Source organism: Pseudomonas sp. GW822-FHT01E03 (assembly GCF_058802985.1).
Genome location: NZ_JBXAOQ010000007.1, coordinates 1 through 56,575, shown reverse-complemented (window position 1 = coordinate 56,575; position 56,575 = coordinate 1). Strand labels below are relative to the sequence as shown.

Here is a 56,575-nt window from a genome sequence, read left to right as displayed (position 1 = left end):
CTTTGAGCCCGCGGGAGCTACGCAAATGAGCAACGAAAAGTATGAAAAAGGCCTGAAGATCCGTACCCAGGTGCTGGGTGAGGCCTACGTCAATCGTTCCATCGAGAACGCCGACGACTTCACCCGACCGTTGCAGGAAATGGTCACCGAGTATTGTTGGGGGCATGTCTGGGGTCGTGAGGGTTTGTCGCTCAAGGAGCGCAGCATGATCAACCTGGCGATGATCTCGGCCCTCAACCGGCCCCATGAACTCAAACTGCATGTGCGCGGCGCCTTGCGTAACGGCCTGAGTCGTGAGCAAATACGCGAAATATTGCTTCAGGTCGGCATTTATTGCGGTGTTCCCGCTGCCGTAGACAGTTTCCGGCTCGCCCGTGAAGCCTTCGCCGAAGCCGATGCCGAGGCCTCCAGTTAACCCTTGGCTGTTTGATCTGACCGGGCACCCAGATTCCTGTAATCGAAGTGCTCTTTTTTGCATGGACAGCCACAATCAGAGCGGACCCCATGAAACGCCTGCCACTCGACGACAGCTTCAAGGTCAATCGCAACCCCGTTACCCTGCGCGAAATCGTGCTGGATAAACTGCGAAGCGCCATCATGAACTTCCAGCTCCTGCCGGGAGACCGTCTGGTCGAACGCGATCTGTGCGATCGCCTGGGCGTCAGCCGTACCTCCGTGCGCGAAGCCTTGCGTCACCTGGAATCCGAAGGCCTGGTGGAATTCGCCGACGCCAAGGGCCCGCGTGTCGCGATCATCACCCTGGCCGATGCCGTGGACATCTACGAGTTGCGCTGCGTACTCGAAGGGCTGATCGTGCAACTGTTCACCCTGCGCGCCAAGGCCAAGGACATCAAGGCCCTGGAAAAAGCCCTCGAAGAAAATCGCAAGGCGCTCAAGGACGGTGAGCTGCAACAGGTCATCGACTCAGTGCAAGGTTTCTACGATGTGCTGCTCGAAGGCTCGGGCAACCATGTCGCGGCCACTCAATTGCGCCAGTTGCAGGCACGCATCAGCTACCTGCGCGCGACCTCGGTGTCCCAGGAAAACCGTCGCGGCGCCAGTAACCAGGAAATGGAACGCATGGTCGAGGCGATCAAGGGCGGTGATCCGCTGGCCGCCCACCAGGCTTGCGTCGACCACGTGCGTGCGGCCGCTGCCGTGGCCCTGGACTACCTCAAGCGCAAGCAGGAAGAAACCGGCGACATCCCGGCGATTACCTTGCCCATCGCGCTGAAAGAACCGCGCATAGGTCGCTGAAATGTTCAGCCCGAGCTTTTGCCCCAAGTGCGGCAGCGCAGACCTCAGGTCACAGTTGCCGCCGGGCGATACGCACGAGCGCCTGATGTGCCGCGGTTGCGGCTACATCCATTACATCAATCCGAAAATCATTGCCGGCTGCATCATCGAGCAGGACGGCAAATATTTGCTGTGCCAACGCGCGATTCCGCCGCGTCCGGGCACCTGGACCCTGCCGGCAGGCTTCATGGAAAGTGGCGAGACCACCGAACAGGCGGCCTTGCGCGAAGTCTGGGAAGAAAGCGGCGTGCGTGCCGAAATCGTCTCGCCCTATTCGATCTTCAGCGTGCCGAAGATCAGCGAGGTGTACATCATCTTCCGCGCCATCGCGCTGGAGATTACCGGGCAGTACGGCCCGGAAACCCTTGACTACAAGTTCTTCGCGCCCGAGGACATTCCCTGGGACAGCATCTACTATCCGGCGATCCGGCAGATCCTTGAGCGCTATATCGAGGAGCGCCAGGCCGGGGTTTATGGCATCTACATGGGCAATGACGACAGCGGGAAGATTCACTTTATTCGCTGAAAAAACCCCATTCCCCCTGTAGGAGCGAGTCTGCTCGCGATGGTCGTCAACGATGACGCGTGCTGACTGACCGAACGCGTTGCTCTAACGTTTTTCGCGAGCAGGCTCGCTCCTACAGGGTCAAGCGGTGTTGGTCAGAGCGGCGCCATGCCCTCGACGATAATGACCTCTGCCTTCGCCACGCCTTCGCGATGTCCCCTGGCCTCCTGATACAGCGCCGAGTGATAGCACGCCACCGCCTGCTCATAGGAATCAAACTCGATCACCACACTGCGTTGCGGCGTAGGCCGGCCTTCCATCGCCTCGCTGCGCCCGCCCCGCGCGAGAATCCGACCGCCATACTGAGCAAACGCCTTCGGCGCCCGCTGGGTGTATTGGCTGTATTGATCGGGGTCGGTGACATCCACATGAGCAATCCAGTACGCCTTCATAGTGACCTCTCGGTTTGTTTTGTATTATGGTATACCACAATACTCATCCAACAAACACTGAGACTCCAGCATGGCCTTCAACAGCATCGAAGAAATCATCGAAGATTACCGCCTCGGCAAAATGGTCCTGCTGGTGGACGACGAAGACCGGGAAAACGAAGGCGACCTGTTGCTGGCCGCCGACTGCTGCACGCCCGAGGCGATCAGTTTCATGGCCCGCGAAGCCCGTGGCCTGATCTGCCTGACCTTGACCGACGAGCACTGCAAGCGCCTGGGCCTGGAGCAGATGGTGCCGAGCAACGGCAGCGTGTTCAGCACCGCCTTCACCGTGTCCATCGAGGCCGCCGTCGGGGTGACCACCGGTATCTCCGCCGCCGATCGTGCCTGCACCGTGGCCGCCGCCGTCGCTGCCAACGCCGGCCCTGCCGACATCGTGCAACCCGGCCATATCTTCCCGTTGCGTGCCCGGGAAGGCGGCGTGCTGACCCGCGCCGGTCATACCGAGGCCGGTTGCGACCTGGCCCGCCTGGCCGGCCATACCCCGGCCTCGGTGATCGTCGAAGTGATGAACGACGACGGCACCATGGCCCGGCGCCCTGACCTGGAAGTATTTGCGCGCAAACACGGGATCAAGATCGGCACCATCGCCGACCTGATCCACTACCGCCTTAGCACCGAACACACCATCGTGCGCATCGGTGAACGTGATCTGCCCACCGTACACGGCACCTTTCGTCTGATCACCTTTGAGGATCACATCGAAGGCGGTGTCCACATGGCCATGGTCATGGGCGATCTGCGCCGTGATGAGCCGACGCTGGTGCGCGTGCATGTGATTGACCCGTTGCGCGATCTGGTCGGTGCCGAGTACAGCGGGCCGACCAACTGGACCTTGTGGGCCGCCTTGCAGCGTGTCGCCGCCGAAGGTCACGGCGTGGTGGTGGTGCTGGCCAATCACGAATCCTCCCAGGCGTTGCTCGAACGTGTACCGCAATTGACCCAGACGCCCCGACAGTTCAGCCGTTCGCAGTCGCGGATTTATTCGGAGGTGGGCACCGGTGCGCAGATCCTGCAGAACCTGGGTGTCGGCAAGCTGCGCCATCTCGGGCCGCCGCTGAAATATGCCGGTTTGACCGGGTATGACCTGGAAGTGGTGGAGAGTATTCCTTTCACGGGTTGACGCATCCCCTGTGGGAGCGAGCTTGCTCGCGATAGCGGTATGTCAGTCAACATTGATTTCGACTGACACGCCCTCATCGCGAGCAAGCTCGCTCCCACAAGGGACTGCGTCGCCGGGCAATCTTCGGAGCCACTGAAAAACCACGTTTGGCTGATAGCCGGTACGGCAAAATGCTTGCACAAAGTTTGGAATACCATAATATGATATTCCATAGACCGGACAGTCAGCACTGACTCGACGGACCTACTGCTCCCGATAGGCGGGCACTCCAAAGCCCCGCTCATAAACACAACAATGAGGGCGTGAAAATGGTGTTGAACAAACGTGCGACCGCAGTTCTTTTTGCGGGACTGCTGAGCGTGACCAGCCAGGCATTGCTGGCGGCTGAAAGCGTCAACTTCGTGAGTTGGGGCGGCAGCACCCAGGATGCGCAGAAGCAGGCCTGGGCCGACCCGTTCAGCAAGGCCAGTGGCATTACCGTCGTGCAGGATGGCCCGACCGACTACGGCAAACTCAAGGCCATGGTCGAGAGCGGCAACGTGCAGTGGGACGTGGTCGACGTCGAAGCCGACTTCGCCTTGCGCGCCGCCGCCGAAGGCTTGCTCGAACCCCTCGATTTCAAAGTCATTGAACGCGACAAGATCGACCCGCGCTTCGTCAGCGATCACGGCGTCGGCTCGTTCTTTTTCTCCTTCGTCCTCGGCTACAACGAAGGCAAGCTCGGCGCCAACAAGCCGCAGGACTGGTCCGCGCTGTTCGACACCAAGACCTACCCCGGCAAACGCGCCCTCTACAAATGGCCAAGCCCTGGCGTGCTGGAACTGGCGCTGCTGGCCGACGGTGTAGCGGCGGACAAGCTCTACCCGCTGGACCTGGATCGCGCCTTCAAGAAACTCGACACCATCAAGAAAGACATCGTCTGGTGGGGCGGCGGCGCGCAGTCGCAGCAACTGCTGGCCTCCGGTGAGGCGAGCATGGGCCAGTTCTGGAACGGCCGGATCCATGCCCTGCAGGAAGACGGCGCGCCGGTCGGCGTAAGCTGGAAGCAGAACCTGGTCATGGCCGACATCCTGGTCATCCCCAAGGGTTCGAAAAACAAGGACGCGGCGATGAAGTTCCTGGCCAACGCCAGCAGTGCCAAGGGCCAGGCGGACTTCTCCAACCTGACCGCCTACGCCCCGGTCAACGTCGACAGTGTGGCGCGCCTGGATTCGGCGCTGGCCCCGAACCTGCCGACCGCCTACGCAAAGGATCAGATCACTCTTGATTTCGCGTACTGGGCCAAGAACGGTCCGGCCATCGCGACACGGTGGAACGAATGGCTGGTCAAATGAAAATGACGGTAACCGCGTCCCGTCCATCCACGCCAGTCGGGAGCGCCTCCGGCGCTGTCGGCAAGGCGGCTGCGATGACGCAATCCCCTACCCTGGCGCAACGCTGGCGCGGATCGAGCAACCTGATCCCCGCCCTGCTGTTCCTCGGCCTGTTCTTTCTCGCGCCGCTGATTGGCCTGCTGTTGCGCGGCGTGCTGGAACCGGTGCCGGGCCTGGGCAACTATGAGCAATTGTTCGCCAACTCGGCCTATGCGCGGGTGTTGCTCAACACCTTCTCGGTGGCCGGCCTGGTGACGCTGTTCAGCCTGTTGCTGGGCTTCCCGCTGGCTTGGGCGATCACCCTGGTGCCGCGCGGCTGGGGGCGCTGGATCCTGAATATCGTGCTGCTGTCGATGTGGACCAGCCTGCTCGCCCGCACCTACTCCTGGCTGGTGTTGCTGCAAGCCTCCGGGGTGATCAACAAGGCGTTGATGGCCATGGGCATCATCGATCAACCGCTGGAGATGGTGCACAACCTCACCGGCGTGGTGATCGGCATGAGCTACATCATGATCCCGTTCATCGTGCTGCCGTTGCAGGCGACCATGCAGGCCATCGACCCGATGATCCTGCAGGCCGGCTCGATCTGCGGCGCCAGCCCGTGGACCAACTTCTTCCGGGTGTTCCTGCCGCTGTGCCGGCCGGGGTTGTTCTCCGGCGGCCTGATGGTGTTCGTGATGTCCCTCGGTTACTACGTGACCCCGGCGCTGCTGGGCGGTGCGCAGAACATGATGCTGCCCGAGTTCATCATTCAGCAGGTGCAGTCGTTCCTCAACTGGGGCCTGGCCAGCGCCGGCGCCGCGTTGCTGATCGTGATCACGCTGGTGTTGTTCTACTTCTACCTGAAGCTCCAGCCGGAATCCCCGGTTGGCGCCAGCAACGCGAGGTAAGCCGTCATGCTCCTGACCCCCAATGCCATGAGCCGGCGCATGCGCTTCGGCCTGTATGCCACCACCGGGCTGATCGGTCTGTTCCTGCTGCTGCCGATTGTGTTCATCGTGCTGCTGTCGTTCGGCTCGTCGCAATGGCTGGTGTTCCCGCCACCGGGCTGGACCCTGAAATGGTACGGCCAGTTCTTCTCCAACGCCGACTGGATGAGCGCGGCCATGGCCAGCCTCAAGGTCGCGGTGCTGACCACGTTCTTCGCCGTGGCCCTGGGCCTGCCCACAGCTTTCGCCCTGGTGCGTGGCCGCTTCCCCGGCCGGGAAATGCTCTACGGTCTGTTCACTCTGCCAATGATCGTGCCGCTGGTGATCATCGCCGTGGCGGTGTACGCGCTGTTCCTGAAACTGGGCTACACCGGGACCATGTTCGCGTTCGTGGTCAGCCACGTCATCGTCGCGCTGCCGTTCACCATCATCTCGATAATCAATTCGCTGAAGCTGTTCGATCAGTCGATCGAGGATGCAGCGGTGATCTGCGGCGCCTCGCGTCTGCAAGCGGTGTTCAAGGTGACCTTCCCGGCGATTCGTCCGGGCATGGTGGCCGGCGCCCTCTTCGCCTTCCTCGTCTCCTGGGATGAAGTGGTGCTGAGCGTGATGATGGCCAGCCCGACCCTGCAAACCCTTCCCGTAAAAATGTGGACCACCCTGCGCCAGGACCTGACGCCCGTGATCGCCGTCGCCTCGACGCTGCTGATCGGCCTCTCGGTATTGGTCATGGTGATCGCCGCCGCACTGCGCCGGCGTAATGAAATCAGCGCCTGAGCGCGCAGGAGTACGACATGAGTGCAGTGATCAAAGATTCCGCGCAGCAAAATGACAAGCCCCTGGTAAGCCTGCGCAACCTGAACAAATACTACGGCGACTTTGCCGCCGTGGACGACATCTCTCTGGACATCAAAGACGGTGAATTCCTCACCTTCCTCGGTTCCAGCGGCTCGGGCAAAAGCACCACGCTGTCGATGCTCGCCGGTTTCGAAACCCCGAGCAGCGGCGAGATCCTGGTCAACGGCCAGTCGCTGGTGAATGTGCCGCCGCACAAACGCGATATCGGCATGGTGTTCCAGCGCTATTCGCTGTTCCCGCACCTGTCGGTACGCGACAACATCGCCTTCCCGTTGGCCATCCGCAAACTGGCCGCCGCCGAACGCGAACGCCGGGTCGATGCGATGCTCAAGCTGGTGCAGCTTGAACAATTTGCCCATCGCCGTCCTTCGCAACTGTCCGGTGGCCAGCAGCAACGAGTCGCCATTGCACGGGCGCTGGTTTATGAGCCACGCATCCTGCTGATGGACGAACCCCTCGGTGCGCTGGACAAGAAACTGCGCGAAGACTTGCAGGACGAACTGCGTCAGCTGCATCGACGCCTGGGCATCACCATCGTCTACGTGACCCACGATCAGGAAGAAGCCATGCGCCTGTCCCAGCGCATCGCGATTTTCAGCCACGGCAAGATCGTCGGCCTGGGCAGCGGCTATGACCTGTACCAGAATCCGCCGAATGCTTTTGTCGCCTCGTTCCTTGGCAACTCCAACTTCCTCAAACTCAAGGCCCAGGGTAATGCGGTGGCGACCTTCGAAGGGAAACCGCTGTCGATCCGACTCACGGCCGGCCTGCAAACTGATCAGAACGTGTTGCTGATGGTGCGTCCGGAAAAAGCCCTGGCCCTGAGCAATGAACAGGCCGTTGCCGAACCCTTGGCTGCCGGCTGGAACGAAGTCTCGGCCAAGGTCGTGGAAGTGCTGTTTCTGGGTGAAAGCCAGACGTGCAGCGTGGTCACCGCTGGCGGCACCTCGATGACGGTCAAGGCGCTGTCCGCCGCCGGCATGCCGCTCAAGTCCGGTGACCCGGTGCGGGTGCGCTGGGCTACCGCGGATGCCTGCGTCTACACCGAATGGGCCGAAAGCGACCTGAACAAGGCCGCCGGCGCTCACTGATCCATTGGCCTGCGCGCGCGGGCCACTATAATGAGTCACCCTCGGGCCACCACAACGTCGGGTTGTGGTGGCCTTTTTTCTGTCGCCTGTAAGATAAATTGGACAACGGATTCCTAAAATCCCGGTTTAATGCTAAATAGTGCTCAGTATTTTTAACACCCGACCCTGTCGTGCCACACAGTGCAACGAGAATAACGATATGAAAGTCCATTTCGAGAAAAGTGAAGTGTTTGGGACCCTCCACCTGCAAGCGGCGGTGGCAGCATGATCGAAGTTACCGAAGTTTCCATTGCCGAGCTGCGCGCCGCGCTCGAATCCGGCCAGACCACCTCGGTTGAACTGGTCCAGGCTTATCTTGCGCGGATCGACGCCTTTGACGGCCCCGAAACGCCTACCGCGCTGAACGCGGTCGTGGTTCGCAACCCCGAGGCGCTCGCCGAAGCCCAGGCGTCCGACGCCCGTCGCGCCAAGGGCCAGACGCTGGGGCCGTTGGACGGGATCCCCTACACCGCCAAGGACAGCTATCTGGTCAAGGGCCTCACCGCCGCTTCCGGCAGCCCGGCCTTCAAGGACCTGGTCGCCTATCGCGATGCGTTCACCATCGAACGCCTGCGCGCCGCCGGGGCCATCTGCCTGGGCAAGACCAACATGCCGCCAATGGCCAACGGCGGGATGCAGCGTGGTGTCTACGGCCGCGCCGAGAGCCCGTACAACGCTGACTACCTCACGGCCCCTTTCGCCTCCGGCTCGTCGAACGGTGCCGGCACGGCGACCGCGGCCAGTTTCTCGGCCTTCGGCCTGGCGGAAGAAACCTGGTCGAGCGGCCGTGGACCGGCCTCGAACAATGGCTTGTGCGCCTACACCCCTTCGCGCGGCGTGATCTCGGTGCGCGGCAACTGGCCGTTGACCCCGACCATGGACGTGGTCGTGCCGTTTGCCCGGACCATGGCCGACCTGCTCGAAGTGCTCGACGTGGTGGTGGCCGATGACCCGGACACCCGTGGCGACCTGTGGCGCCTGCAGCCCTGGGTACCGATCCCGAAATCGTCTGAGGTACGCCCTGAGTCCTATGCCGCGCTGGCCGCGAATAGCGATGCGCTCAAAGGCAAGAAATTCGGCATCCCGCGCATGTACATCAACGCCGACCCTGAAGCCGGCACCTCCGAAGCACCGGGCATCGGTGGCCCGACTGGCCAACGCATCAACACCCGTCCTTCGGTGATCGGGCTCTGGGAACAGGCGCGCAAGGCCCTCGAAGCCGCGGGCGCCGAAGTGCTCGAAGTCGACTTCCCGCTGGTCTCCAATTGCGAGGGCGATCGTCCTGGTGCGCCGACCGTGTTCAATCGCGGCATCGTCTCCAAGGAATTTTTACACCATGAACTGTGGGACCTGTCCGCCTGGGCCTTCGATGATTTCCTGCAAGCGAACGGCGATCCCAAACTGAATCGCCTCGTCGATGTCGACGGCCCGCAGATCTTCCCTCATGACCCGGGCACCCTGCCCAATCGCGAGGGTGACCTGGCCGCCGGCATGGACGAATACGTGCGCATGGCCGAACGCGGCATCACGCCGTGGGATCAGATCAGCACGGTGCCGGACGGCCTGCGCGGCCTGGAAAAGACCCGCAAGATCGATCTGGAAGACTGGATGGATCGCCTGGGCCTCGACGCGGTGCTGTTCCCGACGGTGGCCGATGTGGGTCCGGCGAATGCCGATGTCGATCCGCAATCGGCGGATATCGCCTGGAGCAACGGCGTATGGGTCGCCAATGGCAACCTCGCCATCCGTCATCTCGGTGTGCCGACGGTCACCGTACCGATGGGCGTGATGCCGGACATCGGCATGCCGGTCGGCCTGACGTTTGCCGGGCGTGCCTATGACGACTCGTCGCTGCTGCACCTGGCGTCGGCGTTCGAATCGACCGGAAGCAAACGCATGATCCCGCCGCGTACCCCGCCATTGGTCGCTCACAAGCGCTGACCCGTAACCCGTGGCGGCTCACTCGAGCCGCCACGGCTGGCAAATCAGGGATCAACCTGGGCCATCAGCTCGGGAATCGATTCCGGCCGCTTGGCATAACGCTGTGCCAGCACCGCACAGACCATCAGTTGAATCTGGTGGAACAACATCAGCGGCAAGATCAGCAAGCCAATGGTGCTACCGGCAAACAGCACCTGCGCCATCGGCACGCCGGTCGCCAGGCTTTTCTTCGAGCCGCAAAAGAGAATGGTGATGCGGTCTTCCTGGTTGAAGCCGAATGCCTTGCCCAGTACGGTCGAAGCCACCAACACCAGCGCCAGAACGATGCAGCAGACCAGCACCAGCCCAAGCAGATCCAACAACGGAATCTGCTGCCAGATGCCTTCGATCACCGCTTCGCTGAACGCGCCGTAGACCACCAGCAGAATCGAACCCTGGTCGACGAACTTCAACCAGCTCTTGTTGCGCGCCACCCAGTTGCCGATCCAGCGCCGCGCGATCTGCCCGGCAATGAACGGCAGCAGCAACTGCACGCTGATCTTGAGGATGGCGTCGAGGGTCGAGGCGCCTTCGCCGTGGACATTCAGCAGCAGGGTCACCAGCAACGGCGTGAGGAAAATCCCGAACAGGCTGGACGCCGCCGCGCTGCAAATCGCCGCCGGGATGTTGCCCCGCGCCAGCGAAGTAAAGGCAATCGCCGACTGCACCGTGGCGGGCAACGCGCACAGGTAGAGCATGCCCATGTACAGGTCATTGCCGATCAGCGGCGACAGCAGCGGCTTGAGCGCCAGACCGAGCAACGGAAACAGCACGAAGGTCAGGCTGAACACCAGCAAATGCAGGCGCCAGTGCCCGGCACCGGCAATGATCGACTCGCGGGACAGCTTGGCGCCATGCAGGAAAAACAGCAGCGCAATGGCGATGTTGGTCAGCCAGCCAAAACCGAGCGCGACCTGGCCGCTGACGGGCAGCAGGCTGGCGAGCGTCACTACGCCGATCAGGGTCAGGGTGAAGTTGTCGGGTAACAAACGGGGGCGAGTCATGGGGTTGATCATCCGGGGGTTGCCAGTACATGAAAGTGACTCTAACGTGCCTGATAATTACCGACTAACGCCGATGAGCCAGCTGATGCCGCCTAAAGGACATGACAAGAGTGTTCGACGCAGTATTCCCGGGCTATCCAGCCTGCCACGACCGCTCTACGGCCGTACCGAATCGCTGCCCAATCGCGCACTGACCCGGCGCCACAGCCACCCGTGGGTGCAGCTTTCCTATGCGATTGCGGGCGTGCTCGAAATACAGACCGGCGTCGGGCGTTTCGTGGCCCCGCCGGAGCGTGCCGTGTGGATTCCGGCGGGCATGCCGCACCGGGTGTTCAGTTCGCCGCGCACGGAAATGCGCAGCCTGTACATCGATTGCAGCGTCTCGACGTGGGCACCGCCGGGCTGTCATGTACTGGGGGTCAGCGATTTGTTGCGCGAGTTGATCCGCGCCTTCAGTCAGGTTCCGGTGGAATACGATCAGGACGGGCCGCACGGTCGGTTGGCCCAGGTGATTCTGGATCAGTTGGCCGAGGCGCCACAGATCGACTTGATGCTGCCGCTGCCCCAGGACAGCCGATTGCGGCAAATCGCGCAAAGCCTGGAGTCGCACCCGGAGCAACAGACCACGCTCAGCCACTGGAGCGACCAATTCGGCGTCACCGAGAAAACCCTCAGTCGCCTGTTCCTGCGCGACACCGGCCTGACCTTTCGCGCCTGGCGCCAGCGCTTGCGCCTGCTCGGCGCCCTGACGCCACTGGAACAGGGTGAGCGAGTGACCGACGTCGCGTTGGCCTGTGGCTACGATTCGACGTCAGCGTTTATCGCTGCCTTCCGCCAGCAGTTCGGCGAAACACCGGGGGAGTTTTTTCGCTGAGTCCAACACCGTACACCTCTGTTGCCTGTCAGTCCGCCATCGCGAGCAAGCTCGCTCCCACAGGGGCCATGGGTATACACAAAACCTGTGCTCGACATAAAAATCTGTGGAGCGAGCTTGCTCGCGATGGCGCCGGGTCAGTCGACACCTGCATTGACTGTCAGGTCGCTATCGCGAGCAGGCTCGCTCCTACAGGGATTTCACATAAATATCCCGGTGTTACTGATCGGACTTGATACTGGTCCAGACCCGGGTACGGACCCGCTCAAGCTTTTGCGGCAGTGGCTGCACGACGTACAGCGTCTTCAATGCCTCGCTGGTCGGTGTCAGGTTCGGGTTGCCGGTGATGTCCTTGTTGATCAGCGCCAGCGAGTCCTTGTTGGCATTCGGGTAACCGAGGAAGTCGCTGATCGGCGCGATGACTTTCGGGTCCAGCAGGTGGTTGAGGAATTCGTGGGCCTCGGCGACGTTCTTCGCGCTTTTCGGGATGGCGAAGGTGTCGAACCAGATCGGCGCGCCTTCTTTCGGCAGGCGCCAGTCGACGACCACGCCGTTGCCCGCCTCTTTGGCGCGATTGCCGAATTGATAGAAGCTGCCGGAGTAACCGATGGCCACGCAGATATCGCCGTTGGCGATGTCGGTCATGTACTTGGCGGAGTTGAAATAGGTGACGTAGGGGCGAACCTTGAGCATCAATGCCTTGGCTTTTTCGTAGTCATCGGGGTTCTGGCTGTTCGGATCCAGCCCCAGGTAATGCAGGGCCAGCGGCAGGATCTCCGACGGTGAGTCGAGCATCGCTACGCCACAGGCCTTGAGCTTCTCCATGTTCTCGGGCTTGAACACCAGGTCCCAGCTGTCCACCGGCGCATTCTCGCCCAGCGCCGCCTTGACCTTGGCCGGGTTGAAACCGATCAACACGGTGCCATACATGTAGGGCACGCCGTACTGGTTGCCCGGGTCGTTCTTGTCCAGCAGCTTGAGCAATGCAGGGTCCTGGTGCGACCAGTTCGGCAACCTGGACTTGTCGAGCTTCTGGAACACGCCCGCCTTGATCTGGGTCTCGATGAACTGGTTCGACGGCACCACCAGGTCGTAGCCCGAGTTGCCGGTCAGCAGCTTGGCTTCCAGGGACTCGTTGGTGTCGAAGGTGTCCCAGGTCACCTTGATCCCGGTGTCCTTGGCGAAATCCTTGGGCACGGACGGCAGGATGTAGTCCGCCCAGTTGTACACCCGCAATTCGCGCTGTTCGGCATGCACCGCGCTGGCCAGCAGCGACAGTCCGCAAACGGTGGCGCCCAGTATGCGTTTCATTGAGTCCATGGATCATTTCCCCAAGTGTGGCGTGAGTTCGATGGTTTTTATGTTCTGTACACGGCAGCAGCCTTGAAAACAGCCAAGGGCAAGGAAGTGAAGCGTCTGGTTGTGGTTTTCACCTTGGGTTGCCGACTCAGCCACCCGCGTCTGATTCTTGCTGACGGCGTCGCCGGTTCACAGCGTGAGGCAGGCCAAAAGGAGATCGAAATGGCCAAAATACATGTCCGCTTTGATCAGCGGTGCGAGGCCTTTCACCGAGGTTAGTCCAAACAGCCGATGCCCGGGCAGCCTCGTTGCCGCTTATTGCGCATCACACCAATAACAAGATCGCGAGGCTTCGATGCGTGCTCCACTCCTGCTTGCCCTGCCCCTGCTCGGCCTGCTCAGTGCCTGTTCCGAACCCTATGAACCGCAACCGCTGGCCAGCAACGGCAGCGCCACACCCTTGATCGGTAGCGCCGCTGTCGCGCAACCGCTGAACGGTACCATTCCCGCCAACCCCTACATGACCAGCAACGGCAGCAGCTACATGCATTCCGATGGCTACAGCTCCGACACGCACCCGGGGCCAGGTCCGTTGGGCCGGGATGTTCAGGTGAACAGTCGCGATGGCAGCCGCAAGCCCGGCGGCATGTGCCCGATCCATACCTTCGATCAGCAGGGTCGCCTGGTGGTGTTGTGCGCCAACCTGATGCAGTTCGAACTGCAATTGCTCGAACCACGCACCCTCAAGCTGCTGGCCCGCTATCCGCTGCCGCCGCGTCCGTCGACTTTCCACGCGCTGATTAGCCTGGACCCGGACAAGATCATGGCCGACACCTCCGGCGCCTATTTCTATGTCGACGAACAGAATCGCGTGGTCATCGCCGATGCCGAGCAGCACATCCAGCGCGTCGTGCATCGTCAGGATGAGTCCGGTGCGTGGTCGTTCGAAGCGGTCGACAACTGGGACCTGAGCGACAAGGTCCCCCACGATTGTGTGAAGCCTGCCAACTGGTTCCCCAAAGGCGAATGCGACCCCGTCACCGGGGTCATGCCCGATCACCGGGGCTTGATCTGGTGGATCACCCGGCGCGGCCGCATCGGCACCCTGAACCCCGACACCGGCAAGGTCCAGGGCATTCAACTGGCCAACGAAGAAATCCAGAACGGCATGTCGGTGGCGGCCGATGGTGTCTATCTGGTGTCCGACCACGCCATGTACCGCTTCGTCGCCGATGCCGAGGGCAAGCCCGTGCAAGGCTGGCGCGAAGTCTATGACCGCGGCACCGGGCGCAAGGTCGGCGCGATCAATCAGGGCAGCGGTACCACCCCGACCCTGCTCGGCGAGCGCTACGTCACCATCACCGACAACAGCGACGGACGCATCAACCTGCTGGTCTACCGTCGCGAGCAGGACTACGCCGGCAATCGCCTGATCTGCAAGCTGCCGGTGTTCGACAACAACGCCTCGGCCACCGACAACTCGGCCATCGGCTGGGGTCGCTCGATCATCCTCGAGAACAACGCCGGCTACACCAGCGCCTTCGCGCAGAAGGACTGGCAGGCCGTGCACGGCGGCATCAGCCGCATCGACATCCGCACCGATGAGTCGGGCTGCGACCGGATCTGGGAATCGAAGGAACGCTCGCCATCGGTGGTCCCCAAACTCTCGGTGAGCAACGGTCTGCTGTACTTCTACACCTTCGAGCCGCAGCCCGACGGAGAGAACGCCTGGTACCTGATGGCGCTGGATTTCGACAGCGGCCAGACCCGATTCAAGGCGCTGAGCGGGGTCGGCCAGGCCTTCGACAACAACTGGTCGCCGATCACATTGGCGCCGGACGGCACGGCCTATGTCGGGACTTTCGGTGGGTTGGTTGCTCTTTGGGACAAGGGGGTGAATGCAACAAACGAGCAACCACGCGTGAGTGCCAGCGGCGGCCAACCCTGAAAAGCGATTCATTGTGGGAGCGAGCATCCCACAGGTATCGAGTACATCTGCAAGATTTCGGTCGGCTGGCAGGCCGACCTATTCGCAATTGAACGCGTTCCCTGTAGGAGCGAGCTTGCTCGCGAAAAACGTCTGGACAACACGATCAATCAGGCAGCACGCGTTATCGTTGACGTCCATCGCGAGCAAGCTCGCTCCTACAGGGCCGAGCGTTAGCTCGGAAGGCTGAGCGGAGGAACCCCGAGCCTAAGCGAGGGGCCGTACGTTCGGGGCGAGACCTTTGGTTCCTTTGGGCTGGGCCGGCACTCCGGCGTTTGCCAAAGGGACTCGCCGTAAGGGCGAAACCGCCAGCCGCCGTTACCGCAGCAACGGATATGTACTCAATCAACCAAGAACCTGGTCGGCCCAAAGGCCGCCAAGGTCAAAGAATATCAACCAACACCAACAACCCCCTCCCCATGCATCTGCCGCAACAACACCAACCCACCCTCCAGAAACTCCGAAGCCCCCACCGCCCCCGCCTCGATCGCCAGTCCTTGCAACTGCTCACGCCCGGTCAACTCGGGAAACTCGCCAATTCGCAGCAACAACCGCCACGCCAACGGACTCAATTCAGAAAACCTCACACTCCAGTCCTCGGCGCGACGCACCAGCAACAAGGTCGGCTGAGCAGGCGCCACATCAGGCTGGTAATCCGGCCCCACCCTTTGCACCGGCCAGGCATACGCCAACGGCCAGGCCAGCGGCGACACCCGCAAGGGCCGATCCAGCAGCAACGCGGCATCACCACCCACCAGAAGCTCGGCGTCAGACTGTTGCAACGCCATTTCCACCCACTCGTAATGCGCCAGCTCCACCATGAACGGCGGCCACGGCCCATCACTCAACGCCTGAGGCCCGGCCGCGAGAAACTCGACAAACTCCTGGGCGATCTCACCGAATTTCGGCGTGCGGGCGCGGTAGTCCCGTAGAAAGATCCGCACCAGCGAACGCCAGTGCTCGTCACCCAGAATCTTCACCAACACCGGAAAGGTGCCACTGAGCAGCGAAGACAGGTTGGCGAACACCAGATCGCGATAAACCAGGGCCCGCGCCGGGTCCATTTCGGTGGGGGGGCCGTTGCGTTCAGGGTCGCGCAGGTACAGGCCCATGGTGGTTTGCTGATGCAAAAGACTCGACTTACCCACGGTTCACGCCCTCCTGTTGCAGGCGGCGAATGGTCTGCAATTCCGCCACCAGTTCAGCGAAGACGGGAAAGTTGAAATCCCGCTCCAGCAAGGTCGGTTGCGCACCGAACCGGGCATAAGCCTGGGCCAGCAACGACCACACCGCCGGTTTGACCGAAGCGCCATGGGTGTCGATCTTCAAGGTGTCAGACTCATCGAAATGCCCGGCAATGTGCATCGCCACCACCCGCCCCGAATCGATGCCAGCCAGGAACGCCTGCGGATCGAAGCCGTGGTTGATCGAATTGACGTACACGTTGTTGACGTCCAGCAACAGGTCGCAATCGGCCTCGCGCAGCACGGCATTGGTGAAGGTCACCTCGTCCATGTCCTGTTGAGGCGCGGCATAGTAAGAGACGTTTTCCACCGCCAGGCGTCGCCCGAGAATGTCCTGGGCCTGGCGAATACGCGCGGCGACGTGGTGCACCGCCTCTTCGGTAAAAGGCAACGGCAACAGGTCGTACAGGTGACCGTCATCGCTGCAATAGCTCAAATGCTCGCTGTACAGCGGCACGTTGTAGTGATCGAGAAAACCCCGGACTTCCTGCAAAAAACCAACGTCCAGCGGCGACGGCCCACCGAGGGACAGGGACAGGCCATGACAGGACAATGGATAGCGTTCCGCCAGGGCACGCAATGCCGCGCCGTGGGCACCGCCGATGCCAATCCAGTTTTCCGGTGCGATTTCCAGAAAGTCGAAATCGCCTGCTGGTGCGGCCTGGAGGTCTTTGAGTAAACCGCGACGCAGGCCAAGCCCTGCGCTGGCCTTGGCTACGGGGGGAATGGAGGTCTGCATGGTGTCGATCTCACAAGCTGTTCAAGGACGCGAGCCGGTGCCCGCCATGAGACAGAGTTAATCGAAGGTGTGTATCAGGACTGTGTTCGGCTGGGGCCGGAATTAGAGGTCACTGTGTCGAAAAGGGGTCTGGATACAGTGGGATACACGCCCGCTCCCACAGGGTCGTGTACCGGCAGAAAAAACGTTGCTTTCGTCGCGCCAGACCGCGCGGTACAAGGCCCGAACTAAACTTACTGCACACAGGGCCCGCTTGGTGCCCTGTACATTCCCACGACCACCGCCCAGTGGCGATCCCCTCGCCAGACAACGCCTCTGGACCGTGATCCTGCTGAAGGAGCACACATGATGGACGAGGCCAGACTCAACGATTTCATGGGCAAACTGGTTAATGACATGGGCGGCGCGGCGATGCTCGCCAACGTCATCCTCGGCGAAGAACTCGGCCTGTACCGGGCGATGGCCGACAGTCAACCCATCACCCCTGAAACCCTTGCCGAGAAAACCGGCTGCAACACCCGCCTGCTGCGCGAATGGCTCAGTGCCCACGCCGCCTCAGGCTACATGGAACACCAGGACGGCCAGTTCCGCCTGCCCGAAGAGCAGGCCATGGCTTTGGCAAAAGAAGACTCACCGGTTTATGTGGCGGGCGGGATCGGCGTGGTCGCGTCGTTTTTCCATGACAAGGACAAACTGGTCAACGCCATGCGCGGCAACGGCGCCCTGCCCTGGGGCGATCACCATCCGTGCATGTTCAGCGGGACCGAACGCTTCTTCCGCCCCGGCTACAAAGCCCATCTGGTCGCCGAATGGTTGCCGGCCCTCGACGGCGTGGTGGCCAAACTGGAAGCCGGGGCCAAAGTGGCGGACATCGGCTGCGGCCATGGCGCCTCGACGGTGATCATGGCCCAGGCGTTTCCGGATTCGCGCTTCGTCGGTTTCGACTACCACGCGCCGTCCGTTACCGTTGCCACCCAACGGGCCAAAGAAGGGGGTGTATCCAGCCGGGCCAGGTTCTTCCAGGGCACGGCCAAAAGCTACCCCGGCAGCGACTACGACCTGATCTGCTACTTCGATTGCCTGCATGACATGGGCGACCCGGTGGGCGCGGCCAAGCATGCTTATGAGTCGTTGAAGGACGACGGCACGGTGCTGCTGGTCGAGCCCTACGCCAACGACTTGCTCGACGACAACGTCAACCCGATCGGTCGCCTGTTCTACGCGGCGTCGACCTTCATCTGCACGCCCAATTCGCTGTCCCAGGAAGTCGGCCTCGGCCTCGGTGCCCAGGCCGGTGAAGCGCGTTTGCGCAAGGTGTTCAGCGAGGCCGGTTTCACCCGTTTCCGGCGGGCCACGGAAACACCGTTCAACCTGATCCTGGAGGCGCGTAAATAAATACTGTCTGCTTTTTGTAGGAGCGAGCTTGCTCGCGATAAACGCGATCACGCCGCGGGGTGTCAGGCTTACAGTGTTATCGTTGACGACCATCGCGAGCAAGCTCGCTCCTACAGGCCTGCACAGCATGTTCGACAATCTGATCCATGAACAGCTCGATCGCCTCCATCAGCTCATGGCGGATCAGCCGTTTGCCGTGCTGACCGGGGCCGGCATCAGCACGCCTTCGGGCATCCCGGATTATCGCGACAGCCAGGGCGTGCGACGGGGCCGGCAGCCGATGATGTACCAGGAGTTTCTCTCGGCCCCGGAGTCCCGGCGACGCTACTGGGCGCGGGCGATGCTCGGCTGGCCGAGGGTGCGTCTGGCGCAGCCGAACGAAGCCCACGACACCCTGGCTCGCTTGCAAGACACGCGACAGATCAGAGGGCTGATCACCCAGAACGTCGACACCCTGCACGACCAGGCCGGCAGCCGTGATGTGATCGAACTCCACGGCAGTCTGCACCGGGTGTTGTGCCTGGATTGCGGCCGGCACAGCGAGCGCGATTCGATCCAGCACTTGATGGAAACACAGAATCCCTACCTGGCCGGCGTCGACGCGGTGCAAGCGCCGGACGGCGACACCTTGCTCGACCCGGCCTTCGAGGCACGCTTCCAGGTCCCGCACTGCCCGCATTGCGCCGGGGAACGGATGAAGCCGGATGTGGTGTTTTTTGGCGAGAACGTCGCACAGGCCACGGCGGCGAAAGCGATGGCCGCCGTCGAACAGGCTGCCGGGCTGTTGGTGGTCGGCTCGTCGCTGATGGCTTATTCGGCGTTTCGCTTGTGCCGGGCGGTGGTGGATCAGGGCAAGCCGTTGATTGCGATCAACCTGGGCAAGACCCGGGCGGACGAGATTCTTGACTTGAAGATCGAGGGGTCGTGCGAGCGGTTGTTGCCAATATTGGCGAAGCTACTTGGCAACTGACGAAACCCGATCCCTGTGGGAGCGAGCTTGCTCGCGATGACGGTGGATCAGCCAATAAACTGTCTGGATGTGCTGGCCTCATCGCGAGCAAGCTCGCTCCCACAAGGTCACCCATACAACTCACGAAAATCGCTGCCCAAGGTTTTCCTCTTTCAGCACATCAAACATCGCCTGCGCCGCCGCCGACAGCTCGCCCCCCGGCAACGTCAACACCCCCAGTGCCCGCTCCACCACCGGGTCGCGCAAGGTGATGCAACGCGCCCCCAGTTCACGCATCTGCCCCGCGCACAAGGCCGGCACCGCGCTCACGCCCAGGCCACTGGCGACCATGCGCCCGACCGTCGCCAGTTGATGGCTTTCAAATTCCACCGGCAGCTTCATGCCGCGGGCCTGCAGATGCTCTTCAAGCATTACTCGCACAGTGGACGGACGCTGCAAGGTAATGAACGGCTCCTTGAGCAGGGTCTGCCAGTCGATGTCATCGAGTTCGGCCAGTGCCGAATCCAGAGGCACCACCGCGACGAAACGGTCGATGTACAACGGCGTGAATTGCAGCGACGAACTCTGGGTCGGTTCAAAGGCCACTCCCAGCTCCACCTGGCGGTCACGGACCATTTCCAGCACCTGCTCGTTGATCACGTCATTGACCGTCACGTTGACATTCGGATAACGGGCGCGGAAGGTCTTGAGGATCGGTGGCAGCAGGTTGCCGGCGAACGACGGCATCGCCGCCAGGGTCACGCGACCGCGCTGCAGGGTGAAGCGTTGACGCAGTTCATCCTCGGCATTGTCCCAGTCAGCGATCAACCGGCGCGCCAGCGGCACCAGGGATTCGCCTTCGGCGGTGAGCGCCACGTTGCGCGTGTTGCGGGTGAACAAGCGCCCGCCCAGGCCCTCCTCCAGCGCCTTGATGGTCAGGCTCAGGGCCGATTGCGACAGGTGCAGGCGCTCGCAGGCCACGGCAAAGCTCAGGCTCTGGGCCACGGCCAGAAAGGCGCGGATCTGCTTGACGGTCATGGGGCAACGCTCCGGTTGTAAGCTACAGGTTCTAAGCTGCAAGAGACTGGGCAGCACATTATTGAGCTTTATCAATCAATCCGCTCTAAAAAACAACTTAACAAATTAATCTGACAGCGAGACACTCCATCCCATTCGGCTAGCCAGCCGCCCACAAAGAATAAAAGAGGTGCATATGGCAGGTTTCGACAAGCGCGTGAGTTCCTACGAGGAAGCTCTGGCAGGTCTTGAAGACGGCATGACCGTGATCGCCGGCGGCTTCGGCCTGTGCGGGATCCCGGAAAACCTGATCAACGAGATCAAGCGCAAGGGCACCTGCGATCTCACCGTGGTTTCCAACAACTGCGGAGTCGACGGTTTCGGCCTTGGCGTACTGCTGACCGACCGCCAGATCAGCAAAGTGGTCGCGTCCTACGTCGGCGAAAACAAGCTGTTCGAAGAGCAACTGCTCAAGGGCGAAATCGAAGTCACCCTGACCCCCCAAGGCACCCTCGCGGAAAAAATGCGCGCAGGCGGCGCCGGCATCCCGGCGTTCTTCACCGCCACCGGCGTTGGCACGCCTGTCGCCGACGGCAAGGAAGTCCGCGAATTCCATGGTCGCAAGTACCTGATGGAAGAATCCATCACCGGCGACTTCGCCATCGTCAAAGGCTGGAAAGCCGACCATTTCGGTAACGTGATCTATCGCCACACCGCCCAGAACTTCAACCCGCTGGCGGCCACCGCCGGCAAGATCACCGTGGTCGAAGTCGAAGAAATCGTCGAACCCGGCGAGCTGGACCCGGCGCAGATCCACACCCCTGGCATCTACGTCGACCGGATCATCTGCGGCACGTTCGAGAAGCGCATCGAACAGCGCACCGTGCGTAAGTGATCCCCTGCCCCCGGACCGAATGAAGGAATAACGACAATGGCACTTTCCCGCGAACAAATGGCTCAACGCGTCGCCCGCGAAATGCAGGACGGCTTCTACGTGAACCTGGGCATCGGCATTCCGACCCTGGTCGCCAACTACATCCCCGAAGGCATGGAAGTCATGCTGCAGTCGGAAAACGGCTTGCTGGGCATGGGTCCTTTTCCTACTGAAGACACCATCGATGCCGACATGATCAACGCCGGCAAGCAAACCGTGACCGCACGTATCGGTGCTTCGATCTTTTCCTCGGCCGAGTCCTTCGCGATGATCCGCGGTGGTCATGTCGACCTGACCGTGCTGGGCGCCTTTGAAGTGGACGTGCAAGGCAACATCGCCTCGTGGATGATCCCCGGCAAACTGGTCAAGGGCATGGGCGGCGCGATGGACCTGGTCGCCGGCGCAGACAACATCATCGTCATCATGACCCACGCATCCAAGGACGGTGAGTCCAAGCTGCTGTCCCAATGCAGCCTGCCGCTGACCGGCGCCGGGTGCATCAAGCGTGTACTGACCGACCTGGCCTACCTGGAAATCGAAAACGGCGCGTTCATCCTGAAAGAACGTGCGCCGGGCGTCAGCGTCGAAGAGATCGTCGCCAAGACCGCAGGTAAACTGATCGTGCCGGACCACGTACCGGAAATGCAGTTCGCTGCCCAGTGAGGAATCATTCCATGCAAGAAGTCGTCATTGTTGCCGCCACGCGCACCGCGATCGGCAGTTTCCAGGGGTCGCTGGCCAATGTGTCCGCCGTCGACCTGGGCGCTGCGGTGATCCGTCAGCTGCTGGCACAAACCGGCCTGGATCCTGCGCAAGTCGATGAAGTGATCATGGGCCAGGTGCTGACCGCCGGCGCCGGGCAAAACCCTGCGCGCCAGGCCGCAATCAAGGCCGGCCTGCCCTTCGCCGTGCCGGCCTTGACCCTGAACAAGGTCTGCGGCTCCGGTCTCAAGGCCCTGCACCTGGGTGCCCAGGCGATTCGCTGCGGCGATGCCGACGTGATCATCGCCGGTGGCCAGGAAAACATGAGCCTGGCCAACTACGTCATGCCCGGTGCCCGCACCGGCCTGCGCATGGGTCACGCGCAAATCGTCGACACCATGATCAGCGATGGCCTGTGGGATGCGTTCAACGATTACCACATGGGTATCACCGCCGAGAATCTGGCCGAGAAATACAGCCTGAGCCGCGAGCAACAGGACGCGTTCGCCGCCGCCTCGCAACAGAAAGCCGTGGCCGCCATCGAAGCCGGGCGCTTCGTCGATGAAATCACGCCGATCCTGATCCCGCAGCGCAAGGGCGATCCGCTGTCCTTCGCCACCGACGAACAACCACGGGCCGGCACCACCGCCGAATCCCTGGGCAAACTCAAAGCCGCCTTCAAGAAGGACGGTTCGGTGACCGCCGGTAACGCTTCGTCGCTGAACGACGGTGCCGCGGCCGTGATCCTGATGAGCGCCGAAAAGGCCAAGGCCCTGGGCCTGCCAGTCCTTGCAAAAATCGCCGCCTACGCCAACGCAGGCGTCGACCCGGCGATCATGGGCATCGGCCCGGTGTCGGCCACCCGCCGCTGCCTGGACAAGGCCGGCTGGTCCATCGACCAGCTTGAGCTGGTTGAAGCCAACGAAGCCTTCGCCGCGCAATCGCTGGCCGTGGCCAAGGACCTGGAATGGGACTTGAACAAGGTCAACGTCAACGGCGGCGCCATCGCCCTGGGTCACCCGATCGGTGCCTCGGGTTGCCGCGTGCTGGTGACCCTGCTGCATGAAATGCTCAAGCGTGACGCCAAGAAAGGCCTCGCCACCCTGTGTATCGGTGGTGGTCAGGGCGTGGCACTGGCGCTCGAACGGGCTTAAGCCAACAGCGTTCAACAGACGGCGCGGGGACCCACGAAGATCCGTGACCGCCTGGAAAAACACCCGGTGCGATGCAAGTCGCACCGGGTTCTTTTTTGCCTGCGTTTTTTTTTCAGATGGACCGCGTCATCGTTCATCGCGAGCAAGCTCGCTCCCACAGGTTTTTGTACTGGTCACAAAATGGAGCCACACCGCCAAACACTGTGGGAGCGAGCTTGCTCGCGATGAGGCCCGGATCATCGCAAAGTTTACGGCGCCACGCCCAACAACTGCTGACGCAACTTGGGGTTGCCGGTACGCGGATCGAGCCAGATGGCAAAAAACGCCTTGGCGAATTGCAGGTCCTTCACATCACGCAGCAGCTGCTGACCGAGAAAAAACCGCACGCCCTGCCCCGGCAGATAGACACCGGTCAGCCGCGTGCCGGCCTGTACGTCGACAAACGACTGTTTCATCTGCACGTGCCAGGACGCCAGTTGCTCGGCACTGACCGAGGTGCCGGCGAGTCGCTTGATTTCCCTGACGCTGGCATTCACCAGGTCATCACGGGAAATGCTGCGCTGGTAGATCAGCTCCAGGGCGAACGGCTGATCGTTCGCCAGGGGTCGCGAAGTACTCCAGAGCCGTGCGCTGTAGACATCGAAGCCGTACTTGCGAAACTCACCACTGCCGAGGATTTGCGCACCGGGCAGCGAGTCCTGCCAATTGGCCAGGGCCTGGCAGCTCAGCAAGACAAGCAGCCACAGACCATGGCGCAGGGGTGAACGTTGGCGTTTCAAGGTGAGCTGTCCTCATCGTGGGATGCCTTGATAAAACGTTTGCGTAAAAGAGCCTTTCGTAGAACTCGAGAAAATCTCTATTTTTGTATACAAAACTTACATACACATAAAGCAATCTACCCGCTGCAATGTTACCGTTGCCACCTCACAAGGTCGGAGACGTGCGCGTGTTGATCCTCAAACTGCTGGTGATCCCAGGCTTCCTGCTGCTGATTTCCCTGGCTGGCAAACGCTGGGGGCCGAGCGTGGCCGGTTGGTTGTCGGGGTTGCCGGTGGTGGTCGGTCCGATCCTGTTGTTCCTCGCCCTCGAACAAGGCCAGGCGTTCGCTGCGCAATCGGCCACCGCCGCGCTGTCAGCCATGTTCGCGATGATTGCGTTTTGCGTGAGCTACGCCCAGGTCGCACAACGGGCCGGATGGCCGCTGGCGCTGTTGATCTCGCTGTCGGTCTGGGCAGTGGTGGCGGTTGTCCTGTCGTTGATCCCGGCCTCCCTGGTGTTTTCGGTGTGCGCCGCCGCCACCGCGCTGCTCGCCGCACCGTACCTGTTCCCCACTGTGCAACCCGTGCTCAGTGGCCCGGCGCCGAAATCCGACAAGCTTCTGTTGCGCATGGTGGCCGGTGCATTGCTCACCCTGGTTGTGACACTGCTGGCCAGCACCGTCGGTGACCGCTGGAGCGGCCTGCTGGCAGTGTTCCCCGTATTGGGCAGCGTGATGGCGGTGTTCTCCCAGCAAACCCGTGGCCCGGCCTTTACCGCCGCGCTGCTGCGCGCCACTGCCACCGGCATGTACTCGTTCGCCGCCTTCTGCCTGGTGTTGGCCCTGGCCCTGCCGACGATGGGAATGAACGCTTTTGTGCTGGGCGTCGCGGTGTCGGTGGCCATGCTGGGCGTGACCAAACGCCTGCTGGCGCGGCCAGCCGGCCCGGCGACTGACACTCAAAGAGCAGCCATCAAACGCTAAGCTGCCTCAGCTCATCGAGCTGCCCTGAGCATAGGTGGGTGTTCAGCCAAGATGACCGCTGGGTAAAGCACGCTGGAATGCATCGCAACCTCCATGGGATGATCGCGCCCCACCGCGCGCACATCCCTGGAGATTCCAATGTCATTGTTGAGTAAAAAAGCCCTTGTACTGCTGCTGGCAGCCGCTACCGGCCTTGGGGCTTTGAATGCGCAGGCCGCCAAGGCCACATCCAGCGATGCGCCCGCCCATAAAGTCTCCATGCTCGGCAGCAAGTTCACCTTCAACCTGCCCAAGGGTTTCGTCGCCAACCCGCTGCCGGCCAGCCCGGACGGTGCCAGCGGCACCCTCTACAGCAATGAAACCACCAAGACCGTGGTGATCGCCGCTGAAAACACTCTACCCAACGGTGTCAGCGTCAAGGACAACGACGGCGGGTTCCTCGACGGCACCGTGGCCGATTTCGATGCGGCGCAACACAAATCCCTGCCCGACTACAACAAGCTCAGCGAGAAAGCCCTGACCCAGAAAACCGGGCTGGGCCTGCGCCAGATCGACGGCACTGCCACGCAAGGCGGTGGCATGACCCTCACCACCACGCTGATGGCCGCATCCGGCACTCGCATGGCGGTGATCCAGGTGATTTCCCGCCCCGGCGACATGGCGGCCCACGAAACCCTGGTCAAGCAGATCGTCAGCGGAAAATGAATGTCAGGGGTTGAGACGCTGCAACCAGGCGCTCAAATCCTGTATCTCGTCGGCATTGATGCTGTGACCGACACCGGGGTAGCCGTGGAACTCGGGTTCGAGTGACACGCTCTGCAGCAGGCTGTTGGCTTCAGTACCGTCGCTGTAGGGAAGGCGTTTGTCCTGCTCGCCATGCCCGATGAAAATAGCCAGTGACTGGCGTTTTTCATCCGGCTGGAGCTCGGACTTGAGCACCGGCAGAATCCGTCCGCTCAACGCAGCGATCCCGCCTAGCGCCTCGGGGTGCCGCAGGCCTGTTTCGTAGGTCATGATCGCGCCCTGGCTGAAACCGACCAGGAACACCTTCTCCGGTTCGGTGTGATATTTCTTCGTGGCCTGTGCGACGAAATCCAGCAACAACTGGCCGCTGGACTTCAGATCATCGGTCTCGCCGTTGTAGGCCCCTTCGCCCTTCTTGCGAAACCACTGATAGCTGCCCGCCTCCATCACCAAGGGTGCCCGCACCGACAGGTAAGTGTAGGACGCGGGCAAGACTTCCTTGATGCCGAACAGGTCCTGCTCGTTACTGCCGTAACCGTGGAGGAAAATCACCAGGGGTTGATGGTTCGAATCGGCGTTGGCCTGCTCCAGATACTTGAGCGGCAAGTCGGTTTGCAGCGGGGTTTGGGCGTGGACAGCGGTGGATACCAGGAGCGTGAGCAGCGCGAGAATCTTCAACATGGGTCTTCCTTCACTGAATGCAGGATTCGCGCAAGAGCCTAACACTGTGCAGTAGACAGGAACATCTCAGGCGTGGCCGATGCCGCCTTCGCGAGCAAGCCCGCTCCCACAGGGAACGCGTAAACCCTGTGGGAGCGGGCTTGCTCGCGAAGAGGCCAGAACAGACGGCGAAGTACCTGGCTCAGTCGTTGATCAACTTGCCCACCCGAATCGGCTCACGCCCGGCGACCTTCGCCTGCCAGCTGCCTGGCTGGGTGTAGCGCCCACGGTCGATGGCAAACAGCACACCACTGGTGCCGGCCTGCACGGTGGTGACCTTGTCGTTCAACGGGTCGACCACCTCGAACAGTGCATCGCCCTTCTCCACCCACTCCCCGGCCTCGCGCAGGAAGCTGACCACGCCGTGATGCGGGGCGAACAGGTATTGGGTGCCTTCGAATGGCATGCCTTCACAGCATTCGGCCGGTGCCGCCGGCCAGGTGCCGGAGATGAATCCCTGCTCGGCGAGGAACCCGAGAATGGCCTCGCAATTGGCCTGGGCCTGATTGACGCGGGTGTCTCCCATGCTGCCCAGTTCCAGGGTGGTCGCCAGGTTGGCCGGTGGAATCGCTGCCGCCGGGAACGCCCTGGCCAGGCGCAACCATGGCGAAGAACAGGATTCATCGAACGAACTGCCGCCGGAGTCTTCACACAACAACGCCACACCGGCCTGCAAACGCGCCGCCAGGGATTGCCACTGCGGCCAGTGCTGCGGCAACGCGTAGATGTGGATCGCCGCATCGAAATCGCAATGCAGGTCGAGGGTGATGTCGGCGTCACAGGCATGGCGCAGCAAAAGGCGGTGCATGGCTTCCAGCTGCGATGCCGCTGCCGGCAAGCTGTCGAGGACCTGGCCCATGGTCTGGCGAATCAACGCAATGTTGGCCTGGGCATCGCTGCCGAGACGATCACCGATCAACGCAGCCACCGGCGCACTGAGTTCGACGAACGAGCGGTTGAAATTCTTGCCGCTGCCCAGCTCGAAACGCCCCATGTGGCTGCCTTGCAAGTGCTGGTCGAGGCCAATGGGATTGGCCACCGGCACCAGTTCGATCACACCCTTCAATTGTCCCTGTTGTTCAAGTTCGGCCAGGCGTTTTTTCAACTCCCAGGCCGTGCGCATGCCCGGCAATTCGTCGGCGTGCAGGCTGGCCTGGATGTACACCTTGCGCGTGCCCGCGCCATAACGAAACACGCTGAGGGTGCGCTCGCTGCCCAGGTGGCTCCAGGGCAGTTTGTGATCGATGCGTTGCATATAAACTCCTGAAAACAGAGAAACCTGTGGGAGCGAGCTTGCTCGCGATGGCGTTCATTCAGTCGAAGCCATTTTGCCTGACCCACCGCTATCGCGAGCAAGCTCGCTCCCACAGGTATCTTCTTCGCTGAAAAAATTGCACAAAAAAAGTGGCAGCCGCGTCAACGGCTACCACTTTCTTGAACGGCTCGCTTACTCGCCGTAAACGTCAAACTTGAAGTACTTGTCCTGCACTTGCTTGTACTTGCCGTTGGCACGGATTTCGGTGATGGCGGTGTTGAACTTGTCCGCCAGTTCCTTATCGCCCTTGCGCACGGCAATGCCTGCGCCGCCGCCGAAGTATTTCGGATCGTTGTACTCAGGGCCGACGAAGGCAAAACCTTTACCGGCGTCGGTTTTCAGGAAACCGTCGTCCAGGTTGACCGAGTCGGCCAGCAGCGCGTCAATGCGGCCGGAGACCATGTCCAGGTTGGCTTCCTGCTGGGAGCCGTAACGCACCAGGACAATCCCCGCCGGTTGCAGCACTTCAGTGGCGAAGCGGTCGTGGGTACTGGCGCGCAGCACACCTACTTTCTTGCCCTTGAGTTCGGTCAGCGGGTCCTTGACGTCGCTGCCTTCCTTCATCACGAAGCGCGCCGGGGTGTGGTAGTACTTGATGGTGAAATCGACGTTCTTCTTGCGGTCGTCAGTGATGGTCATGGACGACAGGATGGCGTCGATTTTCTTGACCTTCAGCGCCGGGATCAGGCCGTCGAACTCTTGCTCGACCCAGGTGCACTTGGCTTTCATCTGCTCGCACAGCGCATCGCCGATATCCACGTCGAAACCGGTGAGTTTGCCGTCAGGGGTTTTCATCGAGAATGGCGGGTAGCCGGCTTCGATACCGATGCGAATCGGCTTGGCGTCTTCGGCCACGGCGGTCAGGGACAACATCGACAGTGCCAGGGCACCGAACATCACTAGCTTCTTCATTTTTAACTCCTGTGTGCGGAGGCTTTTATTGGCAGCTTCGATTGGCAGGGTTCGGTCATCGCTTCGTGAGCGGAAACCGAAGTGGCCGGCAGTCTAGAGCGGCTACAGGAGGGTAAATTACGCCAAGGCGACAAATATTTATAGAAAAGTGGCACCCGGAGAGAGGCACCGAGGTGAACGCGCCATGACGGTGCAAAGTCTGTCAGACATGCCGCGTTTTCAGAGCAAACCTACAGGTTTTCCGGCTCCATCCGACAGAACGGGACGGCTGGCGATGCCCGGTGTTTTGCGGCACATTGAGCGCCCTTGCGTCCCATCGAGAGTAGCGTGATGCCCACGTTGAACCTGATCCAGCACCACTGCGCCGAAGGTCCGGGCGCCATCGCCATCTGGGCCGAATCCCGAGGGCTGACGCTGAAGGTGTTTCGCGCCGACCTCGGCCAATTGCCGCCCGTCAGCGCCGATCCCGTGATCCTGTTGGGCGGGCCTTATGAATCCAATGCCGGCCCGGCCTGGCTGGAAGCCGAACGGCAATGGCTCAGAGGCACGCTGGATCAGGACGCGGCCGTGTTCGCCATATGCCTGGGGGCACAGTTGCTGGCGCTGAGCCTGGGCGGGAATGTACGGCGGATGGACCGGACCGAAACCGGATGGACCACCGTGACCTTTATCGATGGGAAAACGCTGAAAGTGCTGGAGTGGCACGAAGACGCCATCGACCTGCCGCCTGCCGCGCAGCTGTTGGCCAGCAGCGAGCACTGTGTGCAGCAGATGTACCGCGCCGGGCCGGCGCGGCTGGGTCTGCAGTTTCATCCAGAGTGGAACGCCGAATCGGTGACCATGCTCAATGCGCATTTTGGCGATGAGTCGCCGTTGCCCCGAGGGCCGCAGGACGATGCGGCCTACGCCGATGTGCTGGCGTGGTTGCAAGCGACACTGGATGAGTGGTGGGCGGCCGCTTCCTTTCGCTGAACTACATTCCTGTGGCGAGGGGGCTTGCCCCCGTTGGAGTGCGAAGCGCTCCCGACACTCTCGACTATTTCAGAGATTCCGGGGTTGCTGCGCAACCCGACGGGGGCAAGCCCCCTCGCCACAATGATCAATGGTGTTTGGATATCAGCATTCACAACCCATCACAGCATTCACCGGCCGCTGCACCCCGACACTCAACTCAAACCCTTCATCGAGCCACCCTGTCACGCCGCCGATCATCTCCTTGACCGGATACCCCAAGGCCGCCAGTTTCACCGCCGCCTTGTTGGCGCCGTTGCAGTGAGGCCCGGCGCAATAGACCACAAACAGGCTGTTTTTCGGATAACCCGCCAAACCTTCGGCGTTCAGCAAGCGCCCGGGAATGTTGATCGCTCCCGGTACATGCCCGCGCTCGAACGCCAGCGGCCCCCGAACATCCACCAGAATGAAATCGACTTCGCCAGCCTGCTGGCTGCCGTAGACGTCGGAACAATCGGTTTCGAACGTCAGACGGTTACTGAAATGCATCAGGGCGATGGCCGATGGGGCGGCGGGAATTTCGCGAACCAGGCTGGTCATGGGCTGTACTCCAAAGAGGTGGTGGGTGTGGAAAGACTTTATCCGCCAGCCACTTGCGGCTACAGTGGCGTACAAGACACTCACCGGGAACTTTCCGCCAAATGCAACCCACCCCAGGAATGGTCGCGATTCTGGCCTACGACGGCCTGTGCACGTTCGAGTTCGGCATTGCCGTGGAGATCTTCAGCCTGCCACGACCTGAATTCGATTTTCCGTGGTACGAGCATCGTATCGTCGCGGTCGATCAAGGTCCGATGCGGGCCATGGGCGGCATCCAGGTGCTGGCCGATGGCGGCATGGAATTGCTCGCCGATGCCCGCACCATCATCATTCCCGGTTGGCGCGACCGCAGCGCCACGGTGCCAGCAGAACTGATCGCTGCTTTGCGCCAGGCCCATGCCCGGGGGGCGCGGTTGCTGTCGATCTGCTCCGGTGTTTTCGTCCTCGCCGCCACCGGGTTGCTCGACGGGCACGGTGCGACCACGCACTGGCGCTATACCTCGGAACTGGCCGAGCGGTTTCCCGGCATCCTCGTGGACCCGGACGTGCTGTATGTCGATTCCGGCCAATTGATCACCTCCGCCGGCAGCGCGGCAGGCATCGATGCCTGCCTGCACCTGGTGGCGCGGGATTTCGGCACCCAGGTGGCCAACTCCGTGGCGCGACGCCTGGTCATGTCGCCGCAACGCAGCGGTGGCCAGGCGCAATTCATTCCGACGCCGGTCAGTCCTGCACCGCGCAGCGATCTTTCCCGCGTCATGCAGTGGGCACGTGAGCGTTTGCACGAGCCGCTGGAGGTGCGCGACCTGGCCAGCGAAGCCGCCATGAGCGAACGCACCTTCCTGCGCCGCTTCACCGAAGCCAGCGGCCAGTCACCGAAAACCTGGTTGCAGCACGAACGTCTGGGCCGCGCCCGTGAACTGCTGGAAAGCAGCGACCAGAACACCGAGCAGATTGCCGAACGCTGTGGTTATCGCTCGGTGGAAAGTTTCCGGGTGGCGTTTCGAACGGTGGTTGGCGTGCCGCCTTCGGTGTATCGGGAGCGGTTTGGGCGTGGGGGTAACACTTTACCTTCGGTTGACCTTCAAGGCGCAATCGCGAGCAGGCTCGCTCCCACACCGATGGTGTGAACACTGAAGATCCACTGTGGGAGCGGGCTTGCTCGCGAAGGCGTCAGCCCGGTCACCGACTGATCAAGGCTTTCGCAGCAGATAGGTATCCATGATCCAGCCATTGGCCAACCGCGCCGCCTTGCGCACCCGTTCGATTTCATCCGCGACATCCTTGAGCTTGCCGCTGATCAGGATTTCATCCGGCGTCCCCAGATAGGCCCCCCAGTAAATCTCGGTGTCCTGATCCACCACCTGATGGAAAGCATCCTGGGCATCGAGCATCACCACCAGGCTGTCGGCATCGCTCACCTGCCCTGCCGCCAGGCGCCGGCCGGTGGTGATTTCAACGGAGCGGCCAATCCGGTTGAGCGGCACCTTGTGTTGTGCCGCCAATGCCTGGACGCTGGTAATCCCGGGAATCACCTCGAACTCGAACCCACAGGCGCCCGAGGCCTGGATCGCCTGAAGGATACGGATGGTGCTGTCGTACAGCGCAGGGTCGCCCCACACCAGAAAACCACCACACTGGCTGTCGGACAGCTCTTCATTGATCAACCGTTCGAAGGTCTGTTGTTTGGCCAGGTTCAAGTCGTCGACACTGCTCTTGTAGTCCACCTCACCGCGCTCACGCTCGGGGCTGTGGGCTTCGACAAAACGGTAGTCGTGGCCGGTGATGTAGCGCTCGCAGATTTCGCGGCGCAGATCGATGAGTTTGTCTTTGCTCTGGCCCTTGTCCATGAGAAAAAAAACATCGACCTGATTCAGCGCCTTCACGGCCTGCATCGTGATGTAGTCGGGGTTGCCGGCACCGATCCCGATGACCAGGAGTTTTTTCATCACGGCAGGTCCTCGGGATCGATGCCCGGAAAGCGCAGCCGCCAGCGGTCATGGAACCTCAACTCGACGGCCGACAGGGGTTCGACGTCGATCAGGTTGGACGCGCCCCCCTGCAACACTTGCGTCAGCGCGGCGCGGATGACAAAGGGATGAGTAACGGCAACGATGTGCCCCGGCGTCGATTGCAAGGTTGTCAGCCAGGCGCCCACCCGCTCGCCCAGTTGCACCAGCGACTCACCACCGTGGGGGGCCGAAGCCGGGTCGTCCAGCCAATGCTGGAGCGCCTGGGCTTCGGTTTTTTGCAGATCGCCGATGCGCTCACCGCCCCAGCGCCCGAAATCGCAGTCCCTCAAGGCGTCGACAATCTGCGGCGAGCTGCCGAACAGTCCAGCGGTTTGCCGGCTGCGCAACTCCGGACCACAGACAAGACGTGGAGCACCCTTGAACTGATTGCAACGGGAAAGCCTGAGCGCTTGCCAATCCATCTCCAGAGGCTCGTCCAGAGGAAAGCGCGCCAATTTCTGTGCGACGGTTCGAGCATGGCAAATCAGGGTTAAACGGGTTGCCTGCACCAGCAATCACTCCAGGGATGGAAAGGAACGACGGCGTCAGGTGACCGCCATCGCGCAATTGTGCCGCAAGAAAGCAGGCCCGGGTGGTGTTTAATTTTCCTGTTTGAAACGGATTCCTTCAGTCATTTCCTGCGAGACTTTCTGTCATGGCTGACCGCAATGCAGGCAATCGCCTACAAGACTTTACGACATCGGCGTAGCCCCGCAGTACAGGCACTTCGCACCTTTTTCGGGCACGAGCAGACCACGCGAAAATTCACTAGACAGGCAGTACGCGATGATTAAATACTCCTTTCAACGGATTGTTAAAACACGTGCCACACTCATCCAGCAGGAGCCCGGATGCCTTTACTCGAACACCCGATCAACGCGCCTGGCCAGGCACCACCTCCGACCGAACCGCCTGCTCCTCGTTTAATGCGGTCCATCCCAAGAAACATCCGATAAGAAAAAGCGTGGCGCCTGACAACGTTCAGATGACCACCGATTTAATGTGTGGAAAAACCGACAGTGATAGTCAGGTTCGGCTCAAGCCGCCGAATCGTTTGATACAGGAGTGTCTCCATGCTGGTCTTGCGTCCAGTCGAGTTGGCCGACCTGCCCCAGTTGCAGAGGCTGGCCCGTGAAAGCCTCGTGGGCGTCACGTCCCTGCCCGACGATAGCGAACGGTTGCGCGGAAAAATCCTCGATTCCTGTGCCTCGTTCGAAAAGGACGTGCAGGCTCATGGCCCGGAAAACTATTTCTTTGTACTTGAAGACCTGACGACGCGGCACCTGGCCGGCTGCTCGGAAATCCTCGCCACGGCGGGTTACAACGAGCCGTTCTACAGCCTGCGCAACCGGCACTTCACCAGTGCCTCGCGGGAACTGAACATCGAGCACGGTGTACCGGCCCTGTCGTTGTGTCACGACCTCAGTGGTCACACCTTGCTGCGGGGCTTCCATATCGATGCCGCGCGAGTGCGCAGCGCGCATTCCGAACTGCTGTCGCGGGCGCGCCTGTTGTTCATCGCTGCCCACGCCCGGCGTTTTTCCGAAACGGTGATTACCGAGATCGTCGGCTACAGCAGTGATGAAGGCCACTCGCCATTTTGGGACGCCGTGGGCAAGCATTTCTTCGACTTGCCCTACGTCGAGGCCGAACGGCTTTGCGGTCTGCAGAGCCGCACCTTTCTCGCCGAGCTGATGCCGCAGTATCCGATCTACGTGCCCATGCTGCCCCAGGCGGCACAGGACTGCATCGGCAGCATCCACCCCGACGGCCAGGAAGCCTTCGATATCCTCGAACGGGAAGGCTTCGAAACCAACAGTTACATCGATCTGTTCGATGGAGGCCCGACGCTCTATGCGCGCACCCCGGGTATTCGCTCCATCGCCCTCAGCCAGTGCGGCATAACGCAGCCTGGCCCGGTGATCGACACCCGCGGCAGCTTTCTGGTGAGCAACGAGTCCTTGAAGGATTACCGAGCCATCGTCGCCGATCTTGATTACATCCCCGGACAACCCGTGACCCTTGATGCAGCCATCTGCACGGCGCTGAAGGTGACCGAGGGCAGCCCCGTCAGGCTGGTGGCCCTGTGAACACCCGCCAGATTCAACGCCCGAGCACCCGCGCACAAGGAACCGCCCCATGATTGTCCGTCCGGTCCAGATCACCGACCTGCCCGCCTTGTTCACGCTGGTGCGGCAGGCCATTCCGGGGCTTACCAGCCTGCCGGCCGATGAAGAACGCCTGGCCTACCGGATTCGCTGGGCCCAACGCACCTTCGCCGGACAGGTCGACCGGGCCGATGCCGATTACCTGTTCGTGCTCGAGGATGACGAGCAGCAAGTGGTGGGCGTCAGCGCCCTGACGGGGGGCGTCGGTCTGCGCGAGCCCTGGTACAACTACCGGGTCGGACTGACGGTCAGCGCTTCGGCGGACCTGGGTATCCAGCGCCAGATCCAGACCCTGTTCCTGAGCAATGAATTGACCGGGCAATCGGAAGTCTGCTCGTTGTACCTGCGCCCCGATCAGCGCCAGGGCAGCAACGGCCGTTTGCTTTCCCTCGGGCGCTTGTTGTTTGTGGCCGAGTTTACCCAGCTGTTCGGCAACCGGCTCATCGCCGAATTACGCGGTAGCGCTGATGAACGAGGTGGCTCGCCGTTCTGGGACAGCCTCGGCCGGCACTTTTTCAAGATGGATTTCAGCCACGCCGATCACTTGTCCGGGCTGGGCAACAAATCGTTCATCGCCGAACTGATGCCGCGCCAGCCGCTGTACACCTGCCTGCTCACCGAACAGGCCCAGGCGGTGATCGGCAAGGCCCACCCCAATACCGAGCCGGCCCTGAAAATCCTCAGCGCCGAGGGCTTTGCCCACCAGGGTTACATCGATATCTTCGACGGCGGGCCGGTCATCGAAGCCCCGGTTTCCGGGATCCGCACCGTGCGCGACAGCCAACCGCTGTCACTGGCCATCGGCTCGCCGGACGATAAAGCGCCCCTCTGGCTGATTCACAACCGCCGCCTGGAAAACTGTCGCATTACCTGTGCCCCGGCCCGACAGGTAGGCAACAGCCTGGTGGTTGATCGCCTGACCGCCAAGCGCCTGCAGCTGCAACCCGGAGACTCGGTGCGCGCCGTGTCGCTGCTTGACCAACGGCAACAGGCCGTGGCGGCGTGACCTATCAGTTCCGTCGCGGCGATGTCAATCGGACTGACCCAGCAAATTCGTCATCATTCTCCCCTTGCGCGCGTGATAGCCTTTTATTCCTTCGGCGTTGACACTTTTGCTCAAGCCCTTCCATTCCATTGGTGGAACTCATATGTCCAGGCTTTCCCATCAAGATTTGCGCCGCAATTTTCGCCAACTGTTCGCCTCCAACACCTGCTACCACACGGCCTCGGTTTTCGACCCGATGTCGGCCCGCATCGCCGCCGACCTGGGCTTCGAAGTCGGGATCCTCGGGGGCTCGGTCGCATCGCTGCAAGTGCTGGGCGCCCCTGACTTTGCCCTGATCACCCTCAGCGAATTCGCTGAACAGGCCACTCGCATCGGCCGTGTCGCCCAGTTGCCGGTGATTGCCGACGCCGACCACGGCTACGGCAACGCGCTCAACGTCATGCGCACCATCGTCGAACTCGAACGTGCGGGCGTGGCTGCGCTGACCATCGAAGACACCCTGCTGCCCGCGCAGTTCGGCCGTAAATCCACCGACCTGATCACGGTCGCCGAAGGCGTCGGCAAGATCCGCGCGGCGCTCGAAGCCCGCTGCGATTCGGAAATGGCAATCATCGCCCGCACCCATGCCGGGATTCTGCCGGTGCAGGAAATCATCAGCCGCACCCGGCAATACCAGAGCGCCGGCGCCGACGGGATCTGCATGGTGGGCATCAAGGACTTCGACCATCTGGAGCAGATCGCCGAGCACCTGAGCGTGCCGCTGATGCTGGTGACCTATGGCAACCCGCTGCTGCGCGATGACAAACGCCTGGCCGAACTGGGTGTGCGCGTGACCATCGACGGCCATGGCGCCTACTTCGCCGCGATCAAGGCGACCTACGACAGCCTGCGCGAACAACGCCAGATCCTCACCCAGACGTCGGACCTGAGCGCCACCGAGCTGACGCACACCTATACGCAACCCGAGGAATACATCCGTTTCGCGGAGGAGTTCATGAGCGTGAAGGAATGACGGTTTAAACCGACCCGCCGCCATCGCGAGCAAGCTCGCTCCCACAGTGGATTTCTGTTGAACACAAATCTTGAATTCACCCGGAATCCCCGTGGGAGCGAGCTTGCTCGCGATAAAGCCATCACAGCCAACATCCCTGCCGCCTGACACGCCGCCATCACGAGCAGGCTCGCTCCCACAGCTAAATTTTGTTGAACACAAATCTTGTATTCACCCGGAATCCCCGTGGGAGCGAGCCTGCTCGCGATAAAGCCATCACAGCCAACATCCCTGCCGCCTGACACGCCGCCATCACGAGCAGGCTCGCTCCACAGTGGATTTCTGTTGAACACAAATCTTGTATTCACCCGGAATCCCCGTGGGAGCGAGCTTGCTCGCGATGAGGCCGTCACAGCCAGCATCCCTGCCGTCTGACCCGCCGCCATCGCGAGCAGGCTCGCTCCCACAGTGGATTTCTGTTGAGCACAAATCTTGTATTCACCCGGAATCCCCGTGGGAGCGAGCTTGCTCGCGATGAGGCCATCACAGCCAGCATCCCTGCCGCCTGACACACCGCCATCGCGAGCAGGCTCGCTCCCACAGTTGATTTCTGTTGAACACAAATCTTGTATTCACCCGGAGTCCCTGTGGGAGCGAGCTTACTCGCGATGAGGCCATCACAGCCAACATCCCTGCCGCCTGACCCGCCGCCATCGCGAGCAAGCTCGCTCCCACAGTTGATCTTTGTTGAACACAAATCTTGTATTCACCCGGAGTCCCTGTGGGAGCGAGCTTGCTCGCGATAAGGCCGTCAAAGCCAACATCCCTGCCGCCTGACCCGCCGCCATCGCGAGCAGGCTCGCTCCCACAGGTTTTGCGGTGTAGGGTCACACCGAGTCGAGTAGTTCGCGATGGGGTTTCCCGTTACCGCAGCAGATCACCCGATTACGCCCGGTGGTCTTGGCTTCGTACAACGCATGATCGGCATCATTGAGCCAAAGCATCGCGTCGGCATGGGCCGGGTTGAATGACGCCAGGCCAATGCTCAGGCTGACTTTCAGCGCCGGGTTCTGCTCGTAGCCCAAGATGGCGAAGCGAGCGCGCAGGGCATCCATGATGGCAGCGGCGCGGTTCAGGGGCAGGTCCGGAAGGATCACGCAGAACTCGTCGCCGCCGTAGCGCCCTGCCACATCGGTCGCTCGCAGGTTCTGCTTGAGCATTTTGCTCAACTGACGCAAGACGATGTCGCCGGCAACATGGCCGTAGGTGTCGTTGATGGCTTTGAAATGGTCGATGTCGATCAGGGCGATCGCTCCGCCTTTTTGCTGGCTATTGCAACGCTGGAACTCGATTTCCAGTTGGTCCTTCCAGGTGCCATGGTTCAGCAGGCCTGTCAGGCTGTCGGTGCGGCTCAGTGCCAGCAGTTCACGCTTCTGACAGCCCAGAGTATGGGCCTGGCGGAAGCAGATCCAGCCCAGCGCCAGCGGATACAGGCACAGCAACGGCAAACAGGCATAGAGCTGCACCGCGCTGGTGGCAGGAATGAACGCCGGGGCGAAAATCAGCAGGCCAACGCCCACGCCCAGGATTTGCGAGGCTGTCCCGGCCAGTAGAAAGCGCGAGCCGCCTATGGCCACGTTGTTCATGGCCATCATGGAAATGGTGGTCGCGCTGGGCAGTGGATTGAATTGCATCGCGGCAATCCAGAAGCCGCCGAGAAAGGCATCGATCAGCAGATTGCGGTGTTCGGCATGATAGGGCGTCTTGGCCCGGCGCGCCCATTGGTAAGCAAGGTGCGGCCAGACCAGGCCATTGAACCACATGAAGCCCCAGACCCAAGGTGCAGGATCGAGTGGATACATTGCCGCGCTCACACACACCAGCCCCAGGGCCAACCCCAGGATCCGCGATGTATAGAGCCTCCTGGCCAATGAAGATCCCTTTCCTCCCGCTTTTGCCATAGGACCTCTTTGCCACTCCACGGAATGCGATTACAGCCTGTGCCTATGCGCTGGAGTCTATCAGGGTGGCATTAAATAGCCATCACCGACTAACGGGCTGAAAATCGCGACATCAGGCTCACATAAAAGCAAAAGCCTCACCCCATTAACGGCTATACATGAAAGAAGGGGTTGATCAATGACCATAAGAGGAGGCCCATGCAGACCTTTCAAGTATTGATCATCGGCAGCGGGTTTGGCGGCCAATGTGCAGCAATCAATTTGCTCAAGGCCGACATCGATGATTTTCGCCTGCTGGAGCGGCGTGATTTCTTCGGCGGCACCTGGTGCCAGAACACCTACCCCGGCGCGGCAGTCGACGTGCCCTCGCCGCTGTACTCCCTGTCTTTTGCTCCGTATCGCTGGACGCAAATGTTCGCCGAACAGGCCGAACTGCACCGTTACACCCGCCACGTGGTGGAGCACTTCGGCCTGCGGGACAAAGTGGAACTGGGCGCCAATGTCGAGCGCGTCGAATGGGACGACGCCCACAAACGCTGGACGGTGTACACCACCGGCAAAGGCACGTTTTGCGCACAGTTCCTGATCAACGCGACCGGGCCGCTGAGTCAACCGGTTGTTCCGCGCTTCGACGGACAGGAGCGTTTTCAAGGTAAAGCGTTTCACACCAACAACTGGGATCATCACTACGACTACCGGCAAAAACGCGTGGCTATCGTCGGCAGCGGCGCCAGTGCGGCCCAGGTCATTCCGGCCATCGCCCCGGACGTCGGGCACTTGCATGTATTCCAGCGCACGCCCCACTGGGTCCTGCCCCGGGCTGACCGCAGCTTTGGCCGTTTCCAGCGCTGGCTGCTGGGGTTCAAGCCGGCCTACAAGCTGCTGCGCTGGGGGATCTACTGGCAATTCGAAACCCGGGTGATTGCCTTCAAGTATTCGAAACCGGCGGTGCACATGGTCCAGCGCCAGGCCCTGCGTTTTCTCAAACGCCAGGTGCCGGATGCCGAACTGCGGCGCCAACTGACGCCGGACTACACCATCGGCTGCAAACGGGTGATTCTGTCCAGCACGCTGTACCCGGCACTGGCGCGCGACAACGTGACGCTGCACAGCCGCGAGCAAGGCATCGCGTCCATCGACGAGACCGGTATCGTGACACTGGACGGCCAGCACATCGACCTGGACCTGATCGTCTGGTCCACTGGCTACGATGCCACCGACGGGGTGATTTCCTACCCGGTAACGGGCAAAAAAGGCACCCGTCTCAAGGAAGTCTGGGCGCAGTACCCACGGGCCTACCTCGGCACCGCCCTGCCCGACTTCCCCAACCTGTTCATCGTCACCGGACCGAACACCGGGATCGGTCACACCTCGGCGCTGTTCATCATCGAATCCCAGATGAATTACATCCTCGATTGCATTCGCACCTTGAAGACTCAAGGTTTACGCAGCATCGAAGTTCGCCATGAGGCGGAACGTACCTACACTGAAATGATCCACCGGGAAATGGAACGTACCGTGTGGAAATCCGGTGGTTGCCACAGTTGGTATCAAAGCAAGAGCGGTCATGTGATTGCCATGTTTCCGGGATTCAGCTTCAGCTTTCATCGCTTGACCCGAGCGCTGAAACCCGCCGATCACATTTTGTCCTGAGCAGATAGAAGGGAGACGCGTGATGCTTTTGTTGTTCGTCGTTCTCGCAGTGTTCGTTGCCTGGAGCTGGCTGACCTACCCGGCCATCGGCTACTGGCTCTATGACTTGAGCATGGCGGCCGAGGCCAAGTTGTACCGGCTGCACAAGATCGTCGTGCCCATCCCCGAAATGACCGTCTCGACCTGGCAAGGCGGGCCGTACGAGGCCACCAGCAGTGTGCTGATGCTCCATGGCTTCAGCGCCGACAAAAACCTCTGGCTGCGTTTCGCCCGGCACTTTGTCGGCAGCCATCGGGTGATCATCCCGGACATCGCCGGTCATGGCGAAACCGGCTTCAAGGCGGGCGGCGGCTACGACATCCCGCTGCAGGCCAAACGCATGATCCAGCTGCTGGACGTTTGCGGGGTGGAGAAAGTCCATGTCATCGGCAACTCCATGGGCGGCTACATGGCGGCGTGGCTCGCGGCCACTTACCCGGAACGCATTGTGTCCGTGGCCCTGGTCGACCCGGCCGGGGTCACCGCCCCCGAGCCCAGTGACCTTGAGCGGCATTTGGCCAAGGGCCACAACCCGTTTCTGATTCACTCGCGCGAAGAATTCCGGCGTTTCTACGCCATGACCATGGCTTCGCCACCCTGGGTACCGAAGCTGGTGCTCGATGCCGTCGCCCAGCGCTATGAACAGTCCCGCGAAGAACTGGAGGAAATCTTCCGCGAATTCCGTGCCAGCCCGCCGATGGAACCGCACCTGCCCGACATCACCGCCCCGGCGCTGTTGCTGTGGGGGCGCAAGGACCGGCTGATCGACGTCAGCAGCGTGGCGGTCTGGAGCAAGGGCATCGCCGACCTGCGCGTGCATATCTGGGACGCCATCGGGCACATGCCCATGGTGGAAGCGCCATACGGTTCGGCGCGCCTGTATCGCGAGTTTTTGGCATCGCTGCGCTCGGAGAGCCCACAGGATCAACGACTGCATTAGGTATGTAGTCCTTAACAGAATGAAGTTCGTCAGAAACTTCGTTTGTCGGCGTCGCTGAAGGCTGCGATCTTTCGTCCATCCTTTACGTCACCGCGCCAGGAATCCTGTTCATGAACCACCCGAACTTCGTCAGCCCTGACCTGATCCGCCAACGCTTCTCCAAAGCGATGTCCGACATGTACCGCGAGGAAGTGCCGTTGTACGGCGCGTTGATGGAACTGGTGGAACAGACTAACCGTCACGTGCTGGACAACGATGCGAAAATCCTGCGGCAGCTCACCAGTACCGGCGAAATCGAACGCCTGGACCTGGAACGTCATGGGGCGATTCGCGTTGGTACGGCCGATGAACTGGCGACCCTCGCCCGCCTGTTCGCGGTGATGGGCATGCAACCGGTGGGTTACTACGACCTGACACCGGCCGGCGTGCCGGTGCATTCCACGGCGTTTCGCGCGGTGCATGAAGCGTCGTTGCAGGTCAGCCCGTTCCGGGTATTCACGTCGCTGTTGCGCCTGGAATTGATCGAAGACCTGGAGCTGCGAGCGTTCGCCCAGTCGATGCTCGACCAGCGTTCGATCTTCACCCCCACGGCCCTCACGCTTATCGAGCGCGCCGAATCCCAGGGTGGCCTGACCGAGCAGCAAGCCCTGGACTTCGTCGAGCAGGCACTGGAAACGTTTCGCTGGCACCACAGCGCCACCGTCACCGCCGAACAGTATCAACAGCTCAGCGCCCAGCATCGTCTGATCGCCGACGTGGTGGCGTTCAAGGGCCCGCACATCAACCACCTGACACCACGGACCCTGGACATCGACATCGTCCAGGCGCAGATGCCAGCCCATGGCATCACCCCCAAAGCGGTGATCGAAGGCCCGCCTCGCCGCCAGTGCCCGATCCTGCTGCGCCAGACCAGCTTCAAGGCTCTGGACGAGCCGATTGCCTTCACCGATCAAAGCGAGGCTCGCGGCAGTCACAGTGCCCGGTTCGGCGAGATCGAACAGCGCGGTGCCGCCCTCACGCCCAAAGGCCGCGCACTCTACGACCGTTTGCTCAATGCCGCGCGGGACGAACTCAAGGACTTCCCCAACGAAGCCAACGCTGCGCGCTACAACGCCCTGATGGCGCAGCATTTCAGCGAGTTCCCTGACACCTGGGAAGGCATGCGCCAACAGGGCCTGGCTTACTTTCGCTACTTCGTGACGGAAAAGGGCCTGGCGGCGGGCGACCTGAAAAACGCGCCCCTGGAAGACCTGCTCAGCGACGGTTACCTGCGGGTAGAACCCCTGGTGTACGAAGACTTTCTGCCCGTCAGCGCGGCGGGGATTTTTCAGTCAAACCTGGGGGACGCGGCGCAAACCCGTTACGGCGCCCATGCCAACCAGCAAGCGTTCGAACAGGCCCTGGGGCGTTCGACGATCGATGAGCTGGAACTGTACGCCGAGAGCCAGCGGCGTTCGATCGAACAGTGTTTCGCCGCGTTGGCCGATGTTGCGTCAAGTCAATAAAAAACATGATTGAATGATTTGTCACAACTCAATAAAAACGGGCGACCTACAGGTCGCCCGTTTTTTTATATCCGAAACGTTCTATACAGCAAATAAAGTGTTCGCCCAGTGCAATGGCCTCGGCAATCCATGCACTGGTAAAGAGCCCTGACACTGGGCGAACGGAACGTATTTTAGTAGAAGCGGATTAATATGTCCGTACGCAAAAATGAAATTTATCGACACAATGTTTAACAAGATGTCGATTTAAATACTATGCAACACGGCATCTCAAACTCACCAGTTCGACCATTACGAGCTGATTATTTCTATACAAAACTTGCACAAAAACAATCGGCCCGTATAACGCCAATACTCAATATTAGTGCTTGCTGGTCACCGTCAATATGTCGGTATAAACCACGTTGACGCTTTGTCCGACTTTCAAGTCCTTGAGTTTGGCCTGGACTTCAGGTCGTTTGACGTCGACGGTCTTGGACTTGCCTTCCGGGTTTTCGAAGGTCACCTGGTTTTTCTTCAGGTCAATGCTGGTGATTTTCAGCTGCACTTTCACCTGACGGTACGCTTCGCCGCCGGGGTTGGGGCTACCTGGCGCTGTGCGCATTTCGCCGGTGGCTTCGGCGGTGCCGGGCAGGCCTTTGTCGACATCGGTGTCGAGGAAGGCTGCAACGGCGCTGGTAACCCTGATTTCCACCGTATCGCCAGCCTTGAGGTTGTCGAGGTTTTTCGCCTTGTCGGTCAACTGCACAGGGAACTCATTACCCTGCGGGCCTTTAAGGACCACGGAATGGTTCGCGGTATCTACCGAAACGACTTTGGTGGTGACCTGGTCAACCACCACAACTTCGGACAACGGGAGTTCGGCGGCAACCGCGCCAAAACTGGCGACAGACAGCAAGGTTGCGAGGGTGATGGCTTTGCTCAGTGCGTGGCGTTTCATAGGCAGAACATTCCCTGTGATAGATGGCAACAGACGGCGTTGAAACCGGGCTCAACGCCATGTGTGCGAGTGAGCATAGACGCTGTTCAGCGAGTGGTCGCGCCGCAGCGGTGATTTTCCTGACACGAGCGCCTAGTACCCGGTCATTTCCAGATAGCCCTGCCCTGCATGGCTGCCACTGAGGCGCACCGGGCCTTCCCAGTACGGAATGCGCAAGTCCATCCAGGCCTGGGGATTGAGCGCGGCAATGGTTATATCGAGGTGTCTTGCAGGGATTTTGATCGACCAGCGAATGGGCATCTCACGCCCGGCAACCCGGGCGGTGTCTTGCGGCGTGAGACTGATGTCGCGGGCGTGCAGCAATTGTGTCTGGCCCCGGGCGTCGATCCAGGTGCCGGTGAGGTAAGGCTCGCCGTCCTTTTGCCGCATGCGATACAGCATCACCTGCTCGCCGCTGTCCAGATGCAGGGAGAGCCAGTCCCAACCGGTCTGGTTGCTCGTCAGGGGCTGGCTGCTCCATTCCCGGTCGAGCCAGGCCGGGCCACTGACCTGAAAGGTCTTGCCGTCGATGTCCAGGGTGCCGCTGGCCCGGAAAAACGGCTGGCTGTAGTAATAAGAGGCCTGACCCTGTTCGGATTTCTGGCTGAAGCCCCGGTCCCCCTGAAGCACCAGCGGACCTGTCGAAGTCAACCGCAGCCGATAGCTGAAACGCCGGTCGCTGGCACTGAGCTGCAGGTCGGCCAACGGGTCGTCGGCAGTCGTCTGGCTACTCAATTGCCAGTCATCGATCCACGCGTTGAACGGCGCGACGCTGACACCGGCTTGACCGACGCCGCCACGGGCATAACGTTCGGCCGCGTGATGCGCCGTCGCCGATGTCACCGCCGCGTGGCCGAGCCAGATCGTCTGATTCTGCCAGCCCAGCACCTCGGGGGCGGCTTTCAAGGCACTGCGGAACAAGGTCCATTGCGCGCCAAACTCATGCCCCTGATCGTCCTTCAGGTTGGCCGTGACGTACCACCATTCGATGCGAAAGCCGTCGTGCGGGCCGTGATCCGCCGGGAAGCTGAACACCCGACCGGGCACCACCGGGGTGAACGCAGCGGCCTGGTTGCCCAACCCGGCAAAGCCTTTTTCCACCGGTGCCGGTTGATCGCAACCGCTCGCCAGCAGCGCCAGGAGCAACACGCCGACTTTAATCTTCATGGGCAAACGTCCGCAGCAGGTCCGCCGGTTGTGTGCGGTACAAACGGTACAACGGCCAGGCCGAGGCCAGTAACGTCGCCACCAGCGCCAGCCCCATCAATTGCAACAGTTGCAATGGAAACACTCGCAACGGCAGTCGCCAGCCAAAGGCCTGCACGTTGATCACCGCGTCCAGGCACCACGCCAGGGCGATGCCCAGCGGCAACGCCAGCACCAGGGTCAATATCGCCAGCAGCCAGGTTTGCCCGAGGTTGAGCAACATCAAATGCCGACGCGTCACGCCCAACGCCCACAATGGCGCCAGTTGCCCGAGACGGCTCTGGCTTTGGGTCAACAGGCTGATGAACAGCGCCACCCCCGCTACGCACAGCGTCAGGCTGTTGAGTGCGGCGGTGGCAGCGAAGGTGCGCTCGAAGACTTGCGTGGACCAGCCCTTGAGCCGTGCCTGATCGACGATGCGGCTGTCGTCCAGGGCAAATCGCGCCTGCAATGCCGTGACGAACGCCGGGATCGACGCCGGTTCGATGCGCAGGTTGAAGCGGTTCGGAGTCAGTTGCGGCCAGCCGCGCAACAGGTGGCGGATGTTCACCAGAATGTGGCCCTTGGGATTGCCGTAGTCGGCGTAGATCCCGACGATCCGTGGCGACCACGGGCCGGTGGGCGTCGGCAGCGTCAGGTGATCGCCCAGTTGCACTCGCAGGCGCCGGGCCAGTTGTTCGCTGAGCATCACCGCATCTTCCTTGGCCAGTCGCTCCCAAGGGTTGTCGCCCAAGGCTTCGAGCAGTGGCCAGTGCTGGCGGTAGGTCGGATGGTCGATGATCCCGGACAGGTCCGTCGGCCAGCCCTGCAATTGAATCGAAACCTGCCAGTTGGGCAGCACGGCCGCCAGTTGCGGCTGCTGGTTGAGCCAGCTGTGCAGCTCCCGAGCCTGGGCCGGGTTCTGTGGATTGAGGTAAAGCTCGGCCGTCAGCCGTTGCTCGAGCCAGTCACTGAAGGTCTGGCGAAACCCTGCGGTCATGCTGCCGGCACCGATGTTTGCCGCCATGGCCAACAGCAGCGCCATCAAGGCCAGGCTCAACGCCGGCAGTTGCTGGCGGCAATCGGCAACAAACCACTGGCCGAGCACCGAGCGACTGCGCTGCGAAACGAAACTGAGCAGCGCGCTGAGCACCACCGGCAAGGCCAGCGCGGCACCGATCAACAGCGCGGCCATCAATACGAAGCCACTGATCAGGCTGTCGCCGAGGATCAACGCCAGCAACGCGATCATCCCGGCCATGGCCGCCACCCAACCCTGGCGTCGCAACCAGCGCGCATGGGCTTGATGCCAGGCCTGCGGATCGGCCAGCGCCAGCAATGGCAGACGCGCCGCCCGAAGCAGGCTGTTGGCCCCGGCCAGCAACGCGCCGATCAGACTCAAGCCGATACCACTGAACCACCACGACAGACCAAGGCTCAACTGCCCCGCCACTTCGGCGCCATACAAGCCACGCAGGCTGGCGGCGACATCGGGTAACAGCACGCCGGCCAGCAGGTAGCCGCTGACCACCCCGGCCACACCACCGATCAGGGCCAATCCACCCAATTCGACGGCAAGACAGGCCATCAGCATCCGCGCACTCACACCGCAGGCACGCAGGGTTCGGAGCAAGCTTCGCCGTTGCTCCAGCGCCAGCCCGATGGCGGCGTGCACGATAAACAGGCCGACCACGAACGACAGCCCCCCCAGGGCATCGAGGTTCAGGTGAAAGCTTTCGGTCAGGCGCCTCAGGTTGTTTTCTTCGCCGGCGCGCTTGAGTTGCAACAGGCCTTTGAACGGCTCCGGCAACGGCGCGGTGAAATCCTTCGGTAACAGCAGCCGCGACAGTTGCTCCGGCAACCCCAGAATCTGCTGGGCAAAACCAATGTCTACCAGCAGCACGCCGGGCGCCATATCGGCCTGCACATGCAGCGGCGGCAGGGCCACGCCCGCCAGGTTCAGTGGCCGGTCACCCTCGCGCAAACCCATTGCCTGCAAGGTCTGCGACGATATCCAGGTACTGCCCGGCGGACTGAAAAAGCCGACCACCTGTTCAATCGCCAACGCCTGCCCGGCCACCGCTGCGCCCGCCGGCAGCGACACCGGCTCGATGCCCATCAACTGCAAGCGCTGCTCTTCGTGCCCCTTGAGCGTGACCCGGCCTTGCAGCACCGGTGACACCGGCCACCCCGCGCGCCGCAGATCGATAAACCATTGCTGGGGGAACGTGCCGCCACCGGGCGCACCGAGGCTGGCCTGAGGTTCGCCGCCGATCAACTGACTGGCGCGGGCATAGCTGTCGCGGGCCTGGCTGTTGAGTGCCTGGACGCCGGTCAACAGACTGGTGGCCAGCCACAACCCGGTCAGCACACTGAAAAACTGCACCGGATGCTGCCGCCAGTGGCTGAGCAGTGCACGCAGGGTTTCGCCAAAGATGCGCATGTCAGCGCTCGCCCGCAGCGGCCAGGCGACCGCCGCACAGCAGGGCTTTTTCCGCCAGCCGTGCCGCGACGCCGGGACTGTGGGTGACCATCAACAGGCTGGTGGGACTGTCGTCGAGCAATTCCAGCAGCAACTGCAACACCTCGGCACCGGTGGTTTCATCGAGGCTGCCGGTGGGCTCGTCGGCCAGCAACAATGGCGGACGCGACGCCAGCGCCCGGCCCAGCGCGACCCGTTGCTGCTGGCCGCCGGACAGCTGCTCGGGGTAGCGCCGCAGCAGCTCGCCCAGGCCCAGGCGTCGCACCAGGTGCGCCTGCCAGCGTGGGTCATGACGCCCCGCCAGCCGCGCCTGAATCGCCAGGTTGTCTTCGACCCGCAGGCTGCCGATCAGGTTGAACTGCTGGAACACCAGGCCGATTTCCGTACGGCGCCAGTTTGCCAGTTGCCCTTCATTCATCTGTTCCAGGCGATGCGCGCCACTGCGGATGCTGCCGCGATCGACCTTGTCCAGCCCGGCGATCAGGTGCAGCAAGGTGCTTTTGCCACTGCCCGACTCGCCCATCAGCGCCAGGCTGCTGCCGGGCCTGAGCGTCAGGTCGACGCCTTGCAGCACCGGCAGCGGCCCCTGCGGTGTGGCGTAGCTTTTGAAAACACCATGGACTTCAAGCATGGGTCAACCTGCTGGATAGGCGTGGCTCAAGGATAGCGGTCCTGAATGTTTTTTGTCCGTTGCTGATGATCGCCCCGCCCGCGCCCCGCCCTACCCTCGAAGCTGGTCTAACCATAACGATAAAAAACGGAGACGCCATGCCTCGTTTCACCTTGAGCCCTCGTGGGCTGCTCGCTTGCCTGATCACTGCCTGCCTTGCGCAATCGGTGGTCGCCGCCGATGGACCGGTCGCAGCCAGCCCGCAAACCACGGCCAGTAACGCCGTCGTGCTGCAACAACTGCCCTTCACCGACCGCACCGACTACGAGTCGGTCACCAAGGGTCTGATCGCGCCGTTCAAGGGCCAGGTCAAGGACGCCTCGGGCAAGGTCATCTGGGATATCCAGGCCTATGACTTCCTCGCCAAAGACCAGGCCCCGGAGTCGGTCAACCCGAGCCTCTGGCGCCTGGCCCAACTCAGCGCCCATGCCGGATTGTTCGAAGTCAGCCCACGGCTGTATCAGGTGCGAGGCCTCGACCTGGCCAACATGACCATCATCGAAGGCGACGACGGGCTGATCATCATCGACCCGCTGACCATGGCCGAAACCGCCAAGGCGGCACTGGACCTGTACTACCAGAACCGTCCGCGCAAACCGGTGGTGGCGGTGATCTACAGCCACACCCACGTCGACCACTTCGGTGGCGTGCGCGGGGTCATCGACGAATCCGACGTCAAGGCCGGCAAGGTCAAGGTGTTCGCCCCCGTCGGGTTCATGGAACACGTGATGAGCGAGAACGTCTACGCCGGCAATGCCATGAGCCGCCGCGCACAGTTCCAGTTCGGCAGCCTGCTGCCCCGTGGCGAAAAAGGCCAGGTCGACGCCGGCCTGGGCAAGAGCACACCGAGCGGCGGCACTGTCACCCTGATCCCGCCCACCGACCTGATCGACAAGGAACTGCAAACCCACACCATCGCCGGTCTCGAGGTAGAGTTCCAGTTGACCCCGGGCACCGAGGCGCCGGCAGAGATGAACCTGTACCTGCCGCAATTGCGCGCCTTGTGCATGGCGGAAAACGCCACGCAAATGATGCACAACATCCTTACCCCCCGCGGCGCGCAAGTGCGTGACGCCAAGGCCTGGGCCGAGTACCTCGACGCCAGCCTGGCGCGTTACGGCGACAAGAGCGACGTGTTGTTCGCCCAGCACAACTGGCCGACCTGGGGTGGCGAACGCATCCGCACCTTCCTCGCCGACCAGCGCGACATGTACGCCTTCCTCAATGACCGCACCCTGCACCTGCTGAACCAGGGCCTGACGCCGCTGGAAATCGCCGACTCAATCAAGAAACTGCCCGGCAGCCTGGACCAGAAGTGGTACACCCGTGGCTACTACGGCTCACTGAGTTTCAACACCCGGGCGGTGTATCAGCGCTACATGGGTTTCTATGACGGTAACCCGGCCAACCTCAATCCGCTGCCGCCGGTAGAAACGGCCAAGCGTTCGGTCGAGGCCATGGGCGGCGAAGCGGCAGTGCTTGAGAAAATGCAGGCGGCGATGGCCAAGGGTGAATACCGCTGGGCCGCGCAACTGGGCAATCAGGTGCTGTTCGCCAACCCGGACAACGGCGACGCCCGCAAAGCCCAGGCCCAGGCGTTGGAGCAAATGGGCTATCAAAGTGAAAACGCCACCTGGCGCAACATGTACCTGACCGGTGCCATGGAACTGCGCAACGGCGTGCCACCCCATGCGGGCACTTCGGTATCGGTGGACATGGTGCGGGCGATGAGTCCGCAGATGTTTTTCGACTTCCTGGCGGTGCGCCTGGACAGTGAAAAGGCCGTAGGCCATGACCTGACCCTGAACTGGACCTTCGATGACCTGAGCAAGGACTTCAACCTGACCCTGCGCAATGGCGTGCTGACCCACCGTGCAGGGCTCAATGCTCAGGCGGATGCCAGCGTGACCATGAGCAAGGCCACCCTGGAACAGATCAGCCTCAAGCAACTGGATATTCCGACGGCAATCCAGAAAGGTCTGATCAAGTTGCAAGGCAATGGCAAGAAGCTTGGGGAGTTGATGAGCAGCCTCGATACGTTTGCGCCGCAGTTCAATATTGTCACGCCTTGACCGGATGACGCGGGAAACCGCGTCGCCTTCATCGCGAGCAGGCTCGCTCCCACACTGGATCTGTGCCATTCACAAATGCTGTGAACAACCCGATCCCCTGTGGGAGCGAGCTTGCTCGCGATGGCTTTGTGTCAGGCGATGATTGTTTTGTGGGTGTACATATCCCTTGCTGCGGTCACGGGCACTTAGGGTTCCGCCCTTACGGCGGGTCACTTGGAAAAGCGGAGCGCCGCCCGGCCCCAAGTAACCAAGGGCTCTTGCCCCTGACGTTCGGTGCCTCGCCTAGGCTCGGCATGCCCTCGCTCCGGTCCTGCTCCGTGGGCCCGCCGCCATCGGCCATCCATGGCCGGGGGCGGCTAACCCGGCATCCATGCCGGGTTGCCCACTGCGCAGAACCTCCACTCAGCCTCACGAGGGGGCGTGCACCGCAACAGCGCCCGAGGCGGCCTACCGGCCGGCCTGTTTGCCGGGTTCGTTCGTCTGTGAGTACCTGATTGACTGTCAGGCCGCCATCGCGAGCAAGCTCGCTCCCACTGGGGACCGGGTTGTTCACAGCATTTGTGAACGACACAGATCCTCTGTGGGAGCGAGCTTGCTCGCGATGCGGTTCAGGCAGACACCACTTCAACCACCGGCATTCGCCAGCGTTGATTGACCACCTGCTGCCCAGGTCCATACAGGCGCAGGACCAGGGTGAACGCTCCGCTTGCAGGCGTCGGCAACCAGTTGCTCTGCTCCGGCGGAGCGACGTTCTGCAGGATCAACGTCAACCCACCATCCGCATCTTCTTGCAATTGATCCCGGCTGCTCAGGCAGTAGCGATTGATCGGGTTGGCCACCAGTTGCCGGTCCGGCAAGTCATACAGCGTCAGCGACCAGAACTCGCTGGCCGGCGGCAGTTGACCCGCTGCGAAACGCAGGCGATAGCTTCGCCCACCCTGCAAGGGTTGCCCCTGATTATCCAGGCGAGTGCCGGTGTAGAAGGCCTCTTCCACGCTGTTGCCGTAGATGCCGACATTCGCCGCGACAGCGCGGTTGAGGTAATTGCCGTTCAGCGCTTCGCGAGTGCCGAACAGCCCGAGGGTGGTGCGTACCTGGCTCACTGCGGTTTGCAGTTGCGCCTGTGCCTCTTGAATCCCGGCGAGCAGTGCCTGGCGTGTTGCTGGCGGCAACGTCGCCGGGTCGAAACCCTGGCCGGGCACGATGCCGATCCGTGCAAAGCGCGCGCGCAAGGCTTGTTCGGACGGTTGCGTGGGGCACAGGCTGAGGATCTGGTTCAGCGCCGGAATAAACTCCAGCCCCAACCCGGTCTTGCTGTCCCAGGGGCGCCAGTCAATGGCTGGCGCAGCCACAGGCGGCGCACTGCCGATGTATTCATGCAACGAACGCAAACCGTATTGCTGCTGCAAGGCACGCACCGCCGGCAGGTCCCCGGCGTTTTTCAGGCCCGTTCTCCCAAGCACCATGACGATTTCGGTTTCACTGCGCAGCACAGCCTTGACGCCGTCCGGTGTCGGGCCTTGCCAGTGGGGTCCGGCGATCAGGTAATTCCCCGCATCGCGACCGGTGCTGAGCACGCCGACATAAGCAAAGTTGTGGGTGTACTGGTCGACCAGTTGAAGCACGTAATAGCGGTCGTCAGGCACGGCCGGCACGCTCAACACCTGCGGCTCGCTGCGCAGGTCAAGCCACGCCCAGGAGTACGGCGTGTCGTTGTTCGGCGTGACGATGTCGCGGTTGTTCGGGGTAAACAACTCGCTGTAATGACGAAAGCGGTTGAAGCCGCCAACGTACTCCGGCGCGTCCGGCTTGAGCGCCTGTTTTTCCATGGTCTGGTAATGCATGAGCATGGGGTAGGCGTAAATCCACGCCTCTTTGGCAATCTGCCGAGGGTCATCGGAATCACCGGCCAGCAGCCGGCGTGGAAACATCAGGCTTGCTCCCAATACCCCCATGCCGCCCAGCAACCGGCGGCGACTGAAAATCAGGTTCATGATTCGATCCTCGCAATCGTCGGCAACTGATAACTCCCGTCCAATGCCCCGCCCTTGGGCAGGTACAGGCGCAACAGCAGGTTGAACGGACCTTGCGGCGTCGGCAGCCAGTTGCCCTGCGGCGTAGCCTTGGGCGCATCGGCTTGCAGGATCAGGGTCAAGCCGCCGTCGGCATCGTATTGTAGACCAGGGCTGCGGTCGCCCAGGGCGTAACGCTGGATCGGGTTGGCCACCAGCAACTGGGTTTTGCCGTCATACAGGGTCAGCGACCAGAACGCATTCACCGGCGGCAATTGCCCGGCGGGAAAATGCAGGCGATAGGCGTGTTGGCCATTGAGTTCCTGCCCCTTTGCATCGTGCAACGCCATCGGGTACAGCGCTTCCACCGCATCGTTGGCGTAGATGTAGCGCCAGGCGACTGCGGCACGGGTCAGGTCATCGTCACCAAACTTGCCGACGTTGGGCGGCGACGGCAACCAGCCCTGCTGTTCCAGCGATAGTCGGCTGGAGGCTGCACGGACCTGTTCGCGACCGGCTTCGGCGCCCTGTGCGACGGCTTCGTTCAAGTCCGCCGGGGCCTGGAATCCGGCCCCCGGCTTCACCCCGATGGCGGCGAAACGGGCCAGTTTCTTTTGTTCGCCGGCGGTCCATTGATGCAAGGGGGCCAGCGCGTTGAAGGTGCTGAACAACACCTGCGCCGGCCCGTGCCTGGTGTCCGTGTACGCTGGCAGTTGCAGCGGTGCCAAGGGTTCAGGGGGCGCGCTGCCATTGACTTTGGACAGCGGTTGCAAGGCGTAGCCCCTCAGCACTTGCGCGGCGTCTTTCTGATCCGCTTCGCCCTTGACCTCGGTCCGTCCCAACAGGAAGACCAGCCGGCTCGGTGAGCGAATCACCGCGCTGAACCCCGATGGCGCGGGCCCCTTCCAGTCCGGCCCGACAATCAGGTAGCGCCCCGCCTTGTCACCCGTGGCGCGGGTGCCGATGTAGTCGAGGTTGTCGGTGCGCATGTCCACCAGCTGGAAACTGTAGTAGCGACCTTGCACGGCCGGTACGTCGAGCACCACAGGTTCGCTGCGCAAGTCCAGCAAGGCACGGGAATAGAAGGTGTCGTTGTTGGGCGACACCACTTTGTTGTCTTGCGGGCCGAGCAGGCGCGGTTCGCTGTAGAGACGATTGAACGGCAGTTTCGCGGCGATGGCGCTGAGCACTTTGTCGTGTTCGACGGTGGCGTAGGCGAACACGTAGGCCTCCTGCGCCAGGTCTTTGGCTTGCTGTTGGTCGAGGGTTGCGGCGTGAACAGTACCCAGGCTCGCGCCCAGGGCCAGAGCGGATATCCAGTAGCGCATGGCAGATCTCCTGGTAGATAAATATCAACACACACTGATCCCTGTGGGAGCGAGCTTGCTCGCGATGAAGCCGGAACATCCAACATTGATGTCGTCTGACACGCCGCCATCGCGAGCAAGCTCGCTCACACAAGGGATTTACGGTGCCTCCCGGTTTATTTGGCCCAACGCCGCAGGTCCGACGGGGTGTAGTCGTCGGTCTTGGCGGCGAAGCCCACGCGCATCGGCTCGGTCTCTTCGTTGGCCAGGCCACCGGCGTAGTAGCGTCCGGAGATCAGGTCATAGGAGGTTTCCAGCACGTTGTAGGTGAAGCCGTGGTCGTACTGCTGGATCGCGTGCAGTTCACCGCTGCGCCACAGTTCACCGCGACTGTCGTACTGGTCCGACTGGGCGATCTGCCAGCTGTCTTCGTCCACATAGAAGCGACGTTTGGCGTAGATGTGCCGGGCACCGGGCTTGAGGGTCGCTTCGACCACCCACACGCGGTGCTTCTCGTAGCGGGCCAGGTCCTGATTGACGTGGTTGGGCTTGATCACGGCGTCGTACTTGAGGTCGCGGCTGCCGATCTTGTAGCTGTTGTAAGGGATGAACAGCTCTTGCTTGCCCACCAGTTTCCAGTCGAAACGGTCCGGCGCGCCGTTGTAGCCATCGATGTTGTCGGCGGTGATCAGGCCGTTGCTGTAACGGGCGCTGTTGTCGTAGGCGATCATCGGCGCACGGCGCACGCGACGTTGCCCCGGCAGGTACTGCCAGGCCGAACGCGGCTCGGCGACCTGGTCAATCGGCTCGTGCACGAGCACCGCCTCACCGGACAGACGCGCCGGTTCCAGCACCCGGCTCTTGAACATGAACAGGATGTTCGAGCCCGGTTCCAGCCCGCCCACGGTGTCGGCAAAGTTGATCAAAGACTGGTTGCGCACGTAGCTGGTGGCGCCATTTTCACGCACCAGTGCGGCGCTGCTGATGCGCTCGTAACTGCCACCGCGATAACGGGTCATGTGGTTCCACATCACCTCCAGGCCTTCGGTGGGCAACGGAAACGGAATGCCCCTGGCATAGTCGTGCAAGCCGTTGCCGCCGTCGGCCATGCTGGTCTTGGCGACGTTCTCACGACTGACCGCCAGTACCTCCTTGGGCAGGTTGGCGCTGCGATGGCTCGGGTAGATGTTCATCTTGTAGGTGTCGGGAAAACGCTTGAACAACGCGATTTGCCCGGGGCTGAGAAACTTCTGGTATTGCGTCAGGTTCTGCGCGGTGACGGTGAACAACGGTTTCTCGGCGGCATACGGATCGCTGTAGCCGCCCTTGCTGTCGACGGTGCCGGCGTTGCTCGCCAGACCACCGGTCCAGGCCGGAATGCTGCCGTCGGCATTGGCCGCCATTTCCGAGCCCATGGGGGTCAGGGTCTTGCCCAGTGCCGCCGAATCGGTGCCTTTGGCCTGGGCCAGGCCGACGGTGCAGGCCAGGGCCAGCACGCACAATTGCATACGCATAACGGTTCTCCTTAGAAGTCTGCCTTGAAGCTGACGGATGCAAAATCGCGGTCGTCGAGGGTGCTGTAGTCGTTGGAACCGAAGAACGTGTTGTAGGCCAGTTCCACGCTGTAGTCGTTCATGTAGACGCCGGTCAGGCTCACGCCCAGCGCTTGCTGGCCTTCCTGGAACGGCCCTTGCGGATCGTAGGAATAGCCCGAGACGTCATGCCGCCAGTTGACGGCCGGAATCAGGTTGATGCCTGGCAACACATCGCTGTATTCGAGGCTGGCGCGCAGGCGATACCCCCACGACCAATCGGTGGCAAAGCCCTTGTCGGTGCAGTATTGGTTGGTCACACCTGAAGCTACCGTGTTGCACAGCGTGCCGTTGCGCGGGGCGCTGCGGCCGAACGCGGCGTTACGGCCCAAGCGCTCGTCCCCCAGATCGTCGATGTGCACGACACCGGCCTCACCGAACAGGCTCAGGCGCGTGGCGCCCAGCACGTTGTCGATGGCCTGGGTGGCCGAACCGGTCAACTGCCAGACGCCCTTGCGCTCCCACGCATCGAACTGGCTGCCATTGGTGGTGCTGAAGCCGGGCGGCAACTGCAACCAGGAACTGCCCGCCGGTCCGGAAATCACCGCAACGTTGACGTCGGGCGCGTTGATCGCGATCGGCATGTTCGGCCGGTAGCTCAACTCACCGGCCAGGGAAATCCCGGTGACAGGCTCGACGCCGTTGAGGCTGATGCCGTACAGGCGAATGTTTTCCGGGAAGGCCGCCGCATAGCTCGGCCCCTGGATACCACCGGGGAAGGTACCGGGCAAGGCGGTGTTCCTGGCGTTAATGGTGAAATACGGCAACCGCGAGTGATAGTTGATGTAGTAGATCGCCGCTTCCGCATCGTTGAGCGCCGGGATCATCTGGCGCAAGGCGAAGCCGAACTGGCCGTTGTCGGACGGCGATTCGTTGCCCCGGGACGTGGCGAACAAACCAGCGGCCTGCATCTGTTGATCGGTCTGCACCTGGCTCAGGTACAGCGGCCCGCAACCCGGCTGGATCACATCACTGCTGGCGAAGAAGGTGCCGCAACCGTCGAGTACGCTGGGGCGCCAGTTGTACTGGTAGAAACCTTCGAGGTTGGTGGTGTCGGTCAGGCCGAAGCTGAAGGAGACCATCTCCACCGGCAACTGGCCTTCCTTGATCTCCACGCCGGGACGGTTGAACGCCGAGATGTCCAACGGGTTGATCACGTTGATGCCGTTCTGGATCAGCAGCGCTTCGCCCCAGGACAACACCTGGTTACCGACCTTTACGTTCAGCGGATGCTCGGCCACCTGGAAGTCTTTCCAGACGTAGGCATCGAGCACCTCGAAGCCCTTGAATTTAGACAGGTCGTCCCAGCCCGAATCGTCGAAATCCTTGAAGCGGCCATTGCCGGTTTCGTAGGCGTGGTCGTACCAGTACTTGAAGCGAATGAACGCGCCCTGGCCCTGGCCCTGGCCATCGAGACTGATATCGGTGAGCCCCTTGAAGAGTTGCGAGATGGGGTCGCCCTTCTTGAAGTTCAGCCGGTTGTCGTCGGCGCTGACGCTGGTGCCATTGGCATTTACACCCTGGGCCTGCAAGGCGTTGGCGCGGGTCATCAGGCTTTTGTCGGGGTTTTGCGTCGACCAGCTGCTGCCCAGGCTCAGGCTGGTCTTGGTCGACAGGCTCCAGTCTTCGTTGAGGTCAAATGTGGTGGCGTAGGTTGGCCCCGTCAGTACGGCAAGAATCGCCAGCGCAAGGGGTTGCGGGCGAGTGTGGCCAAGCCGGTGAAGCCGTTGGCGGACTCCGGCTGTGGCCGAGCGTTTTTTTATCATTATTAGGCTCCGGTCAGGTTTGCTCAGCCCGGACACGGTGCCCAACTATCGGCCCCGACACGCAAGCGATGGCCGACAAAAAATAATCATCGGGGGGATCTGCGGGGGGCTTCGGTTAATTTCTGAAGGCGTACATATCCGTTTCTGCGGATGCGGTCACCTGTAGGAGCGAGCCTGAACTGGTCAAGTAATCCCAGACACCGATTACGGTGTTTATGCCGCTTTTTGCTCCATAGCTATTGGCGACAGGT

51 protein-coding genes (1 of these 51 cut by a window edge) are annotated in these 56,575 nt (G+C 61.7%); 29 read left to right on the top strand and 22 right to left on the bottom strand.

Going from position 1 to position 56,575, the window contains the following annotated elements:
• The 4 genes from AC1RP7_RS15505 to AC1RP7_RS15490 form a co-directional block, all read left to right on the top strand.
• Positions 1-6: the final stretch of an NAD-dependent succinate-semialdehyde dehydrogenase gene (locus AC1RP7_RS15505; RefSeq protein WP_407516565.1), read on the top strand. Its footprint begins 1,446 nt before the window's first position; the window shows 6 of its 1,452 coding nt (coding positions 1,447-1,452); the start codon falls outside the window, past its left edge; the stop codon is at positions 4-6.
• Between the two features lie 19 nt (positions 7-25).
• Positions 26-415, top strand: coding sequence for a carboxymuconolactone decarboxylase family protein (locus tag AC1RP7_RS15500; RefSeq protein ID WP_008059553.1), 390 nt, complete (start codon positions 26-28; stop codon positions 413-415).
• An 89-nt stretch (positions 416-504) separates the two neighbouring features.
• Entirely contained in the window at positions 505-1,257 is a 753-nt protein-coding gene (locus tag AC1RP7_RS15495; protein WP_015095667.1) for a GntR family transcriptional regulator, read from the top strand.
• 1 nt (position 1,258) lies between these two features.
• Entirely contained in the window at positions 1,259-1,822 is a 564-nt protein-coding gene (locus AC1RP7_RS15490) for an NUDIX hydrolase (RefSeq protein WP_102671435.1), read from the top strand.
• 134 nt (positions 1,823-1,956) lie between these two features.
• Here the strand turns inward: AC1RP7_RS15490 and AC1RP7_RS15485 are convergent, their stop codons facing one another.
• Positions 1,957-2,253: a DUF1330 domain-containing protein gene (locus AC1RP7_RS15485; protein WP_102671434.1), complete on the bottom strand. Its 297-nt coding sequence runs from the start codon at positions 2,251-2,253 to the stop codon at positions 1,957-1,959.
• 70 nt (positions 2,254-2,323) lie between these two features.
• Between AC1RP7_RS15485 and ribBA the strand changes: the two genes are divergently transcribed.
• The 6 genes from ribBA (at position 2,324) to AC1RP7_RS15455 (ending at position 9,664) form a co-directional block, all read left to right on the top strand.
• Positions 2,324-3,433 (top strand): bifunctional 3,4-dihydroxy-2-butanone-4-phosphate synthase/GTP cyclohydrolase II, encoded by a 1,110-nt coding sequence (ribBA, locus tag AC1RP7_RS15480; RefSeq protein ID WP_349736722.1) that lies wholly within the window; start codon positions 2,324-2,326, stop codon positions 3,431-3,433.
• A 308-nt stretch (positions 3,434-3,741) separates the two neighbouring features.
• Complete coding sequence (locus AC1RP7_RS15475) at positions 3,742-4,767, top strand: ABC transporter substrate-binding protein (RefSeq protein ID WP_095967714.1); 1,026 nt, start codon at positions 3,742-3,744, stop codon at positions 4,765-4,767.
• A complete protein-coding gene (locus tag AC1RP7_RS15470; RefSeq protein WP_173677950.1) occupies positions 4,764-5,696 on the top strand; it encodes an ABC transporter permease in 933 nt (310 codons plus the stop codon). The genes AC1RP7_RS15475 and AC1RP7_RS15470 overlap by 4 nt, the downstream gene beginning before the upstream one ends.
• Positions 5,697-5,702: 6 nt before the next feature.
• Positions 5,703-6,512, top strand: a complete 810-nt coding sequence (locus AC1RP7_RS15465) for an ABC transporter permease (RefSeq protein WP_090456315.1) — start codon at positions 5,703-5,705, stop codon at positions 6,510-6,512.
• A gap of 17 nt (positions 6,513-6,529) precedes the next feature.
• A complete protein-coding gene (locus AC1RP7_RS15460; RefSeq protein ID WP_429521513.1) occupies positions 6,530-7,684 on the top strand; it encodes an ABC transporter ATP-binding protein in 1,155 nt (384 codons plus the stop codon).
• A 264-nt stretch (positions 7,685-7,948) separates the two neighbouring features.
• On the top strand, positions 7,949-9,664 hold the full coding sequence (locus AC1RP7_RS15455) for an amidase (RefSeq protein ID WP_493182582.1): 1,716 nt from the start codon (positions 7,949-7,951) through the stop codon (positions 9,662-9,664).
• A 44-nt stretch (positions 9,665-9,708) separates the two neighbouring features.
• Here the strand turns inward: AC1RP7_RS15455 and AC1RP7_RS15450 are convergent, their stop codons facing one another.
• The gene (locus tag AC1RP7_RS15450) at positions 9,709-10,707 is read right to left on the bottom strand and encodes a bile acid:sodium symporter family protein (RefSeq protein WP_218496456.1); all 999 of its coding nucleotides are present in this window, start codon (positions 10,705-10,707) and stop codon (positions 9,709-9,711) included.
• 85 nt (positions 10,708-10,792) lie between these two features.
• Between AC1RP7_RS15450 and AC1RP7_RS15445 the strand changes: the two genes are divergently transcribed.
• A complete protein-coding gene (locus tag AC1RP7_RS15445) occupies positions 10,793-11,581 on the top strand; it encodes an AraC family transcriptional regulator (protein ID WP_223503793.1) in 789 nt (262 codons plus the stop codon).
• A gap of 219 nt (positions 11,582-11,800) precedes the next feature.
• Here the strand turns inward: AC1RP7_RS15445 and AC1RP7_RS15440 are convergent, their stop codons facing one another.
• Complete coding sequence (locus tag AC1RP7_RS15440) at positions 11,801-12,901, bottom strand: polyamine ABC transporter substrate-binding protein (protein WP_150814357.1); 1,101 nt, start codon at positions 12,899-12,901, stop codon at positions 11,801-11,803.
• A 15-nt stretch (positions 12,902-12,916) separates the two neighbouring features.
• Here AC1RP7_RS15440 and AC1RP7_RS15435 point away from each other — a divergent pair, with 15 nt between their 5' ends.
• A complete protein-coding gene (locus tag AC1RP7_RS15435) occupies positions 12,917-13,159 on the top strand; it encodes a hypothetical protein (RefSeq protein WP_090456324.1) in 243 nt (80 codons plus the stop codon).
• Between the two features lie 76 nt (positions 13,160-13,235).
• Positions 13,236-14,828 carry a hypothetical protein gene (locus tag AC1RP7_RS15430; protein ID WP_493182579.1) on the top strand — a complete coding sequence of 531 codons (1,593 nt, stop codon included), beginning with the start codon at positions 13,236-13,238 and terminating at the stop codon, positions 14,826-14,828.
• A 431-nt stretch (positions 14,829-15,259) separates the two neighbouring features.
• Here the strand turns inward: AC1RP7_RS15430 and AC1RP7_RS15425 are convergent, their stop codons facing one another.
• Together AC1RP7_RS15425 and AC1RP7_RS15420 are read right to left on the bottom strand one after the other, a co-directional pair.
• Positions 15,260-16,015 carry an HvfC family RiPP maturation protein gene (locus tag AC1RP7_RS15425; protein WP_218496451.1) on the bottom strand — a complete coding sequence of 252 codons (756 nt, stop codon included), beginning with the start codon at positions 16,013-16,015 and terminating at the stop codon, positions 15,260-15,262.
• Positions 16,008-16,850, bottom strand: a complete 843-nt coding sequence (locus AC1RP7_RS15420; protein ID WP_218496446.1) for an HvfB family MNIO-type RiPP peptide maturase — start codon at positions 16,848-16,850, stop codon at positions 16,008-16,010. The genes AC1RP7_RS15425 and AC1RP7_RS15420 overlap by 8 nt, the downstream gene beginning before the upstream one ends.
• 348 nt (positions 16,851-17,198) lie before the next feature.
• Here AC1RP7_RS15420 and AC1RP7_RS15415 point away from each other — a divergent pair, with 348 nt between their 5' ends.
• Positions 17,199-18,245, top strand: a complete 1,047-nt coding sequence (locus AC1RP7_RS15415; protein ID WP_493182577.1) for a class I SAM-dependent methyltransferase — start codon at positions 17,199-17,201, stop codon at positions 18,243-18,245.
• Between the two features lie 127 nt (positions 18,246-18,372).
• Complete coding sequence (locus AC1RP7_RS15410) at positions 18,373-19,215, top strand: NAD-dependent protein deacetylase (RefSeq protein WP_218496445.1); 843 nt, start codon at positions 18,373-18,375, stop codon at positions 19,213-19,215.
• Between the two features lie 120 nt (positions 19,216-19,335).
• Here the strand turns inward: AC1RP7_RS15410 and AC1RP7_RS15405 are convergent, their stop codons facing one another.
• Positions 19,336-20,232 carry a LysR family transcriptional regulator gene (locus tag AC1RP7_RS15405; RefSeq protein ID WP_150814351.1) on the bottom strand — a complete coding sequence of 299 codons (897 nt, stop codon included), beginning with the start codon at positions 20,230-20,232 and terminating at the stop codon, positions 19,336-19,338.
• Positions 20,233-20,407: 175 nt separating this feature from the next.
• On the opposite strand from AC1RP7_RS15405, the gene AC1RP7_RS15400 reads away from it, so the two are divergent.
• Genes AC1RP7_RS15400 through AC1RP7_RS15390 form a run of 3 tightly spaced genes read left to right on the top strand, consistent with a single transcriptional unit; the run spans position 20,408 to position 23,001 of the window.
• A complete protein-coding gene (locus AC1RP7_RS15400; RefSeq protein WP_493182574.1) occupies positions 20,408-21,106 on the top strand; it encodes a CoA transferase subunit A in 699 nt (232 codons plus the stop codon).
• Positions 21,107-21,142: 36 nt separating this feature from the next.
• Positions 21,143-21,808, top strand: a complete 666-nt coding sequence (locus AC1RP7_RS15395; RefSeq protein ID WP_008021761.1) for a CoA transferase subunit B — start codon at positions 21,143-21,145, stop codon at positions 21,806-21,808.
• 11 nt (positions 21,809-21,819) lie between these two features.
• Positions 21,820-23,001 carry an acetyl-CoA C-acetyltransferase gene (locus AC1RP7_RS15390; protein ID WP_493182570.1) on the top strand — a complete coding sequence of 394 codons (1,182 nt, stop codon included), beginning with the start codon at positions 21,820-21,822 and terminating at the stop codon, positions 22,999-23,001.
• Between the two features lie 248 nt (positions 23,002-23,249).
• Here AC1RP7_RS15390 and AC1RP7_RS15385 read toward each other — a convergent pair whose 3' ends face one another.
• Positions 23,250-23,780 carry a chalcone isomerase family protein gene (locus tag AC1RP7_RS15385; protein WP_493182567.1) on the bottom strand — a complete coding sequence of 177 codons (531 nt, stop codon included), beginning with the start codon at positions 23,778-23,780 and terminating at the stop codon, positions 23,250-23,252.
• Between the two features lie 167 nt (positions 23,781-23,947).
• Between AC1RP7_RS15385 and AC1RP7_RS15380 the strand changes: the two genes are divergently transcribed.
• Positions 23,948-24,742, top strand: coding sequence for a hypothetical protein (locus tag AC1RP7_RS15380; protein ID WP_493182725.1), 795 nt, complete (start codon positions 23,948-23,950; stop codon positions 24,740-24,742).
• Between the two features lie 138 nt (positions 24,743-24,880).
• The gene (locus AC1RP7_RS15375) at positions 24,881-25,447 is read left to right on the top strand and encodes a DcrB/PsbP domain-containing protein (protein ID WP_090456340.1); all 567 of its coding nucleotides are present in this window, start codon (positions 24,881-24,883) and stop codon (positions 25,445-25,447) included.
• 3 nt (positions 25,448-25,450) lie between these two features.
• Here AC1RP7_RS15375 and AC1RP7_RS15370 read toward each other — a convergent pair whose 3' ends face one another.
• From AC1RP7_RS15370 to AC1RP7_RS15360, 3 genes are all read right to left on the bottom strand, one after another.
• Positions 25,451-26,167, bottom strand: a complete 717-nt coding sequence (locus tag AC1RP7_RS15370) for an alpha/beta hydrolase (RefSeq protein ID WP_493182563.1) — start codon at positions 26,165-26,167, stop codon at positions 25,451-25,453.
• Between the two features lie 181 nt (positions 26,168-26,348).
• A complete protein-coding gene (locus tag AC1RP7_RS15365; RefSeq protein ID WP_493182561.1) occupies positions 26,349-27,461 on the bottom strand; it encodes a succinylglutamate desuccinylase/aspartoacylase family protein in 1,113 nt (370 codons plus the stop codon).
• A gap of 192 nt (positions 27,462-27,653) precedes the next feature.
• Positions 27,654-28,433 carry an ABC transporter substrate-binding protein gene (locus tag AC1RP7_RS15360; RefSeq protein WP_090456345.1) on the bottom strand — a complete coding sequence of 260 codons (780 nt, stop codon included), beginning with the start codon at positions 28,431-28,433 and terminating at the stop codon, positions 27,654-27,656.
• Positions 28,434-28,763: 330 nt separating this feature from the next.
• On the opposite strand from AC1RP7_RS15360, the gene AC1RP7_RS15355 reads away from it, so the two are divergent.
• Positions 28,764-29,405, top strand: coding sequence for a type 1 glutamine amidotransferase (locus AC1RP7_RS15355; RefSeq protein ID WP_340313758.1), 642 nt, complete (start codon positions 28,764-28,766; stop codon positions 29,403-29,405).
• A gap of 144 nt (positions 29,406-29,549) precedes the next feature.
• On the opposite strand, the gene AC1RP7_RS15350 is transcribed toward AC1RP7_RS15355, so the two are convergent.
• The gene (locus AC1RP7_RS15350) at positions 29,550-29,984 is read right to left on the bottom strand and encodes a rhodanese-like domain-containing protein (protein ID WP_493182559.1); all 435 of its coding nucleotides are present in this window, start codon (positions 29,982-29,984) and stop codon (positions 29,550-29,552) included.
• A gap of 101 nt (positions 29,985-30,085) precedes the next feature.
• On the opposite strand from AC1RP7_RS15350, the gene ftrA reads away from it, so the two are divergent.
• Positions 30,086-31,114, top strand: coding sequence for a transcriptional regulator FtrA (ftrA, locus tag AC1RP7_RS15345; protein WP_493182556.1), 1,029 nt, complete (start codon positions 30,086-30,088; stop codon positions 31,112-31,114).
• Between the two features lie 63 nt (positions 31,115-31,177).
• On the opposite strand, the gene cobF is transcribed toward ftrA, so the two are convergent.
• Positions 31,178-31,933, bottom strand: coding sequence for a precorrin-6A synthase (deacetylating) (gene cobF / locus AC1RP7_RS15340; protein WP_493182555.1), 756 nt, complete (start codon positions 31,931-31,933; stop codon positions 31,178-31,180).
• Positions 31,933-32,505 (bottom strand): histidine phosphatase family protein, encoded by a 573-nt coding sequence (locus AC1RP7_RS15335; protein WP_493182553.1) that lies wholly within the window; start codon positions 32,503-32,505, stop codon positions 31,933-31,935. Before AC1RP7_RS15335 ends, cobF begins: the two co-directional genes overlap by 1 nt.
• A gap of 564 nt (positions 32,506-33,069) precedes the next feature.
• Here AC1RP7_RS15335 and AC1RP7_RS15330 point away from each other — a divergent pair.
• The 3 genes from AC1RP7_RS15330 to AC1RP7_RS15320 all read left to right on the top strand — a co-directional run bounded on the left by AC1RP7_RS15330 (position 33,070) and on the right by AC1RP7_RS15320 (position 36,182).
• A complete protein-coding gene (locus tag AC1RP7_RS15330; protein ID WP_493182552.1) occupies positions 33,070-34,086 on the top strand; it encodes an arginine N-succinyltransferase in 1,017 nt (338 codons plus the stop codon).
• Positions 34,087-34,135: 49 nt separating this feature from the next.
• On the top strand, positions 34,136-35,170 hold the full coding sequence (astA, locus tag AC1RP7_RS15325) for an arginine N-succinyltransferase (protein WP_493182550.1): 1,035 nt from the start codon (positions 34,136-34,138) through the stop codon (positions 35,168-35,170).
• A 142-nt stretch (positions 35,171-35,312) separates the two neighbouring features.
• Complete coding sequence (locus AC1RP7_RS15320) at positions 35,313-36,182, top strand: isocitrate lyase/PEP mutase family protein (RefSeq protein ID WP_046043248.1); 870 nt, start codon at positions 35,313-35,315, stop codon at positions 36,180-36,182.
• 866 nt (positions 36,183-37,048) lie between these two features.
• Here the strand turns inward: AC1RP7_RS15320 and AC1RP7_RS15315 are convergent.
• Positions 37,049-38,122 (bottom strand): diguanylate cyclase, encoded by a 1,074-nt coding sequence (locus AC1RP7_RS15315; RefSeq protein ID WP_218496433.1) that lies wholly within the window; start codon positions 38,120-38,122, stop codon positions 37,049-37,051.
• Positions 38,123-38,320: 198 nt separating this feature from the next.
• On the opposite strand from AC1RP7_RS15315, the gene AC1RP7_RS15310 reads away from it, so the two are divergent.
• From AC1RP7_RS15310 to hglS, 3 genes are all read left to right on the top strand, one after another.
• Entirely contained in the window at positions 38,321-39,775 is a 1,455-nt protein-coding gene (locus tag AC1RP7_RS15310) for a flavin-containing monooxygenase (RefSeq protein WP_090456359.1), read from the top strand.
• A gap of 22 nt (positions 39,776-39,797) precedes the next feature.
• On the top strand, positions 39,798-40,754 hold the full coding sequence (locus AC1RP7_RS15305) for an alpha/beta fold hydrolase (protein WP_090456361.1): 957 nt from the start codon (positions 39,798-39,800) through the stop codon (positions 40,752-40,754).
• Positions 40,755-40,864: 110 nt separating this feature from the next.
• Positions 40,865-42,259 carry a 2-oxoadipate dioxygenase/decarboxylase HglS gene (hglS, locus tag AC1RP7_RS15300; RefSeq protein ID WP_493182547.1) on the top strand — a complete coding sequence of 465 codons (1,395 nt, stop codon included), beginning with the start codon at positions 40,865-40,867 and terminating at the stop codon, positions 42,257-42,259.
• 361 nt (positions 42,260-42,620) lie between these two features.
• Here hglS and AC1RP7_RS15295 read toward each other — a convergent pair whose 3' ends face one another.
• The 4 genes from AC1RP7_RS15295 to AC1RP7_RS15280 form a co-directional block, all read right to left on the bottom strand.
• Positions 42,621-43,199, bottom strand: coding sequence for a hypothetical protein (locus AC1RP7_RS15295; RefSeq protein ID WP_154862343.1), 579 nt, complete (start codon positions 43,197-43,199; stop codon positions 42,621-42,623).
• A 132-nt stretch (positions 43,200-43,331) separates the two neighbouring features.
• Positions 43,332-44,405: a lipocalin-like domain-containing protein gene (locus AC1RP7_RS15290; RefSeq protein WP_492624236.1), complete on the bottom strand. Its 1,074-nt coding sequence runs from the start codon at positions 44,403-44,405 to the stop codon at positions 43,332-43,334.
• Positions 44,395-46,866, bottom strand: coding sequence for an ABC transporter permease (locus AC1RP7_RS15285; protein ID WP_493182546.1), 2,472 nt, complete (start codon positions 46,864-46,866; stop codon positions 44,395-44,397). The genes AC1RP7_RS15290 and AC1RP7_RS15285 overlap by 11 nt, the downstream gene beginning before the upstream one ends.
• 1 nt (position 46,867) lies before the next feature.
• A complete protein-coding gene (locus AC1RP7_RS15280) occupies positions 46,868-47,536 on the bottom strand; it encodes an ABC transporter ATP-binding protein (protein ID WP_090456368.1) in 669 nt (222 codons plus the stop codon).
• A 137-nt stretch (positions 47,537-47,673) separates the two neighbouring features.
• On the opposite strand from AC1RP7_RS15280, the gene AC1RP7_RS15275 reads away from it, so the two are divergent.
• Positions 47,674-49,647, top strand: a complete 1,974-nt coding sequence (locus AC1RP7_RS15275) for an alkyl/aryl-sulfatase (RefSeq protein WP_493182544.1) — start codon at positions 47,674-47,676, stop codon at positions 49,645-49,647.
• A gap of 608 nt (positions 49,648-50,255) precedes the next feature.
• Here AC1RP7_RS15275 and AC1RP7_RS15270 read toward each other — a convergent pair.
• From AC1RP7_RS15270 to AC1RP7_RS15255, 4 genes are all read right to left on the bottom strand, one after another.
• Entirely contained in the window at positions 50,256-51,641 is a 1,386-nt protein-coding gene (locus AC1RP7_RS15270) for a DUF1254 domain-containing protein (protein ID WP_493183423.1), read from the bottom strand.
• Positions 51,638-52,987, bottom strand: coding sequence for a DUF1254 domain-containing protein (locus AC1RP7_RS15265; RefSeq protein WP_493183421.1), 1,350 nt, complete (start codon positions 52,985-52,987; stop codon positions 51,638-51,640). Before AC1RP7_RS15265 ends, AC1RP7_RS15270 begins: the two co-directional genes overlap by 4 nt.
• 155 nt (positions 52,988-53,142) lie before the next feature.
• Entirely contained in the window at positions 53,143-54,480 is a 1,338-nt protein-coding gene (locus AC1RP7_RS15260) for a DUF1329 domain-containing protein (RefSeq protein ID WP_090456375.1), read from the bottom strand.
• A gap of 11 nt (positions 54,481-54,491) precedes the next feature.
• On the bottom strand, positions 54,492-56,324 hold the full coding sequence (locus AC1RP7_RS15255) for a DUF1302 domain-containing protein (protein ID WP_493183419.1): 1,833 nt from the start codon (positions 56,322-56,324) through the stop codon (positions 54,492-54,494).
• Between the last annotated feature and the right edge of the window lie 251 nt (positions 56,325-56,575).

What these genes read in the sequence shown, in the direction of transcription:
- AC1RP7_RS15270 (WP_493183423.1), bottom strand. Translation starts at nt 51,641, where the DNA reads ATGAACCTGATTTTCAGTCGCCGCCGGTTGCTGGGCGGCATGGGGGTA.
- AC1RP7_RS15290 (WP_492624236.1), bottom strand. Translation starts at nt 44,405, where the DNA reads ATGAAGATTAAAGTCGGCGTGTTGCTCCTGGCGCTGCTGGCGAGCGGT.
- AC1RP7_RS15470 (WP_173677950.1), top strand. Translation starts at nt 4,764, where the DNA reads ATGAAAATGACGGTAACCGCGTCCCGTCCATCCACGCCAGTCGGGAGC.
- AC1RP7_RS15390 (WP_493182570.1), top strand. Translation starts at nt 21,820, where the DNA reads ATGCAAGAAGTCGTCATTGTTGCCGCCACGCGCACCGCGATCGGCAGT.
- AC1RP7_RS15490 (WP_102671435.1), top strand. Translation starts at nt 1,259, where the DNA reads ATGTTCAGCCCGAGCTTTTGCCCCAAGTGCGGCAGCGCAGACCTCAGG.
- AC1RP7_RS15400 (WP_493182574.1), top strand. Translation starts at nt 20,408, where the DNA reads ATGGCAGGTTTCGACAAGCGCGTGAGTTCCTACGAGGAAGCTCTGGCA.
- AC1RP7_RS15395 (WP_008021761.1), top strand. Translation starts at nt 21,143, where the DNA reads ATGGCACTTTCCCGCGAACAAATGGCTCAACGCGTCGCCCGCGAAATG.
- AC1RP7_RS15375 (WP_090456340.1), top strand. Translation starts at nt 24,881, where the DNA reads ATGTCATTGTTGAGTAAAAAAGCCCTTGTACTGCTGCTGGCAGCCGCT.
- cobF (WP_493182555.1), bottom strand. Translation starts at nt 31,933, where the DNA reads ATGAAAAAACTCCTGGTCATCGGGATCGGTGCCGGCAACCCCGACTAC.
- AC1RP7_RS15465 (WP_090456315.1), top strand. Translation starts at nt 5,703, where the DNA reads ATGCTCCTGACCCCCAATGCCATGAGCCGGCGCATGCGCTTCGGCCTG.
- hglS (WP_493182547.1), top strand. Translation starts at nt 40,865, where the DNA reads ATGAACCACCCGAACTTCGTCAGCCCTGACCTGATCCGCCAACGCTTC.
- AC1RP7_RS15500 (WP_008059553.1), top strand. Translation starts at nt 26, where the DNA reads ATGAGCAACGAAAAGTATGAAAAAGGCCTGAAGATCCGTACCCAGGTG.
- AC1RP7_RS15310 (WP_090456359.1), top strand. Translation starts at nt 38,321, where the DNA reads ATGCAGACCTTTCAAGTATTGATCATCGGCAGCGGGTTTGGCGGCCAA.
- ribBA (WP_349736722.1), top strand. Translation starts at nt 2,324, where the DNA reads ATGGCCTTCAACAGCATCGAAGAAATCATCGAAGATTACCGCCTCGGC.
- AC1RP7_RS15255 (WP_493183419.1), bottom strand. Translation starts at nt 56,324, where the DNA reads ATGATAAAAAAACGCTCGGCCACAGCCGGAGTCCGCCAACGGCTTCAC.
- AC1RP7_RS15405 (WP_150814351.1), bottom strand. Translation starts at nt 20,232, where the DNA reads ATGACCGTCAAGCAGATCCGCGCCTTTCTGGCCGTGGCCCAGAGCCTG.
- AC1RP7_RS15495 (WP_015095667.1), top strand. Translation starts at nt 505, where the DNA reads ATGAAACGCCTGCCACTCGACGACAGCTTCAAGGTCAATCGCAACCCC.
- AC1RP7_RS15305 (WP_090456361.1), top strand. Translation starts at nt 39,798, where the DNA reads ATGCTTTTGTTGTTCGTCGTTCTCGCAGTGTTCGTTGCCTGGAGCTGG.
- AC1RP7_RS15485 (WP_102671434.1), bottom strand. Translation starts at nt 2,253, where the DNA reads ATGAAGGCGTACTGGATTGCTCATGTGGATGTCACCGACCCCGATCAA.
- AC1RP7_RS15475 (WP_095967714.1), top strand. Translation starts at nt 3,742, where the DNA reads ATGGTGTTGAACAAACGTGCGACCGCAGTTCTTTTTGCGGGACTGCTG.
- AC1RP7_RS15320 (WP_046043248.1), top strand. Translation starts at nt 35,313, where the DNA reads ATGTCCAGGCTTTCCCATCAAGATTTGCGCCGCAATTTTCGCCAACTG.
- AC1RP7_RS15330 (WP_493182552.1), top strand. Translation starts at nt 33,070, where the DNA reads ATGCTGGTCTTGCGTCCAGTCGAGTTGGCCGACCTGCCCCAGTTGCAG.
- ftrA (WP_493182556.1), top strand. Translation starts at nt 30,086, where the DNA reads ATGCAACCCACCCCAGGAATGGTCGCGATTCTGGCCTACGACGGCCTG.
- AC1RP7_RS15430 (WP_493182579.1), top strand. Translation starts at nt 13,236, where the DNA reads ATGCGTGCTCCACTCCTGCTTGCCCTGCCCCTGCTCGGCCTGCTCAGT.
- AC1RP7_RS15275 (WP_493182544.1), top strand. Translation starts at nt 47,674, where the DNA reads ATGCCTCGTTTCACCTTGAGCCCTCGTGGGCTGCTCGCTTGCCTGATC.
- AC1RP7_RS15420 (WP_218496446.1), bottom strand. Translation starts at nt 16,850, where the DNA reads ATGCAGACCTCCATTCCCCCCGTAGCCAAGGCCAGCGCAGGGCTTGGC.
- AC1RP7_RS15295 (WP_154862343.1), bottom strand. Translation starts at nt 43,199, where the DNA reads ATGAAACGCCACGCACTGAGCAAAGCCATCACCCTCGCAACCTTGCTG.
- AC1RP7_RS15365 (WP_493182561.1), bottom strand. Translation starts at nt 27,461, where the DNA reads ATGCAACGCATCGATCACAAACTGCCCTGGAGCCACCTGGGCAGCGAG.
- astA (WP_493182550.1), top strand. Translation starts at nt 34,136, where the DNA reads ATGATTGTCCGTCCGGTCCAGATCACCGACCTGCCCGCCTTGTTCACG.
- AC1RP7_RS15265 (WP_493183421.1), bottom strand. Translation starts at nt 52,987, where the DNA reads ATGCGCTACTGGATATCCGCTCTGGCCCTGGGCGCGAGCCTGGGTACT.
- AC1RP7_RS15460 (WP_429521513.1), top strand. Translation starts at nt 6,530, where the DNA reads ATGAGTGCAGTGATCAAAGATTCCGCGCAGCAAAATGACAAGCCCCTG.
- AC1RP7_RS15355 (WP_340313758.1), top strand. Translation starts at nt 28,764, where the DNA reads ATGCCCACGTTGAACCTGATCCAGCACCACTGCGCCGAAGGTCCGGGC.
- AC1RP7_RS15315 (WP_218496433.1), bottom strand. Translation starts at nt 38,122, where the DNA reads ATGGCAAAAGCGGGAGGAAAGGGATCTTCATTGGCCAGGAGGCTCTAT.
- AC1RP7_RS15350 (WP_493182559.1), bottom strand. Translation starts at nt 29,984, where the DNA reads ATGACCAGCCTGGTTCGCGAAATTCCCGCCGCCCCATCGGCCATCGCC.
- AC1RP7_RS15450 (WP_218496456.1), bottom strand. Translation starts at nt 10,707, where the DNA reads ATGACTCGCCCCCGTTTGTTACCCGACAACTTCACCCTGACCCTGATC.
- AC1RP7_RS15415 (WP_493182577.1), top strand. Translation starts at nt 17,199, where the DNA reads ATGGACGAGGCCAGACTCAACGATTTCATGGGCAAACTGGTTAATGAC.
- AC1RP7_RS15260 (WP_090456375.1), bottom strand. Translation starts at nt 54,480, where the DNA reads ATGCGTATGCAATTGTGCGTGCTGGCCCTGGCCTGCACCGTCGGCCTG.
- AC1RP7_RS15280 (WP_090456368.1), bottom strand. Translation starts at nt 47,536, where the DNA reads ATGCTTGAAGTCCATGGTGTTTTCAAAAGCTACGCCACACCGCAGGGG.
- AC1RP7_RS15370 (WP_493182563.1), bottom strand. Translation starts at nt 26,167, where the DNA reads ATGTTGAAGATTCTCGCGCTGCTCACGCTCCTGGTATCCACCGCTGTC.
- AC1RP7_RS15360 (WP_090456345.1), bottom strand. Translation starts at nt 28,433, where the DNA reads ATGAAGAAGCTAGTGATGTTCGGTGCCCTGGCACTGTCGATGTTGTCC.
- AC1RP7_RS15455 (WP_493182582.1), top strand. Translation starts at nt 7,949, where the DNA reads ATGATCGAAGTTACCGAAGTTTCCATTGCCGAGCTGCGCGCCGCGCTC.
- AC1RP7_RS15410 (WP_218496445.1), top strand. Translation starts at nt 18,373, where the DNA reads ATGTTCGACAATCTGATCCATGAACAGCTCGATCGCCTCCATCAGCTC.
- AC1RP7_RS15285 (WP_493182546.1), bottom strand. Translation starts at nt 46,866, where the DNA reads ATGCGCATCTTTGGCGAAACCCTGCGTGCACTGCTCAGCCACTGGCGG.
- AC1RP7_RS15445 (WP_223503793.1), top strand. Translation starts at nt 10,793, where the DNA reads ATGCCGCCTAAAGGACATGACAAGAGTGTTCGACGCAGTATTCCCGGG.
- AC1RP7_RS15440 (WP_150814357.1), bottom strand. Translation starts at nt 12,901, where the DNA reads ATGGACTCAATGAAACGCATACTGGGCGCCACCGTTTGCGGACTGTCG.